Source organism: Cupriavidus basilensis (assembly GCF_000876015.1).
Lineage (GTDB): Bacteria > Pseudomonadota > Gammaproteobacteria > Burkholderiales > Burkholderiaceae > Cupriavidus > Cupriavidus basilensis_B.
This window is the reverse complement of record NZ_BBQM01000035.1, coordinates 1-56,781: the sequence shown is the minus strand read 5'-3', so window position 1 is coordinate 56,781 and position 56,781 is coordinate 1. Positions and strand designations below refer to the sequence as shown.

The following is a 56,781-nucleotide window of genomic DNA, read 5'->3' as shown; positions in this document are numbered from 1 at the left end:
TTTGAAGTTGACTTTGACTTTGAAGTTGACGTTGACTTTGACTTCGAAGTTGATTTTGACGTGGATTCTGAAGTTGAATTTGAAGCTTGAAATAACCTCCAACAACCCATCCCCTACGCCGCACACCCCATCATCTGCCGCTGCCGGTATTCCCCTGGCGCCACGCCAGTCCATTTCTTGAACGCCCGGTGAAACGTGCTCGGCTCCGAAAACCCCACCCTTAACGCCACCTGCTGCAACGGCAGGTCGGTATGTTCGAGAAAGCCGATGGCGGCGTCGCGCCGCAGGCTGTCCTTGATGCTCTGGTAGCCGCGGCCTTCGTCGCGCAGGCGGCGGCGCAGCGTCTGTGGGGTCAGGCGCAGGGTTTCGGCCATCTGTTCGAGCGAGGGGAGTTCGCCGTCGAGGTGGCCGCGCAGGTGGCGGCGGATGCGCTCGGCGAGGCAGGAGTCGTCGCGATAGCGGGTCAGCAGGTTGCGCGGGGTGTCGCGCAGGAAGGCTTGCAGGCTGGCGGCGTCCTGCACCACGGGCAGGCGCAGCCAGGCGGCGTCGAAATGCAGCGCGGTGTGCGGCTGGCCGTAGCGGACCTGGGTGTTGAAGACGCGCTCGGTGTCGCTGCGCCGCGCGCTGCCGCGTGGCGCGGGCGGTGGCGCGGCGAGGTCGACGCCGGCCAGCGGGATGCGCCGGGCGGCGAGCCAGTTGGCCACGCCGTAGGCCTGGAAGGCGAAGGTGGATTCGGCGTAGAGGCGGCATGGCGTGGCGGGCGCGCGCGGCAGCAGCAGCAGGGTGGCGCGGCCGTCGTGCTGCTGCAGGCGGGGCACGAAGTCGTGCAGGTGCAGCCGGTATTGCTGCAGGCCGACGCGCAGCGCGTCTTCGAGCGTGGCGCAGTGGATCAGCGCGCGGCAGGCCTGGGCGAACACGCCGGGCGCCAGCGGCCGGTTCAGCAGGCCCCAGAACTCGTCGCGCGTGACGCGGCGCATGGCGCGCATCAGCGCGGCGAACTGGTCTTCGCTCACGCGCGCGCTGGGCGATTGCAGCAGCGCGGCGGGGATGCCGGCGCGGCGCAGCAGGGCGTCGATGTCGCAGCCGAGGCGGCGCGGTCCCAGCAGGATCTGCTCGACCTGGAGCACGGCGATGGTGTGGCGGGCCGGCGGGCCGTGCGGCGCCGCCCGCAGCGGGCGGGAAGCGGCCGGCACCGCTGGCGGCACGGACGCGCCCGCGCCCGAAGCGACGATATGCATGGTCTCCTCGTCCTCGTTGCCGCAGCCCTGGCGGCCGGATGCTGCGGCGCGGCATGAGCGCGCGGGCTGGCGGGTCTGGCGGGATGCCGGGTCTGCGCCAGCTTATGGTGGCTTATGGTGGCTCATGGCGGCTCATGGCGGCTCATGGCGAGCCTGTCGCGCCAGTTAGCCCGATGCGCCGGCGCCGCGCAATCCGGATTTACCAAAGGCAGGCTTTTCCCTGAGCGATTCGGCCAATCATTTTGGGCCGAATGGTCATTGTCCACGCAGCGCAGCATCGCGCAATCTCGTTGCCTGGGCATGGGACCGGGGGAGGGAGCGGGATGCAGGCTGATCGTCGCAGGATCTTGTCGTGGCTGGGCGCGGCGCCGCTGGCGGCCGGCGGCATCGGGCCGTGCGGCCCGGCGCTGGCGCAGGGCGCGGGCGGCAACTGGCCGGGCCGGCCGGTGCGGCTGGTGGTGCCTTACCCGGCCGGTGGCGCCACCGACGTGCTGGCGCGCGCGCTCGCCGAGCCGCTGGGCAGGGCGTGGGGCAAGCCCGTGGTGGTGGAGAACCGCCCGGGCGCGAGCGGCATGATCGGCGCCGACGCGGTGGCCAAGGCCGAGCCCGACGGCCACACCGCGCTGCTGACCATCACCACGCTGGTCCAGGCGCCGAGCCTGTACGCGAAGGCGCCGTTCGACCCGGTGCGCGATTTCGCGCCGGTGTCGCAGCTCGGCACCACCAGCCTGGTGTTCGCGGTGCACAACTCGGTGCCCGCGGCCACGCTGGCGGAGTTCATCGCGCTGGTGAAGTCCCGGCCGCGCCAGTTCAGCTACGGCTCGTTCGGCACCGGCTCGAGCGGGCATCTGTACGGCGAGGTCTTCAACGACGCGGCCGGGCTCGACCTGACCCATGTCTCGTACAAGGGCGAGGCGCCGGAGATCAACGACCTGCTCGGCGGGCAGGTGCCGGCGGCCGTGATTTCCGTGATGGGCGCGCGCCCGCACGTGGCCAGCGGCCGGCTGCGCGCGCTGGCCGTGACCGGCCCGGCGCGCGCGCCGCAGTTGCCGGACGTGCCGACCTTCCGCGAAGGCGGCATCGCGGGCATGGATTCGATGGGCTGGTTCGGCCTGCTGCTGCCCGCCGCGGCGCCACGCGCGGTGGTGGAGAAGTTTTCCGCCGACGTCAACCGCGTGCTGGCCGTGCCGGCCGTGCGCGGGCGCATGGGCGAGATGGGCGTGGTGCTTTCGGGCAGCACGCCGGACGCCTTCGCCGACACCATGCGCAGCGACTACGCGCGCTGGGGCCAGGTGATCCGCACCCGCAACATCCGCCTCGACTGATGCCGCGCCGGCGGCGGCCGGCGCCTTTTTCTCCTACCCGTGTTGCCATGATGCAAGCCGATTCCTTTTCCATGCCTCCCTGCCGCTCGCCGTTCTGGCCACCGGGCCTGCCGGCGCAGATCCAGGTGCCGCGCACCAGCCTGGCCTACAACGTGGAAGTCGCCGCGCGGCGCTACCCGGACAAGACCGCGATCCGGTTCTTCGGCAACGCCATCAGCTACGCCAGCCTGCAGGCGCAGATCGGGCGCATGGCGGGCTACCTGCAGCAGGCGTGCGGCGTGGCGCCGGGCGACCGCGTGCTGCTGTTCAGCCAGAACTGCCCGCAGTTCATCGTGGCCTACTACGCCATCCTGCGCGCCGGGGCGGTGGTGGTGCCGGCCAACCCGATGTGGCTGACCGCGGAGCTCGAGCACGTGGTGGCGGACAGCGGCGCGGTGGCGGCCTTCGTCGCCGCCGAGCTGTACGCGCGCATCGCGCCGCTGCACGGCGCGCGGCTGCCGCACGTGATCGCGCACCAGTACGGCGACATGCTCGCCGCCGCCGACCGTGCCGACCGCGCCGACCGGACCGACGCCGGGGTGCCGGCGTGGCTGCACGAGCGCGCGCCGCTGCCCGCCGGCGCGCCGGCCGGCGCCACGCTCGTGCCGTGGACGCAGGCCGACGCCGCCGGCCTGAGCCCCGGCCCGGACGAGGCCGGCTACGACACCTTGTGCATGCTGGCCTACACCTCCGGCACCACCGGCCATCCGAAGGGCTGCATGCATACGCACGGCACGCTGATGAGCGCGGCGGTGGGCTCGCAGCGCTGGCGCGGCGCCCTGCCGGACAGCGTGACCTTGTCGGTGGCGCCGATGTTCCACCTGCTCGGCATGCAGAACGGCATCCACGCGCCGCTCTACCTGGGCGCCACCATCGTGCTGCTGCCGCGCTGGGACCGCGCGCTGGCAGCAGACCTGATCGAGCGCTACCAGGTGACCACCTGGGGCGCGCCGCCGGCGATGCTGGTGGATTTCTTTTCCCAGCCCGGCATCGCCGGGCGCGACCTCTCCAGCCTGTCCTACCTCGGCGGCGGCGGCGCGGCCATGCCGGACGCGGTGGCGTCGATGCTGCAGGAGCGCTTCGGCCTGCCTTACGTGGAGGCCTACGGCCTGACCGAGAGCGCGGCCTTCCTGCTGTCCAACCCGCGCCACCGGCCCAAGCGCGAGTGCCTGGGCATCGCCACCTTCGGCGTGGACGCGCGCGTGATCGACCCGCACACGCTGGCCGGGCTGCCGCAGGGCGAGCTGGGCGAGATCGTCACGCACGGCGCGCAGATCATGCTGGGCTACTGGCGCAATCCGCAGGCCGACGCCGAGGCGTTCGTCGAGATCGACGGCAAGCGCTTCCTGCGCACCGGCGACCTGGGCTTCATGGACGAGGAAGGCTATTTCTTCATGCGCGACCGCCTCAAACGCATGATCAACGCCTCCGGCTTCAAGGTCTGGCCCGCCGAGGTGGAGAACCTGCTGTACGGCCATCCGGCCATCCACGAAGCCTGCGTGATCGCCGCGCGCGACGCGCGCCGCGGCGAGACCGTCAAGGCGGTGGTGGCGCTCAAGCCCGCCGCGCGCGGCACGCCCGAGGCCGGCGCCGAGCAGATCATGGCGTGGTGCCGCGAGCGGCTGGCGGCCTACAAGGTGCCGCGCATCGTCAGCTTTGTCGACGCGCTGCCCAAGTCGGCCACCGGGAAGATCCAGTGGCGGGCGCTGCAGGAGCAGGAACAGGCGGCGCCGGTCCGGCCCGCGGACTGAGACGCGCGGCAGGACAACGCACCGGAAAGCACACCAGAGCACACCAAGCGAATTGGGGGAGACAACGATGAAGACAACGCGGCGAGCCTGGCTGGGCCAGGCGGCGGCACTCGGCGGCGGCGCGCTGCTGGGCGGCTGGCGGCGGCCGGCGCGGGCGCAGGGCGGCTATCCCGCCAGGCCCATCCGCATGGTGGTGCCGTACCCGGCCGGCGGCGGCACCGACACCGTGGCGCGCATGATCGGCCAGCGCCTGGCCGAGGCCTGGGGCCAGCCCGTGGTGGTGGACAACAAGCCCGGCGCCAGCGGCATGCTCGGCAACGACATCGTCGCCAAGGCGGCGCCGGACGGCTACACGGTGCTGCTCGGCATCACCGCCATGATCCAGTCGCCAAGCCTGTACAAGCGCATTCCCTACGACGTGGCGCGCGATTTCCAGCCGGTCTCGCTGCTGGCGCGCTCGTCCGACCTGTTCGTGGTGCCCAACCGGGTGCCGGCCGCCACGCTCGCCGAGTTCGTGGCGCTGGCCAGGGCCAGCCCCGGCAGGTTCAGCTACGGCTCCTACGGCAACGGCACGTCCTCGCACCTGCACGGCGAGCTGCTCAAGATGCAGGCCGGGCTGGATCTGGCGCACATCCCGTACAAGGGCGCCGCGCCGCTGATGAGCGACGTGCTGGGCGGGCAGGTGGACTCGGCCTTCGTCGATGTGACGTCCGCGAACAGCTATTTAAATAGCGGGAAATTCCGCATTCTCGCCATCACCGGCGCGCAGCGCTACAAGTCGATCGCCGCGGTGCCCACGTTCGCCGAGGCGGGTTTTCCCGGCTTCGAGCCGAGCGGCTGGTTCGCCGCGTTCCTGCCGGCGCGCACGCCGCGCGAGATGGTGGCGCGGATGTCGGCCGAGGTCGGGCGCATCGTGCGCCAGCCGGACATCGCGCAGAAGCTGGCGGCGATGGGCCTGCAGCCGGTAGGGTCGTCGGCCGAGGAACTGGCCGCCGTCATCGCCACCGACACGCCGAAGTGGGCCCGCATCGTCCAGGACGCGCACATCCAGCTGGACTGAGCGCCGGCGCTTGCGTCAAAGAGCATCAATCGATACATCGCAGCCGCCGTGCTTCCTGCCGCGGCCGAACCCCGGCGCCGCGGGTGTTGCGGCGCAGCACCGGCGGCTTCCGCCCCGACGACATTTCCCGGAGAACACCAAGATGAAGAGCACGGACAAGAACATGGCGATGGCGGCCCGCAAGGTGCCCTGGATGAACGAGGAACTGACCCTGTTCCAGGACACCGTGCGCCGCTTCGTCGAGCGCGAGCTGGTGCCGCACGAAGCGCGCTGGGCCGAGCGCGGCTACATCGACCGCGAGGTCTGGAACCGCGCCGGCGAGGTCGGCCTGCTGTGCGCGAGCATCCCCGAAGCGTACGGCGGCGGCGGCGGGAACTTCGCGCACGAGGCCGTGATCTGTAACGAAATGGCGCGCGCCATCGCCACCAGCCTCGGCAATGGCGTGCACAGCGGCATCGTGGCCCATTACTTGCTCAACTACGGCACCGAGGCGCAGAAGCGCAAATGGCTGCCGCAGATGGCTTCCGGCGCGATGGTAGGCGCGATCGCCATGTCGGAGCCCGGCGCGGGCTCGGACCTCAAGTCGGTACGCACCCGCGCGGTGCGTGAAAAGAACCAGAACGGAGACGTCTATCGCATCAACGGTGCAAAGACCTTCATTACCAACGGCTACCACGCCGACCTGGTCTGCGTGGTGGCCAAGACCGATCCCGGGGCCGGCGCGCGCGGGGTCTCGCTCATCATGGTCGAGACCCGCGACCTGCCGGGCTTCCGGCGCGGCCGCATCCTGGAAAAAATCGGGCAGAAAGGGCAGGACACTGCCGAGCTGTTCTTTAACGACGTGTGCGTGCCGGCGGAAAACCTGCTCGGCGCCGAGGAGGGACAAGGCTTCTATCAGCTGATGCAGCAGTTGCCGCAGGAACGCATGATCATCGCGCTGGGCGCGGTGGCGAGCATGCAGCGCGCCATCGAGCTCACCACGGACTACGTGCGCGAGCGCCAGGTGTTCGGCAAACCGCTGATCGATATGCAGAACACGCGCTTCAAGCTCGCCGAGTGCAAGACCGAGGCAACCATCGCCGCGACCTTCGTCGACGACTGCATGATGCGCCTGCTCGCGGGCGAGCTCGATGCCCCCACCGCGGCGATGGCCAAGTGGTGGTGCGCGCAGAAGAACTGCGACATCATCGACGAATGCCTGCAGCTGCATGGCGGCTACGGCTACATGCTCGAATACCCGATCGCGCGGATGTACGCCAACGCCCGCGTGAGCAAGATCTACGGCGGCTCCAACGAGATCATGAAGGAGCTGGTGGCGCGCACGCTGTAGGGCGTGCGCCGCCGCGCGGATGCGTGCCGGTGCGTGCCGGATGCGCAGCGCGCGGCGGCCCCTCATGCCGACGCCTTAGGACGTTGGCGGTAGTGCTGTCCGCAATGCCGCGCGGGGCGTGCGTTGCAAAATCGCAAGCGTGGTTGTGGTTACAAAACCATCTATGCACGCGGCGCGGGAAAGGTGTAATGTGTGTCACAAGACATGGTCCAAATGCCCGTCGCGAGTGGGGCCGGGAGCAGCAGTACGGAGACCTGCCTGTCGTCGCGCGGTTGCACGCGCACCTGCAAGACACGGGCGTGAAGTTGGTCAACCGGCTCTTAGCCTTCGCCGTTATTTGACTATGATGAAGTAAAGGCCTCGCAACATGGCCAGCACCGCCAAGCCGGGGTGGCGGAGTTGCAAACGCTGGCGCGGGATCTTTTGATGCAGCAGATGTGCCTTCGCCTCGGACGGGAATCTGACGGGAGTGAGGTATGGACATTTTCGGCCACTACGCCACACGCTTCGAAGCTCGCAAGGAAGAGGAATACAGCATCCAGGAGTACCTGGATATCTGCAAGAAGGACCCCTCCGCCTACGCGACCGCCGCCGAGCGCATGCTCGCCGCCATCGGTCAGCCCGAACTGGTGGATACCCACCACGATCCACGGCTGTCCCGCCTGTTCTTCAACAAGGTCATCAGGATCTATCCGGCCTTCCGCGAGTTCTACGGCATGGAGGACACGATCGAGCAGATCGTCTCGTTCTTCAAGCATGCCGCGCAGGGACTCGAGGAACGCAAGCAGATCCTCTATCTGCTCGGGCCTCCCGGCGGCGGCAAGTCCTCGCTGGCGGAGAAACTCAAGGTGCTGATGGAGCAGATCCCCATCTACGCCCTGAAGGGCTCGCCCATCCACGAATCTCCGCTCGGGCTGTTCTCGCCCGAGGAAGACGGCAAGATCCTGGAAGAGGACTACGGCATCCCGGTGCGCTACATCAACACCATCGCCTCGCCGTGGGCGGTGAAGCGCCTGCACGAGTTCAACGGCGACATCACGCGCTTCCGCGTGGTCAAGCTGCGCCCCTCGGTGCTGTCGCAGATCGCCATCTCCAAGACGGAGCCGGGCGACGAGAACAACCAGGACATCTCCTCGCTGGTCGGCAAGGTCGATATCCGCAAGCTCGAGGATTTCCCGCAGGACGACCCGGACGCCTACTCGTATTCCGGCGGGCTGTGCCTGGCCAACCGCGGCCTGCTCGAGTTCGTCGAAATGTTCAAGGCGCCGATCAAGGTCCTGCACCCGCTGCTGACCGCGACGCAGGAAGGCAACTACAAGGGCACCGAGGGCTTCGGCGCGATCCCGTTCGACGGCGTCATCCTGGCGCACTCGAACGAGGCCGAGTGGCAGACCTTCAAGGCCGACAAGAACAACGAGGCTTTCCTCGACCGCATCTACATCGTCAAGGTGCCGTACTGCCTGCGCGTGTCGGACGAGGTGAAGATCTACGACAAGCTGCTGCGCAGCAGCTCGCTGGCGGCCGCGCCGTGCGCGCCCAACACGCTGAAGATGATGGCGCAGTTCGCCGTGCTCACGCGCATCAAGGAGCCGGAGAACTCGAACATCTTCTCCAAGATGCGGGTGTATGACGGCGAGAGCCTCAAGGACGTCGACCCGAAGGCCAAGTCGTACCAGGAATACCGCGACTACGCCGGCATCGACGAAGGCATGAACGGGCTGTCCACGCGCTTCGCCTTCAAGGTGCTGTCCAAGGTCTTCAATTTCGACAACACCGAGGTGGCGGCCAACCCGGTGCACCTGCTCTACGTGCTCGAGCAGCAGATCGAGCGCGAGCAGTTCCCGCCGGAGCAGGAAGCCAAGCTGCTGTCGTACATCAAGGAGTACCTGACCACGCCGTTCGTGGAGTTCATCGGCAAGGAGATCCAGACCGCCTACCTGGAGTCCTATTCCGAATATGGACAGAACATCTTCGACCGCTACGTGGTGTTTGCCGACCTGTGGATACAGGACCAGGAATATCGCGACCCGAATACCGGCGAGATTCTCGACCGCAACGCGCTCAACGACGAACTCGAGAAGGTGGAAAAGCCCGCGGGCATCTCCAACCCCAAGGACTTCCGCAACGAGATCGTCAACTTCGTGCTGCGCGCGCGGGCCAACAACGCGGGCAAGAACCCCGCGTGGACCAGCTACGAGAAGCTGCGCATGGTGATCGAGAAGCGCATGTTCTCCACCACCGAAGACCTGCTGCCCGTGATCTCGTTCAACGCCAAGTCCTCCCGCGAGGACCAGGACAAGCACGCGAACTTCGTCAACCGCATGGTCGAGAAGGGCTACACGGCGAAGCAGGTCCGCCTACTTGTGGAGTGGTACTTGCGCGTCAGAAAATCATCGTAACGGCGCCTGGACGAGGCCTCTCCAAGAGGGCAAGCATATGGCCACGGTCATCGATCGGCGCGAGAACGGCGGCAACAAGAGTGCCGTCAACCAGCAACGCTTCATCAAGCGCTACCGCGAACAGATACGCCAGGCGGTAGCGAAGGCGGTGTCCGGCCGGAAGATCATGGACATCGAGCAGAGCGGGCAGGTGTCCATTCCGGTCAAGGACATCTCCGAGCCAGCCTTCCACCACGGCCAGGGCGGCCGGCGGGAGTGGATCCACCCGGGCAACAAGAAGTTCGTGCGCGGGGACAGCTTCGACCGCCAGCAGCAGGGCGCGGGCGGAGGCGGCTCGAAGGCCAGCGACTCGGGCGAGGGCGAGGACGATTTCGTCTTCACGCTGTCGCGCGAGGATTTCCTCAATTTCTTCTTCGAGGACATGGCGCTGCCCGACATGGCCAAGCGCCACCTTGCCAAGATCGCCGAGGTCCGCAAGGTGCGCGCCGGCTTTTCCATCGACGGCACGCCTTCCAACCTTTCCATCCTGCGCACCATGCGCAGCTCGCTCGGGCGCCGCATCGCGCTGTCCAGCCCCTACCAGAAGAAGCTCACCGTGCTCGAGAAGGAGTACGGCGAGGTGCTGGAGCAGGACGGCCCGTATTCCGCGCGCGCGCTGGAGCTGATGAAGGAGATGCGCCACCTGCGCGCCTGCGTGGAGCGCGTGCCCTTCATCGAGAAGCTCGACCTGCGCTACAACAACCGCGTGCTCAAGAAGCGCCCGCAGGCGCAGGCGGTGATGTTCTGCCTGATGGACGTCTCCGGCTCGATGGACGAGAGCCGCAAGGATCTCGCCAAGCGCTTCTTCATGCTCTTGTACCTGTTCCTCAAGCGCAACTACGAGCGCATCGACGTGGTGTTCATCCGCCATCACACGGTGGCCAAGGAAGTCAACGAGGAGGACTTCTTCCATTCGCGCGAGTCCGGTGGTACGGTTGTGTCCAGCGCGCTCAAGCTGATGGTCGAGGTGATCCACGACCGCTATCCCGCCAGCCAGTGGAACATCTACTGCGCGCAGGCGTCGGACGGCGACAACTGGGCGGGCGATTCGGAGTTGTGCGGGCGCCTGCTGCGCGAGTCCATCCTGCCGCTGGTGCAGTACTACGCCTACGTCGAGGTGGCCTCCGAGGAACCGCAGAATCTCTGGGAAGAGTATCTGTTGGTAAGGGACCGGCATGAGAACTTCGCCATGCAGCGCATCATCGGCGCGGAGGAAATCTATCCCGTGCTGCATGACCTGTTCCAGAAGAAGGCGGCCTGGCCGGCGGGCGTGCGCTGAAGCGCGCGCGCCGTCGCTGCCACTGCCCGCGCGGGAGAGGCGCGCCGCGCGAGGGTTGATGAGGTCGATGAGGCTGACAAGGCCGGCAAGGCCGACGAAGCCGACAGGCAGGTTTTCGTTTCACCCGCAACGGGGGTCGTAAATGGCTTATCTCTCCACCGGCTCGGAGTGGACCTTCGAGCTGATCAACCGCTATGACCGCGAAATCGCCCGCATTGCCGGCGACTTCGGCCTCGACACCTATCCCAACCAGATCGAGATCATCACCGCCGAGCAGATGCTCGATGCCTACGCATCGTCCGGGCTGCCGGTAGGCTACAACCACTGGTCCTACGGCAAGCACTTCCTGGCCTCGGAGCGCAGCTACCAGCGCGGCCACATGGGGCTGGCCTACGAGATCGTCATCAACTCGAACCCCTGCATCGCCTACCTGATGGAGGAGAACACCATGCCCATGCAGGCGCTGACCATCGCGCACGCCTGCTACGGCCACAACTCCTTCTTCAAGGGCAACTACCTGTTCCGCACCTGGACCAACGCGGACGCCATCATCGACTACCTGCTGTTCGCCAAGAACTACGTGGCCGAATGCGAGCAGCGCTACGGCGAGCAGGAAGTGGAGCTGCTGCTCGACTCCTGCCACGCCTTGCAGAACTACGGCGTGGACCGCTACAAGCGGCCCAAGAAGCTCTCCATCGCCGAGGAGCAGGCGCGCCAGACCGAGCGCGAGAATTACCTCCAGATGCAGGTCAACGACCTGTGGCGCACGCTGCCCAAGCACCGCGCCCACGCGCTCGAGGACGACGAGGGGTTCGAGCGCGAATCGGCCTTCCCGCCCGAGCCGCAGGAAAACCTGCTGTACTTCATCGAGAAGAACGCGCCCAAGCTCGCGCCGTGGCAGCGCGAGATCGTGCGCATCGTGCGCAAGATCGCGCAGTACTTCTATCCGCAGCGCCAGACCAAGGTCATGAACGAAGGCTGGGCCACGTTCTGGCACTACACCATCCTGCACCAGCTCTACGAGGAAGGCCTGGTCAACGACGCCTTCATGATGGAGCTGCTGCAGGCGCACACCAACGTGATCTACCAGCCGCCGTACAACAGCCCGTACTACAGCGGCCTGAACCCGTACACGGTCGGGTTCCTGATGTTCCAGGACCTGCGCCGCATGTGCGAGAACCCGACCGAGGAAGACTACCGCTGGGCGCCCGAATTCGCCGGCAGCGACTGGCGCAAGACGCTCGACTTCGCCATGCGCAACTTCAAGGACGAGAGCTTCCTGCTGCAGTTCCTGTCGCCGCGCGTGATCCGCGAGCTCAAGCTGTTCTCGGTGCTCGACGACGACCGCGAAGGCAAGCTGCGCGTGACCGCGATCCACGACGACGAGGGCTACCGCAACATCCGGCAGCTGCTGGCCAACCAGTACGACCTGTCGAACATGGAGCCCAACATCCAGATCACCAACGTGGACGTCGGCGGCGACCGCTCGCTGACCTTGCGGCACCTCCAGAACGAGCGCCGCCCGCTGGCGCAGAACTTCGACGAGGTGATCCGCCACGTCACGCGGCTGTGGGGCTTCACGGTGCGGCTGGAGGTGGCCTACGAAGACGGCCGGCGCGAATCCAAGTTCGAATGCAAGCCGGAGCGCCGGCACCGCAAGGCGGCCTGAGAAGTCGTTTCAAAAAGATCCTGGCGTCGTTGCGCGGCACGGCAAGTACTACTTGTACTGTCTGCGGCCGCGCGCCCAGCCAGGACCGCTTCGCTTCATGTTGAAACAACGTCTAAAGCGGTTTGAGATGGTGGCGGCGCTCGGGACGGATGGTCAGAACTGGTAATTGACCGACAGGTCCGCCGAGAACGTGGTGGGCCGCTGCACGACCGGGCTGTCGGCGGCGGCGCCGACCAGTTGCGAGATGCTCGCGTCGGCGGTGATGAACCAGTGCTTGTGCAGGAACCACATCGCGCTCAGCCCCGCGCCGTAGGACTTGATGCCGGCGCCGACATGGTGCTGCGCGAAGCCCGAGCGCGCCGATTGCGCCGCGCTCACGCCGAACCACGTGTCCATGTAGCGCGAATCCGCGAAGCTCACGCTGGGCCCGGCGAACCAGTAGAAGTGCTCCGAACTGCCCGGCAGCGGCAGGTAGGCGCCGAGATCGCCGATCCAGCCGTCGGACCCGCCCAGCGCGCGCCGCGCGTTGGCGCGGATCACCAGCGGGAATTCCTTCGAGACCACGTAGTCGACGAACAGCTTGGCCTCGGGCGCGAAGTTGATGTTGCCCATGCCGTGCAGGTGGGCGTGGTCGTCGGCCTCGCGCCGCCCGAGGTTGTAGGTGATGGCCAGGCCGGCGCGCAGGTGCGGCGTGCTGACCGCGTTGACGCCGATGCCCTCGCCGGTGGAGGCGAAGAACAGGTCGCGGTAGCGCACGTCGAGCGTGGCGCCCGCGAGCACGTGGTAGCTGGAGGCGCCATCGTAGCGCGGCCGGTAGATGGCCGCCGCGCCGACGCGCACGGCCCATTCCGGTATCTCGGGCTCGAACATCTTCTCCAGCGGGATGCCGGCCGAGTACTGCCACTCGGGCGCGGGCGAAGGCGTCTGCGCCCGCGCGCCGGCTGCCAGGACGGCCAGCGCCAGCAGCAGGAGGAGCAGCAGGAGGATTCGCCGCCATGCCGCGGCACGCGCGGGCGTTGCTCGAAGTATCGACACATCAGCCTCCGTATCCCGGCCAGCGGGAGACACCGAATCCGTGGATGGGCCGCAACGGCGGCGCCGGCGCCAGGCGGCAATCAGCGCGGTGGTGAATACGCCAATGATATGCCGCCAGCCCATCCTTTCATCGTCCGGAGGCCTGCAAAATCGCCTCGGATCCCACGCGCGTGTAGGAGGAAAGCTGATTCGCACGCCAGCCCACGCCCGGACCGCGCGTGGGCTGGCGCGTCGCTACGCCACTAAGCCACTAAGCCGCCTCCCCGCTCCAGCGCCGCGCCAGCGCGACCGCGCCGTCGGCGGGCCCGGCGCAGACGGCTTCGCCCACCACCCGCCCCCAGTAGGTCTCGGAGCCGTCTGCCAGCCGCCACGCATGCAGGCGGCGCGTGTAGAGCTGCAGGTCGTATTCCGCGGTGATGCCGATGGCGCCGTGCACCGCGTGCGCGATGGCCGTCACCGGCGTGACCGCCTCGCTGGCGTTGAGCTTGCCGATGGCCGCGCGCAGCGGGTCCGGCTGCCAGGCGTTGAAGCGGCCGCCGCCGGCGCAGGCCAGCTGCGCGGCCATGCGCGCGGCGGCGACGTGCTCGGCCATCACGCTGATCTGGTGCTGGATCGCCTGGAACTTGCCGATGGCGCGGCCGAACTGCTGGCGGTCGTTGGCGTATTGCAGCGTGAGCTCGAACATCCGGGACATGGCGCCGGCCATCTGCGCGGCGTGCACGCAGGCGCCGATCTCGCGCAGCGCGCCGGCCGGCAGCGCGAACGCGCCGGGGCCGTCCGGCGCCGGGCGCGCCAGCGCGACGGTCAGGTCGGCCGGCACGCCGGTGGCGGACACGCGCGCCTGCGCGCGCGGCAGCAGCACGCAGCGCGTGCCGTCCTGCACCAGGAACCATGCCGCGTGCGCGCCGCCGGCGGCCAGCGCGGTTTCGGCGCCGTCGTCGAAGGCGGCCAGCGCGACCGGCTCGGCCGGCACGGCGTGGCCGGCGGCGTGCAGCAGCGCGCGCGCGAACATGGTCTGGCCCAGCGGCAGCGGCAGCGCATGGCGGCCGAGCGCGAACAGCACCGGCGCCAGCTCGGCCAGCGGCAGGCCGGCGCCGCCGGCTTCCTCGGGCAGCAGGCAGTCGGCGAAGCCGCTGTCCCGCAGGGCCTGCCACAGCGGCAGGGGATCGCCGCCGTGCTCCACGGCGCGCACCACGGCGGGCGTGCAGCAGTCGCGCAGCAGGGTGTCGAGCGCGTCGGAATAAGCGTTGTGCATGGAGGGCTCCGTGTCAGCGCAGGCCGAGGCCGCGCGCGATCATGCCGCGCAGGATCTCGCGCGTGCCGCCGCGCAGCGAATAGGACGGCGCCACCTGGCTGACGTAGGCCAGGGTGCGGTACAGCGCGCCGTCGGCGGCGAGGTGGGCGTCGTCGCCCAGCGCGGCCTCCGCCAGCGCGGGGATGGACTGCTCGAATTCGGTGCCGAGGTCCTTGACCAGCGCGGCTTCCACCACCGGGCTCTCGCCCGCGGCCAGCCGCGCCGTGACCGCCAGCGACATGGTGCGCAGCACCGCCAGCCGCGCGGCCAGCCGGCCGATGGTGGCGGTGTCGCGCCGCGCCGCCGGCGCGCGCCGCAGCGCGGCGATCCAGGCGTCGAGCAGCACCACGCTGGAGTACAGGCGCTCCGGCCCGCTGCGCTCGAAGGCCAGCTCGGCGTTGACCTGTTCCCAGCCGCTGCCCTCCTTGCCCACCAGCGCGTCGGCCGGCAGCGGCACGTCCTCGAAGCTGACCTCGGAGAAATGCGCGTCGCCGGCGAGGTCGTGGATCGGGCGCACCGTCACGCCCGGCGCGGACAGGTCCACGATCACCTGCGACAGGCCGCGCTGGCGGTCCTCCGCGGCGCCGGAGGTGCGCACCAGCGCCAGCATGTAGTGGCAGCGGTCGGCGTTGGTGGTCCAGATCTTGCGCCCGTTCAGGCGCCAGCCGCCGTCGGGCTGCGGCACCGCGCGCGTGGCCACGCTGGCCAGGTCCGAGCCGGAATTGGGCTCGCTCATGCCGATGCAGAAGAAGGCCTCGCCGCGGCAGATGCGCGGCAGGTAGAAGGCTTTCTGCGCGTCGCTGCCGTAGCGCAGGATCAGCGGCCCGCTCTGGCGGTCGGCGATCCAGTGCGCCGACACCGGCGCGCCGCAGGCCAGCAGTTCCTCCACCAGCACGAAGCGCGAGAACGGATCGAGCCCGGCGCCGCCGTACTGCGCCGGCAAGGTGATGCCGACCCAGCCGCGCCGCGCCAGCGCGCGGCTGAAGCCGGCGTCGAAGCCCATCCACGAGCGTGCCCGCCGCTCGGGCGGCAGCGGCGGCAGGTACTCGGCCAGGAACGCTTGCACCTCGCGCCGGAAAGCCGCCGCCCCGGGGGGCAGGGCGGTGAGCTCAAAGGTATCGATCAGGGAAGTCAAGGTCGGTCTCCGTGGATGCGCGAAGGCGGCGCCGCGCTCAGTCGAGCGTCACGCCGGAGTCCTTCACCACTTTCTGCCAGCGCTGGATCTCCTGCGCCAGGTAGCGGCCGTAGGCGTCCGCGCTGCTGCCGCGCGGCTCGGCGCCCTGCGCCGCCAGGCTGGCGCGCACGTCGGGCGCGGCCAGCGCCTTCTGCGCGGCGGCGTTGAGCTTGTGGATCACCTCGGGCGGGGTCTTGGCCGGCACCAGCATGCCTTGCCACGCGCCCACCTCGAAGCCGGGCATGACGGTCTCGGCCACGGTCGGCACGTCCGGCAACTGCGAGCTGCGCGACATGCTGGTGACGGCCAGCGCCTTCATGCGCTTGTCGCGGATGAACGGCAGCGAGGAATTGATGGTGTCGGTCATGAACTGCACCTGGCCGCCGGCGAGGTCGGTCAGCGCCGGCGCGCTGCCCTTGTACGGCGCGTGCACCGCCGACAGCCCGTTGGCCTGCAGGAACAGGAAGGCCGCCAGGTGCGTGACGTTGCCGTTGCCGGCCGAGCCGTAGGTCAGCTTGCCCGGGTTGGCCTTGAGGTAGCGGATGAACTCGTCGAGGCTGGCCGCCGGCACCTGCGCGTTGACCTCCAGCACCAGCGGCACCATCGCCGTCATCGCCACCGGCGCAAAGTCGCGCTTCACGTCGTAGGACAGCTTCTTGTACAGCGCCGGGCTCAGCGCGATCGACGAGGTGTTGTACAGCACCGTGTAGCCGTCCGCCGGCGACTTGGCCACCAGCTCGGCGGCGATGTTGCCGTTGGCGCCGGGGCGGTTGTCCACCAGCACCTGCTGGCCGAGCTCCTCCGACATCTTGCGGGCGATCACGCGCGACACCAGGTCGGTCGGCCCGCCCGGCGGGAACGGCACCACCAGCCTGACCGGGTGCGCGGGATAGCCGTCCGCTGCCCCGGCCGCGTTCGCCGCGCCGGCGGCCATGCCGAGCGCCAGCAGCGCGGACGCCAGCGGCAGCGCCAGGCGCGCCAGCCGGTTGCGGCGCTTGTCGTGGTGGGTCTTGTGGTCTTGTTGTTGTGATTTCATCTGTCTCCTCCGGTGCGGCCGCTACCGCCCGGCCAGCAGGCGCCGGGCGGTATAGGTCATGACGCGCTCGTTGCGCTGGTTGAATACCTCGATGGTCGAGTCCACCACCGCGCGGCCGTTGCGCGAGGTGGGGCGGATGCCGTCCACGGTGACAGTGGCCCAGATCGTGTCGCCCACCACCACCGGCGCCAGGATCTTCTGCGTGAGTTCGAGCATGGCCAGCCCGGTGCCCTGGATCATGGTCTGCAGGATGAAGCCCTCGATCAGCGTGTAGGTCAGCGCGGCCGGCACGGGGCGGCCCTGGATGGCGCCGCCCTCGTAGCCCTTCTCGATGAAGATGGCCTCCAGCATGCCCGTGACCGAGACGAAGTTGACCAGGTCGGTCTCCGTCAAGGTGCGGCGGAAGGTCTGGAAGGCCTGGCCTTCCTTGATGTCCTGCCAGTAAAAGCCCTGGCCCAGGCGGGGGAGTTGGGTATGCGGCACGGCGTCTCCTGGTGATGGCCGGCGCGTATGGCCGGCATGCCTAATGTTAGAAGTGGCTGGTGTGGAAAGCAGGCGGGCGCCGTCCGGGCGGCGCCGCGGGTCCGGCGCCGGGGCGTGCCACGGCATTCACGTCCCGGTGCCCGGCGCGCAGTAGGCCGCGCCGGCCTGCGCGAGCGCGTCGATCTGCGCGTCGTCGAGGCCCGCCTCGGCCAGCAGGCCGCGCGTATGCTCGCCCAGGCGCGGCGGCATGGCCGGCCGCGCGCGCTCGCCGTCGAAGCGCACCGGCGCGCCGGCAAAGCGCAGCGTGCCCATGACCGGGTCGTCCAGCGTGGCGAAGAAGCCGGTGGCGCGCAGGTGCGGGTCGTCGACGAGGTCGGCCAGCTCGTTGACGCGCGCCACCGGGATCTGCAGCGTCTCGCACAGCGCCAGCCAGTCCTCGGTGGTGCGCGCGCGCACGATCTCGCCGGTCAGCTCGTAGAGCGTCTCGATATGCCGCGTGCGCGCGGCGATGCCGTCGAAGCGCGCGTCCGCCGCCAGGTCCGGGCGGCCGGCGGCGCGGAAGAAGTCGCGCCAGTGCGCATCGGTGTACGGCATCATGCAGACGTGGCCGTTGGCGGTCTGGTAGGGCCGGCGCAGCGGCGCCAGCACGCGCGGGTAGCCGGTCGGGCCGCGCGGCGGCTCGAACTGCTGGCCGTACAGGTGCTCGACCAGGTTGAAGGCCGCCATCGACTCGAACATCGGCACTTCCACCAGCGCGCCCTTGCCGCCGTTGCGCTCGCGCCCGGCCAGCGCCGCCGCGATCGACAGCGCCGCCACCAGCCCGCTGGTCTTGTCGGCGGCGATGGTGGGGAAATAGCGCATGGTGCCGGTCTGCGCGGCCATCAGCGCGGCATTGCCGGACAGGCCCTGGATGATGTCGTCGTAGGCCGGGCGGCCGCCGTAGGGGCCGTCCTCGGCGAAGCCGAGCAGGCTCACGTAGACCAGGCGCGGATGGCGCGCCATCACGGCGGCGGGGTCCAGCCCCAGCCCGGCCAGCTTCTGCGGGCGCATGCTGTGCACCAGCACGTCGGCGCCGGCCAGCAGCCGCTCCAGCGCGGCCTGCGCGGCGGGCTGCTTGAGGTTGAGCGCCACGCTCTTCTTGCTGCGGTTGACGCCGAGGAAGATGGCCGACATGCCGTCCTCGGCGGCCGGCCCCGTGCGCCGCGTGGAGTCGCCCTCGGGCGGCTCCACCTTGATCACTTCGGCCCCGAGGTCGGCCAGCCACTGGCTGGCGTAGGGGCCCATCACGACCGTGGAAAGGTCGATCACGCGCACGCCTGAAAGGGGCAACATGCTGGGCGGTCTCCTGATCTGTCTTGTTCTGTTCTTGTATTCGCGCCGCCGGGGCGGGCCGGCAGCGGATGGCACAGAGTAGATCAGCGGGGCCTTTGCGTCTAATATTAGATTTTTAGTATCCGATATTCAGAACATATCAACGTGGATCTCCGCCAGCTACAGCAGTTCGTTGCCCTCGCCGAGACCGGCAACTTCCACCGCGCGGCCGAGCGCCTGCACATGGCGCAGCCGCCCCTGTCGATCTCGATCCGCAAGCTGGAGGATTCGCTCGGCACGCCGCTGTTCGTGCGCACCTCGCGCGGCGTGCGCCTCACGCAGGCCGGCGAGGCCGCGCTGCACGACGCGCGCCGCGCGCTGTTCCATGCCGCGCAGGCGCGCGCCGCGGCGGTGGCCGCGGCCCACGGCGAGCGCGGCGCGCTGCGCGTGGGCTTCGTCGGCTCGGCCACCTACGCGCTGCTGCCCCGACTGATTCCCGCCTTCCGCGCGGCCCATCCCGGCATCGAGCTGATCCTGCACGAGTCCACCTCGGCGTCGATCCTGGACCGGCTCGAGCGCCACCAGCTCGACGCCGGGCTGGTGCGCTTCCCGATCCTGAACGCGGGCGGCTACGCGCTGATGCCGCTGGAGACCGACGAGTTCGTCGCCGCGGTGCCGGCCGACAGCCGCTTCGCGCAGCACGACGCCATCGCCCTCAAGGCGCTGGCCGGCGAGCCCTTCATCATGCATCCGAGCGCGGACGTGCCCAACCTGCAGGCCATCGCCATGCTGCTGTGCCAGCAGGCCGGCTTCGTGCCGCGCGTGACGCAGGAGGCGGTGCAGGTGCAGACCATCATCAGCCTGGTGGAAAGCGGGCTGGGCGTGGCCCTGGTGCCCAGCGTGGCGGCGCGCTACGTCAACCGCCGCGTGCGCTTCCTGCGCCTGAGCAGCCCGCGCCCGGCCGCGCGCATCGGCATCGCGCTGGCCACGCCGGCCGACAGCGACGACCGCCAGGTGCAGCGGCTGATGGCGGTGGCGCGGGAGACGGCGGGGACAGGAACCGGAACCGGGACAGGAATGGGCGCAGGGGCGGGCGCGGCGGCCTAGGACTGCCGCACGACCCGCTCCAGCGCCACGCCCGGCAGCAGGTGCAGCAGCCGCACCAGTTCGCTCTGGCGATGCGTGCCGGTCTTGCGCAGGATGTCGCGGATGTGCACGCGCACGGTGTGGGGCGAGACGAACTCGCGCTCGGCGATCTCGTTGAGGGTCGCGCCGGCGGCCAGCCGGATGGCGACCAGGCTCTCCTTGCGCGACAGGCCGAACAGCGAGGTCAGCACCGCGCTGTCGAGCACCGAGCGCGACTCGGAATTGCCCATCAGCACCATCGCGAACGGCAGTTGCCACGGCCCTTCCACGGGCTGGCGCGAGACCAGCGGCAGCACGATGATGGGCACCGGCTGGCCGCCCGAGGTGATGTGCATCCACGAGCCCGCCGCCGGCCCGCCGCCGTGGGGCTGCATGGCGCGCTCGAGCAGCCTGCCCAGCGTGGCGTGCAGCGCCGGCTCGCGCGCGTGGAACACGCCGTTGTCCAGCGCCAGGTGGCTGTCGGCCTGCACCAGCGCCTCGGCCCAGACGTTGGCGTAGCGCACGCGCATGTCGGCCTGCAGCACCATCACGCCGAAGTCGAGCGTGTCGAGCCCGGCCAGCCCGAGCGCGGCCAGGCCGCTGAGCTCCATGTTGCGCTGCTGCATGCGCGCCGCGCGCGCCCAGTGCGGCAGCACCCGCGCGAGGCGGCTGCGGCGGCGCGCGGCGCCGTCGGCGCTGTCGAAGCGTCCGTCCGGGCGCGGGCCGGCGCCGGCGCCGCCCATCAGCACGCACACCTCGCTGGTGTCGAGCAGCCGCACGCCGCGCTCGAGGTCGGCGCCGTGGGCGGGCACGTAGCACGACGCGCCCTGCGCGCCGCAGGCATGCGCGTCCGCGAGCGCGCGCGCGGGCCGGCTGGCCAGCACGCGCAGCGGCTCGGGCACGTAGGCGCCCTGCGCCGAGAAGCAGCCGTGCGGGGTCACGCCGAGGCGCGCCTGCCCGGCAAGCTTGTCCCAGACCAGGTAGTGCGGGCTTTCGGTGCCGGTATAGCGCGAGAACAGGCCGAGCGCCGCCGGCATGGCCGTGACGTCGAGCGCGGACTCGTAGATCGAATCGATCAGGCGGTGGAAATCCTCATCCGCCGACGGCTGTTCTCCCATGTTGTTCTCCCCGGTGGCTATTGCCAATGCGACGGATGCGTCCTGGCGCTTTATTTTTGGTTCTCCGGCAGGGCTGGCTCGTGCTGGCCGGCTCCGGTGCAATGCGGGTTGCCCGGACGGGTGCGGCCCGTTTCGCCCCGGGGTTTTCGTCCCGGGCGAAGGCTGGGCAGCCCCGCGTTACCGCGTTGCGGCATTATGCGCATCGGTGCATGACTTCGCAAACGGCGACTGTTGTTTCCCGATGCGCGGCGTGGATTTTCAGCGCTGAAATGTATCCCCGGGCGAACATCGGCGCCGCCGGCCGGGGCCATGCGTACCCGTTTCTGCGTGCCCGCGCCGGCGCGCTTCAGCCCGGCCCGGGCGCGCCCGCCGCTTCCGCTGCCCCCGCCACCACGCCCGCCGCCCCTGCCGCCCCTGCCGCGCCGGCCTGCGCGGCCCCGGCGCCGTCCGCCGGCGCGCCGCCTTCGACCTGCACCGTCACGCGCTGCGTCGCCATGCTGATGCCGTTCTGGTCGAACTTGCGTTTGAGGCGCAGGTTGAACGCGCGCGTGATGTCGGCCTGCATCAGCGGCCGCGTCTTGAACTGCGCCAGCACCACCGAGCCGTTCGGATCGAAGCGGTCCAGGCCGAGCACGTCGAGCCCGGACAGCAGGTTGCGCGCATGGCGGAAATCGCGCGCAATCTCGTTGCCGGTCTCGCGGATCAGCTCCAGCGCGCGGTCGAGATCGCTGCCGTAGGCCACGCCGATGCTGAACACCGCGTAGGCGTAGCCGCGCGACAGGTTCTTGATGGCCTTGATCTGGCTGTACGGCAGCGTGTGCAGCGCGCCCTTGCCGTCGCGCAGCTTGACGGTGCGGATGGTCATGGCCTCCACCGTGCCGGCGTGGTCGGGCAGCTCCACCGAGTCGCCGATGGCGATGGAGTCCTCGATCACGATGAATAGCCCGGTGATCAGGTCCTGCACCAGGCTCTGCGCGCCGAAGCCGATCGCCAGGCCGACCACGCCGGCGCCGGCCAGCAGCGGCGTCACGTTGACGCCGAGGTTGGCCAGCACCACGATCAGCGTGAGCACCAGCAGCGTCACGAACAGCGCGTTGCGCACCAGCGGCAGGATGGTCTTGGCGCGCAGGCTCGGCTGCGCGCCGCGGCCGTGCGCCGGCGCCAGCGTCTGCGTGATGGCGGTGTCGATGATCAGCCACAGCAGCCACGCCAGCAGCACCGTGGCGGTCACGCTGAACACCGCCTCGCCGATGCGCCGGCCCAGCGGCGACGACTCCGCGATCGCCAGCAGCGAGGTGCCCCAGATGCGGCTGCCGAGCTCGAAGTACGCCACCCAGATCAGCACCCGCACCACCGCGGTGGCAAAGCGCCAGAAGCGCGCGATGTAGGCCGAGCGCTGGCGGTCGCGCAGGCGCGGCGCGCGCCGCGAGGCCTTGGGCGAGCGCCCGCTCACCAGCGTCAGCAGCAGCGCCGCCACGAACAGCGCGACCGAGGCCACGGTGCGGCGCAGGAACACGTCGGCGTTGCCGGTGGCCATGATGGTGCCCGCCACCGAGGCCAGCACCACCGCCAGCACCGGCAGGTGCCAGGTCGCGCCCACCACGCGCAGCAGGTCCATCACCGTGGGGTGCGCCTGGCGGAAGGCCAGCGGCCGGTTGGCGATGATCTGCCCGACCTGGCGCCGGAAGCGCAGCGCGAAGCAGCCGATCAGCAGCGCCGCGGCGATGTTGGCCACGGTGGAGACCAGCGCCGACAGGTTGGTGCCGAGCGCGCCGACCACGCGCGCGTCGTTGGCCACGTCGCCCAGCGCGGCGAGCGCGCCGGTGGCGAACAGCAGGCCGCGCGAATGCCGCAGCAGGTCGCGCACCGCGTGCGCGCGGTGGGCCGAGCTGAACAGCGCGAAGATGACCTGGCACACCGCGCCGAGCACCGCGCCGGCCACCACCGAATAGGCGAGCACCATGCCGGCCACGCTGGCCGGCGAGCGCTTGAAGACGCTGATGGACAGCAGCATGGCCAGGCCGAAGGCCAGCGCCCACGGTATCACCCGGCGCAGCATGTACAGCGCCACGTCGATCCACGACGGCACCGCCGGCAGCTCGGCGCGCGGGGTGTGCTGCGCGAGCCGGTGGCGCACGCGCTTGCCGAGCTCCCACAGCAGCCAGCCGGCCACGAACCACGCGGCCAGCACGGTGGCGAATTCCCCCAGCGACCGCGAGGCCGGCCGGCTGCCGCCCACGGTCAGCGCCGTCCGCCATTCCTCGTCGGCGAAGCCGGCGCGCCAGCGCCAGTAGTGCCACGGGCCCCGGTCCTTGCGCAGCTTGTCGTCGAGATGGTCGACCACCTCGGCCAGCGCGCCCAGCAGGCCCGGCTGCGGCGCCGAGGCCGCGCTGGCCGGCGCCACGCCCTGGCGCAGCACCTGCAGCTGCTCGACCAGCGCCGTGCGGTCCTTGTCGCTCTGCAGCGTGGTGATGACCTGGTCGAGCGACTGCGCGAGCGGCTCGCTGGCCGCCGGCTGGGACGCCGGCGCGGCGGGGGTCGCCACGGCCGCCGCCAGCGCGGCCAGCGCCGGGTTTGCCGCGCCCGCCGCCGGCAGCGGCCAGGCGCACGCCAGCGCCAGCCACAGCGCCGCCAGCAGCCGTGCCGCGAGGGGGATCGACAATCGGTTCGGGAACTTCATCGCCATGGCGTGAAAGCGCATGAAAGCGCGCGGAGGCGCGGGAAGGACGAGCGGCGTTGGGGGAGCGGCGGACATGGCTGACACTGTAGCGCATTGCCCCGCCGGCATGCCTTGCCGCCTGGGCCGCCGGCGTCACACCGGGCCGGCGTCAACGCAAGTGCCGCGCGGGCCGTTGAGTGGGGTATCGCGCATGGCCGGGCCATGCGCCGGACCATGCGCCGGGTTATGGCCGCGTGCCGTCTTCCGTGCAGTCGCCGCTTCGCTGTCCGCTTCGTTGTCCGCTTCGTTGTCCGCTTCGCTGTCGTTTCGCCGTCGTTTCCGCTGTTCCCAATGGCATTGTCATCGCAGGAGCCCGTCATGTCCGCCACGAAAGCCAGGAAGTCCGCCGTCGCCGTTCCCGCCCGCGCAGCGCGGCAAGCGCTGCTCATGCGCCTGGGCCTGCCCATGCTGCTGGCCGCCGCCTTCTGCGTTTCCGTGCCGCTGCTGGCGCGCGCGCAGGCGCCGGCCGGGCAGGCGCCCACCGGCGTGTGCAAGGACGGCAGCAATTATTTCGGCGCCACCAAGAAGGGCGCCTGCGCCGGCCACGGCGGCGTGAAGGAATGGCACGGCCCGGCTGCCGCCAGCGCGCCGGTGGCGGCAGCGCCCGCGCCGGCCGCCGCGCCTGCGCCCGCACCCGCGCCCGCCGCGGCCAGGCCGGCGCCGCCCGCTGCCGCCGCGCCCGCCGCCGCTCCGGCCGGCGCGGCCGGTCAGGTCTGGGTCAACAAGAGCTCCAAGACCTATCACTGCGCCGGCTCGCGCTGGTACGGCAAGACCAAGAACGGCGCTTACATGAGCGAGTCGCAGGCCACCGCGCAAGGCTTCCACGCCGACCACGGCAAGGCATGCGGCTGACGCCGCGGGAGCCGGGGCCATGCATCTGATCTGGGTCGTCCTGATCGGCTTTCTCGCCGGGCTGGCGGCGCGCATCCTCACGCCCGGGCGCGGGCCGCGCGGCTTCGTCCTGACCGCCGTGCTCGGCATCGTCGGCTCGCTTGCCGCGACCCTCCTCGGCCAGGCGCTCGGCTGGTACCGGCCGGGCCAGTCGGCGGGCTTCGTCGGCGCCGTGCTCGGCGCCGTCATCCTGCTCGCGCTCTACCACCTCGCCACCAGGCGCGACTGACGCCGCCGCGAGGCGCGCACCTGCGCGCACCACGCATCCGCGCATTCGTCGCTTCCGACGATGCGTGCGATGCCGTCATCCCCGAATCTCCATACCACGCCGCGCGGGCCGCATCGCCGTCCGCCGGGCCGACGCTTGCGCGCCGCCGCGCAAGCCTTTCGCAAGACAGCAGACAACGTGGAGACGAGATGGAACTCGATGCATCGGTAACGGCAGTGATCACGGGCGGCGCTTCGGGCCTGGGCGAGGCGACCGCGCGCGCGCTGGCCGCGCAGGGCGTGCGCGTGGCGCTGTTCGACCTCAACGCGGAAAAGGGCGAGGCGCTCGCGCGCGAGCTGGGCGGCGTGTTCTGCCAGGTCAACGTGACCTCGGAGTCCGAGGTCGAAGCCGGTTTCGCCAGGGCGCGCGCCGCGCTCGGGCAGGAGCGCATCCTGGTCAACTGCGCCGGCACCGGCAACGCCATCAAGACCGCCTCGCGCGCCAAGGAAGCGCCGGACCAGATCCGGTTTTTTCCGTCCGACGCGTTCGAGCGCATCATCCAGATCAACCTGATCGGCTCGTTCCGCTGCCTGGCGCGCTCGGCCGCCGGCATGCTCACGCTCGACGCGCGCGACGGCGACCGCGGCGTCATCATCAACACCGCCTCGGTGGCGGCGCAGGACGGCCAGATGGGGCAGGCCGCGTATTCCGCGTCGAAGGCCGGCGTGGTCGGCATGACGCTGCCCATCGCGCGCGACCTGGCCGGCGAAGGCATCCGCGTCAACACCATCCTGCCCGGCATCTTCAACACGCCGCTGCTGCAAGGCGCGCAGGAGCACGTCAAGGCCGCGCTGGCCGCCTCGGTGCCGTTCCCCAAGCGGCTCGGCCAGCCCGCGGAATTCGCCTCGCTGGCGCTGGAGATGTGCCGCAACAGCTATTTCAACGGCGAGTCGGTCCGGCTCGACGGCGCCATCCGCATGGCGCCGCGCTGAGCGGCCGCGCGCCACGAGAAAAAAACCGGAAGCGCGCGCCGCTGGCGGCAACGGCGCGCGTGCCCGGCAAGACCGGGAGAAGGAGACGCCGATGGACTTCAGTCATCTGAGCACCCTGCCGCACGCCGTGCGCCATTTCGCGCGGCGGCGGCCGGACGCGGTGGCCTATGCGTTCGAAGGCCGGCTGACCACCTACGCCGAGTTCGAGCGCCACACCGACAGCGTGGCGCAGGCGCTGGCCGCGGCCGGCGTCGGCCCGGGCGAGCGCATCGGCTACGTCGGCAAGAACAGCGACCACTACTTCGAGCTGCTGCTCGGCGCGGCCAAGGCCGGCGCGGTGATGGCGCCGGCAAGCTGGCGCCTGGCGCCGCCCGAGGTGGAATACATCGTCGGCCACGCCGATGCCGTGCTGCTGTTCGTGGGGCCGGAGTCGGCGCCGATGATGCGCCAGCTGCTGCCGTCGCTGCCGCTGGTGCGCGGCGTGATCGCGATGGAAGGCGGCGAGCCCGGCTGGCCGGCCTACCCGGACTGGCGCGACGCGCACGCGCCCGTGCCGGTGGCGCACCGGCCCGCCGCGCACGACGTGGTGCTGCAGCTCTATACCTCGGGCACCACGGGCCGTCCCAAGGGCGCCATGCTGACCCACCGCAACCTCACCTACGGCACCGAGGCCAGCGAGCGCGCCGGCCTCGCGTGGTCATGCTGGACCGACGACGACGTCTCGCTGGTGGCGATGCCGGTGGCGCACATCGGCGGCTCCGGCTGGGGCCTGCGCAACCTGCTCGCGGGCGCGCGCGGCGTGGTGGCGCGCGAGTTCGATCCCGCCGCGGTGCTCGATTTCTTCGAGCGCGAGCGCATCAGCAAGCTGTTCCTGGTGCCCGCCGCGATGCAGTTCGTGCTGCGCGACCCGCGCGCGCGCAGCGTCGACTACACGCGCCTCAAGACGCTGCTGTACGGCGCCGCGCCGATCCCCGCCGCGCTGCTGCGCGAAGGCATCGCGGTGTTCGGCTGCGGCTTCGCGCAGCAGTACGGCATGACCGAGACCACCGGCACCGTGGTGGCGCTGCCGCCCGAGGACCACACCACCGACGACGTGCCGCGCATGCGCGCCGCCGGCAAGCCGCTGCCCGGCGTGGAGGTGGCGGTGGTGGACTGGGAAGGCCGCCGCCTGCCGCCCGGCGAGGTAGGCGAGCTGATGATCCGCTCGCCGCAGAACATGGCCGGCTACTGGAAGCAGCCCGACGAGACCGCGCGCACCATCGACGCCGACGGCTGGCTGCGCACCGGTGACGCCGGTTATCTCGACGCCGACGGCTACGTCTACATCCACGACCGGGTCAAGGACATGATCATCAGCGGCGGCGAGAACGTCTACCCGGCCGAAGTGGAAAGCGCCATCTACGGCCACCCGCAGGTGGCCGACGTAGCCGTGATCGGCGTGCCCGACGAGAAATGGGGCGAGGCGGTCAAGGCCATCGTCGTGCCGCGCGCGGGCGTGGCGCCCGAGCGCGACAGCATCGTGGCGTGGGCGCGCGAGCGGCTGGCCGGCTTCAAGGTGCCCAAGAGCATCGAGTTCGTCGACGCGCTGCCGCGCAATCCGTCCGGCAAGCTGCTGCGCCGCAAGCTGCGCGAGCCGTACTGGGAAGGCTACAGCCGCCGCGTCAACTGAAGCCGCCGGCGCCGGGAGTGACGTACCGCTCCCATTTCGCGCCGCGCTGACCCGGCATCGGCGGAACACGTTACGTAACGCGTAACGCCGCGCGCGTGCTGGCCGGCCCGTGGCGCCCATGCCGGTGCCGCGCGCCGGATCTCCCCCATCCCCGCAATGCCTTGCCCGTGGCCGCGCGCCGGCCATCCCGCGCGCGCGCTGCGGGGCGCCCGCGCATGGGCCGGCCGTTGGCACACCGCTTGCAGAATCAGCTTCCGGCAGCGCCGCCGCAAATATCGGTTCAACCGGAATGGCCCGCTGCTTTCAACGGAAGCAGATGAAAGCGGAAACCATGATGAGCGGCAATGACCGGGGCGGCATGACCGCCTTGCTGATGGAAGACAACCCGCTGCTGCGGCTGGGCCTGCAGCGCACGCTCGGCAACGTCGCGGCGCTGGGCGAGGTGATCTGCGTCGAGCCGGCGGAGCTCGCGCTGCTGCCCCGGCGGCTCGACGACATCGCGCTGGTGGTGCTGGGCATGCCGCCGGATCCGGAGCGCGCGCACGCGCTGCTCAGGACCGCGCGCGCGGCGGTCTCGGCGCAGCGCCTGCTGCTGCTCGGCGACGGCGCGCTGCCGCGGCAGGCGCCGCCGCCGACGCAGGACTGGGGCATGTGCGGCTGGCTCGCGCGCACGGCCACGCCGGCCGCGGTGGAGGCGGCCGTGAGCCAGATGCTGGCCGGCGTGCCCGGGCCGCCGGCGGCCCGGCCGGAACCATCCGCTGCCGCGGCGCTGCGCCCGGGCTTGCGCGAGGCGCGGCTGCGCGAGGCGCGCATGCTGCACCTCACGCCGCGGCAGTACGAAGTGCTGGTGTTGTTGTCGCGCGGCTATCCGCTCAAGACGGTGGGGCGGCTGCTCGACATCTCGGTGACCACCGTCAAGAGCCACGTGGCGCTGCTGTACCAGCGTCTGCAGGTCAGCAGCAAGGCCGAAGCGATCCACGCCGCGCGCGAGCGCGGCGCCCGCTTCCCGGCCCTGCGGGGCAGAACCGGCCAGGGCCACCGGCCGGCCCATTGAGGAGAGCAGCATGCGCAACCACATCGTCCGGGACGCGGACATCGCCGCCGCCATCGACGCCACCCTGCTGCGCCGCCGCCAGCAGTTCGACGGCCAGCCCGCCGCCTGGCACGTGCTGTGCGAAGCGGCCCACGTCGCCACGCTGGACGAGCGCGCGCGGCGCGCCTTCGTCGCGCGCGTGGCGGCCAGCCGCGGCGCCGACATCGCCCTGCGCCTGCTGATCAAGGCCGAATCGATCCGGGCGGCGGTGATCGACGCGCTGGAGGCCGGCGCCGAGGTGGAGGGCGGCCAGCCCGCCGCGCCGTTCGCCGAATGCGCCGGCTGCACCGACTGCGAAGACCGGCCGGCGCCCGCCGCCGCCACGCACCTGCCGCCGGGCACCGTGCTGCACTGAACGGCGCTGGCCGCCACTCGCGGCGGCCTGTCTTGCCGCACCGCACCACCGCGTTCGCCGCCGGTTTGTTCATCCCTGGTCTGCTGCTGGTTCTGCGCCGGTTCGTCGCTTCCGACGATGCCCGCGCGGCGCGCCTGTCCCGACAATGGCGCAGCCATGCCGTGCCGCGCGGTCCCACCGCGCCGGGCCGGCCGTCACGACAGCCAGGAGGGACAAGCCATGCATCCGTACGTCCACGCGCAGCGCTCGCCGGACAAGCCGGCCGTCATCATGAGCGGCGGCGCCGTGCTCACCTACCGCGAGCTCGACGAGCGCTCCAACCAGGTGGCGCGGCTGTTCCGCGACCACGGCCTGCGGCCCGGCGACCGGGTCGCCTTCCTGCTGGAGAACCACGCGCGCCTGTTCGAGCTGTGCTGGGGCGCGCAGCGCTCCGGCCTGGTCTACGTGTGCATCAGCACCCGGCTCAACGTCGAGGACGCGGCCTACATCGTCAACGACAGCGGCGCGCGCCTGCTGGTCAGCTCGCGCGCGCAGGCCGAGGTGGCGCAGGGCGTGGCGGCGCGGGCCCCGGCGCTCGGCGCGCGCCTGATGATGGACGGCGCCGCGCCCGGCTTCGCCGCCTACGAGACCACGCTGGCGCAATATCCCGGCTGGCGCATCGACGACGAGTGCGCCGGCACCGACATGCTGTACTCGTCCGGCACCACCGGCCGCCCCAAGGGCGTGTTCACGCCGCCGGCCGGCCAGCCGATCGACGCGCCGGGCTCGCTGGTGCCGGTGTGCCAGTCGCTCTACGGCTTCGGCCCCGACATGCGCTACCTCTCGCCCGCGCCGCTCTATCACGCCGCGCCGCTGCGCTACAACATGGCCGTGCAGCAGATCGGCGGCACCTCGGTGGTGATGACGCATTTCGACGCGGAGGCGTTCCTCGCGCTGGTGGCCCGGCACCGCATCACCCACACGCAGGTGGTGCCAACCATGTTCTCGCGCCTGCTCAAGCTGCCCGAGGCGGTGCGCCGGGCCCACGACGTCTCGTCGCTGCGCTTCGCCGTGCATGCCGCCGCGCCGTGCCCGGTCGCGGTCAAGGAACAGATGATCGACTGGTGGGGACCCATCATCTGGGAGTACTACGCCGGCACCGAAGGCAACGGCTCCACCGCGGTCGGCTCGCCCGACTGGATCGCCCACAAGGGCACCGTGGGCCGCGCCTCGCTCGGCGAGCTGCGCATCTGCGACGACAGCGGCGCGCTGCTGCCGCCGGGCCAGCCCGGCACCATCTACTTCGCCGGCGGGCGCCGGTTCGTCTATCACAACGACCCCGGCAAGACCGCGCAGTCGCGCCACCCGCAGCACGACGACTGGACCACGCTCGGCGATATCGGCTACGTGGACGAGGAAGGCTATCTCTACCTGACCGACCGCAAGGCCAACATGATCATCTCCGGCGGCGTCAACATCTACCCGCAGGAAGCGGAGAACCTGCTGATGACCCATCCCAAGGTGATGGACGTGGCCGTGATCGGCGTGCCCAACGAGGATTTCGGCGAGGAGGTCAAGGCGGTGGTACAGCCGCTCGACATGCGCCTGGCCGGCCCGGCGCTGGCCGAGGAACTGATGGCTTTCTGCCGGGAGCACCTGTCGGGCATCAAGTGCCCGCGCTCGGTGGACTTCGCCCATGAACTGCCGCGCCTGCCTACCGGCAAGCTGCTCAAGCGCCTGCTGCGCGAGCGTTATTGGGCGGGGCGGGAGAACAAGCTGGTGTAGCGGTGCAAGCGGAGCCAACGGTGTTGTCCAGCGTAGCGGCCGGAAACGAAGCCGATGGTTTTTTCCGGCACGCCAGCATTCGCAGGCCCCCGCCCTCTCTCCCGCAAGCGGGAGAGAGGAGCGCGCGCGTCGGCACGCATGGGCCTTGCCCGCGTTTACGCCATAATCAGCCGTTCGATCCACGGCGCATGCGGCGCCGGCAGCCGGCAACCATAAGCCGGAGCGGATCGCGCGGCGCCCGCCTGCGCGGATGCCGCCGCCAACAGGATGACACGGCGAATGGCCACAATCGAGGAGACCAGCGCGGGGCGGCAAGGCGCGGCCCGTGCCGCCACACTGGTGGCGAAGCTGCGCCCGCCCATGCTGACGCCGTTCCAGGTGGAGCGGCGCATGATCTGCGACGCGGTGTGCGCGGCCGGCTTCGTCAAGCTGGTGCTGGTGCGCGCGCCGGCCGGCTTCGGCAAGACCACCGCCATGCTGCAGTGCCGGGCGCGGCTCGATGCCGACGGCGTCGCCACCGCGTGGCTGACGCTGGACCGCGCCGACAACGACGCCACGCGCTTTCTCGGCTCGCTCGAGGCGGCCTTCGCGCAGGTGCTGCGCAAGCGCGGCGAGGCACCGGCCGGGGCGCCGGCCGCGCCGCGCTCGCCGGGCGAGCACGCGCTGGCGCTGATCGACCGCATGGCCGCGCACGACCGGCCTTTCACGCTGTTCCTGGATGACTTCGAGGCGGTGCAGAACGCTGCCGTGGCGGGGCTGGTGTGGCAGGTGGTGGAGCACCTGCCGCCGGGCGGCCGCCTGGTGATCGGCACGCGCTGGGTGCCCGAGTCCGGCCTGGCGCGGCTGCGCGCGCGCGGCGAGCTGCTGGAGATCGAGCCCGCGCAGCTGCGCTTCACCGCCGAGGAGACCGAGGCCTTCCTGCGCGGCGCGCGCGGGCTGTCGCTGCAGCCGGCGGCGGTGTCCACGCTGCACCGGCGCACCGAGGGCTGGGCCACCGCGCTGTGGCTGGCCTCGGTGGCGCTGGAGCGGCGCGGCCAGCCGGATGCCTTCATCGCCGGCTTCTCGGGCTCCGACGCGGCCATCGCCGACTACCTGGTCGAGGACGTCTACCTGCACCTGCCCGAGGCCGTGCGCGTCTTCCTGCTGCGCACCTCCATCCTCGACCAGCTTGGCGGGCCGCTGTGCGATGCCGTGCGCGGCGCCGCCGACAGCGAGGAGATCCTGGCCTGGCTGGAGCGCGCCAACCTGTTCCTGATGCCGCTCGATGGCGAGCGGCACGGTGAGCGCCACGGCGGCGCGGACGGCGCGGCCCATGCCGGCGCGCGCTGGTATCGCTATCACAGCCTGTTCTCCAGCTTCCTGCGCGCGCAGCTCCAGCAGGCCATGCCGGCCGAGGTGCCGGCGCTGCAGATGGCCGCCTCGCGCTGGTACGAGGCGCAGGGCCGGCCCGTGCCCGCCATCGAGCACGCGCTGGCCGCCGGCGCGGTGGCGCACGCGCTGCCGCTGCTGGCCGCGAGCGTGGACGACCTGCTGGCGCAGGGCCGCATGCGCCTGCTCACGCGCTGGCTGGACGCGGTGCCGCCGGCGGAGATGGCGGCCTGGCCCAAGCTGCAGATCGCCCACGTGTGGGCGCTGTCCTTCACGCGCGGCCCGGCCGACGCCATCGCGCTGCTGCAGACCATCCCGCTGGACGGCGCCGAGGGCGACCTGCGCGCCCACGTGCGCGCGCTGCGCCATATGCTGCTCAACATGATGGACCGCTTCGAGGACGCGCGCGCGGCCAGCCGCGACGACCCGCTGCCGCTGCCGATGGGCTATCCGTTTCCGGACTCCATCCTCGCCACCTCGATGGCGCGCATGGCCGCAGTCACCGGCGACTACCGCGAGGCGAGGCGCCTGCTGGGGCTGGCGCGCCAGGTGGTGCGCCGCCCGGACAGCAACTTCAACAAGATCTTCTCCGAGTCGGTGGAGGGGCTGATCGACCTGCGCCAGGGGCGCCTGCAGCAGGCGCTGGCGCGCTTTCGCATCGCCGCCAGCACCATGCTGCCCAACCGCTACGGCCCCACCAACGGCAACGCGATGGCCTGCATCCTGCTGGCCGACGCGCTCTACGAGACCGACGAGCGCGAGCGCGCCGAGCGCCTGCTCAACGTCTACGTGCCGCTGGCGCGCGACCTGGGCCTGCCGGACCAGATCATCAGCGGCCATGTCGTGCTGGCGCGCATCGCCTGCGAGCGCGGCGACGTCGACGGCGCCCACGAATGGCTGGCCGCGCTGGAGCACCTCGGCCACCACCGCGGCCTGCCGCGCCTGGTGCAGGGCGCCATGCTCGAGCGCGCGCGCATCGCCCTGCTGCAAGGCAACGGCCACGCCGCCGGCGAGGCGATCCAGCATGCCGCCGACCCGGCGCTGTGGCGCAGCCGTCCCGGCGCCGGCACCGTCAGTTCCTTCGCCAACGACGTCGAGGACGTGGCCGTGGGCCGCCTGCGCCTGGCCGCCTTCGCCGAGCCCGCCGCGGCGACGCGCGCGGCCATCGCCGCGGAGCTGGCCGCGGCCGGGCAGGCGCAACTGATGCGGCGCGCGCTCAAGCTGCGCATCCTGCTGGCGCTGGCCTGCCAGCGCGCCGGCGAGGCCGCGCAGGCCCAGCAGGTCATGGCCGAGGCGCTGCGCTTCGGCGCGGCCGAGGGGTTCGTGCGCATCTTCGCCGACGAAGGCGCGCAGGCCCGCCGCCTGGCGGCGGAGACCGCCGCGCGCCCGGGCGGCGCGCTGCCGGCGGCCTACCTGGAGCGGCTGCTGCGCGCCTGCGGCGGCGCGCCCGAGACCGGCGCTGCCGGCCGGCCGGCGCGCGGCGACATCCTCGAGCCGCTCACGCCGAAGGAGCACAAGGTGCTGCAACTGCTGGCCGAAGGCTTCTCCAACGTGGCGATGGCCGAGCGCCTGTTCGTCTCGGAAACCACGGTGCGCACGCATCTGCGCAACATCAGTGCCAAGCTGCGCGCCAGCAACCGCACGCAGGCGGTGGCCATCGCCCGGCAACTGGGCCTGCTGTAGCGGCTTGCTGCGGCGGCCCGCCGTGGCGGCCCGCTGTCGCGCGCCGGCCTCACCGGGCGACACCCCACTTCGCGGCACGCCACGGCCGCGGCCGGCGCCGTTACACTATGCGGCGCCCCCCCGCGCCGCCCGCTCGCGTCGGCGCCCGGCGGGCCGCGCAGCACGGGGAAGGCTCGCGTACCACCGGCGTGTGGGCGGGCGGCATCCCGGCAGAAAAACAACAGACAAAACAAACAAAACAAAGAAAGGAGAAAGGGATGTCCCCAGACCTCAGCGCGGACGCGCTCGCTGGGCAGGCGCGCACGCCGTTCCTGTCCAAGGAGCGGATCGTCGCCGCCCCCGGCTTCAACCGCTGGCTGGTGCCCCCCGCGGCGCTGGCGATCCACCTCTGCATCGGCATGGCCTACGGCTTCTCGGTGTTCTGGCTGCCGCTGTCGCGCGCCATCGGCATCGCCGAGCCGCTGCGCTGCGGCGCCGACGTCGGCTTCCTGCAGGAACTGTTCGTCACCGGCTGCGACTGGAAGGTCTCCACGCTGGGCTGGATGTACACGCTGTTCTTCGTGCTGCTGGGCAGTTCCGCGGCGATCTGGGGCGGCTGGCTGGAACGCGCCGGCCCGCGCAAGGCCGGCGTGGTCAGCGCGCTGTGCTGGTGCGGCGGCATGCTGATCTCCGCGCTCGGCATCCAGATGCACCAGTTCTGGCTGATGCTGCTGGGCTCGGGCGTGATCGGCGGCATCGGCCTCGGGCTGGGCTACATCTCGCCGGTCAGCACGCTCATCAAGTGGTTCCCGGACAAGCGCGGCATGGCCACCGGCATGGCCATCATGGGCTTCGGCGGCGGCGCCATGATCGGCTCGCCGCTGGCGGCCGAGCTGATGGCGAAGTTCGCCTCGCCCACCAGCGTGGGCGTGGCGCAGACCTTCACCGTGATGGCGGTGGTCTACTTCGTGTTCATGATGGGCGGCGCGCTGGCCTACCGCGTGCCGCCCACCGGCTGGACGCCGGCCGGCTGGACCGCGCCGGCCAGCCGCGCCAACGTCATGATCACCCCGCACCACGTGCACGTGAAGCGCGTGTGGGGCATCCCGCAGTTCTGGCTGGTGTGGATGGTGCTGTGCATGAACGTGTCGGCCGGCATCGGCGTGATCGGCATGGCCAGCCCGATGCTGCAGGAAGTCTTCGGTGGCAGCCTGATCGGCGTGTCCGCGCGCTTCGGCGAGCTCGGCAAGAGCCAGCTCGCCGCCATCGCCGTGGTCGCGGCGGGCTTCACCGCGCTGCTGAGCCTGTTCAACATCGGCGGGCGCTTCGTCTGGGCCAGCCTGTCCGACAGGCTCGGCCGCAAGATGACCTACATGGTGTTCTTCGTGCTCGGCGGCCTGCTGTACGCCAGCATCCCGACGCTGGCGGCCAGCGGCCAGAAGCTGCTGTTCGTGGGCGCGGTCTGCGTCATCGTCAGCATGTACGGCGGCGGCTTCGCCACGGTGCCGGCCTATCTGGCCGACCTGTTCGGCACGCAGATGGTCGGCGCCATCCACGGCCGCCTGCTGACCGCGTGGGCCACGGCGGGCATCCTCGGCCCGGTGGTGGTCAACTACATGCGCGACTACCAGCTCGGCCTTGGCCTGCCGCGCGAGCAGGTCTACAACCAGACCATGTACATCCTGGTCGGCATGCTGGCCATCGGCCTGGTGTGCAACCTGCTGGTGCGCCCGGTGGACGCCAGGTACTTCATGACCGAGGCCGAGCTGGCCGAGGAAAAGCGCCTCGCCCACGACCGCGCCGCGGCCGGCAGCGCAACCGCGTCGGCACGCAGCGGCGGCCAGGCTGGCGGTGTCGTGACGTGGCTGGCCTGGGCCGCGGTGTGCGTGCCGCTGGCGTGGGGCATCTACCGCACCGCGCTGAGCGTGGCGACGTTCTTCCATTGAGCGGCCGGCGCGGCGCCTCCGGCAGGGAGCGCCGCGCCGCCGTCAGATCCCCATGAACTGCGCGAACTCGGCCAGCGGCGCGCGCGCCGCGCGCAACCGGTTGGCCGGCGCTTCGGGGTCTTCGTGGCCGATGGCCATGCCGCTGAACAGCATGCGCTGTTCGGGCAGCGAGAGGAATTCGCCGATGGTCCGCGGGTACATCGCCCAGCATTCCTGCGCGCAACTGTGCAGGCCATGCTCGCGCAGCAGCAGCATCACGGTCTGCAGGTACATGCCGAGGTCCGACCACTGCGGCGGGCCCATGCGGCGGTCCACGCTGCAGAACAGCGCCAGCGGCGCGCCGAAGAAGGTGAAGTTGCTGGCGAACTGGGTGATGCGCGCGCGCTTGTCCTCGCGCGGGATGCCGAGGCAGCTGTAGAGGTCTTCGCCGACCTGGAAGCGGCGCTCGCGGTAGGGCGAGACCAGCTCGCGCGGGTAGATGTCGTACTCGGTGCCTTCGCCGCCGGGCTGGCTGGCGATGCGCTCGCGCATGGTGGCCTTGAGCCGCGCGAGCGGCTCGCCGCCCACCACGTGGACGTGCCACGGCTGCAGGTTGCCGCCCGAGGGCGCCCGCGCGGCCTGCTCCAGCACCTCGCGGATGATGCCCGGGTCCACCGGCGTGGCAAGGAAGCCGCGCACCGATCTGCGGGTCTGGACTGCGGTACTGACGTTCACGCTGGACTCCCGTGGAATGTGGATGGCGCGCGTGGGTGGCGCGCGTGGCGCGTTTCAGATGAAGGGCGGCTCGCTGCCCCAGTCGTAGAAGTCCGGCATGTCGCGCGAGACGCGCTCGGGGAAGCTGGCCGGGCGCTTTTCCAGGAAGGCGTCGACGCCTTCCTTGACGTCGGCCGACTGCCCGCGCGACTGGATCGCGCGGCTGTCGAGCCTGTGCGCTTCCATCGGGTGGCTGGCGCCGGCCATGCGCCAGATCATCTGGCGCGAGATCGCCACCGAGACCGGCGCGGCGTTGTCGGCGATCTCGCGCGCCAGCGCGCGGGCGGCCGGCAGCAGGTCCTCGGGCGCGTGCAGCGAGCGCACCAGCCCGCGCTCGAGCGCTTCCTGCGCGCCGAACACGCGGCCGGTGTAGCACCATTCCAGCGCGGTGGAGATGCCCACCACGCGCGACAGGAACCATGACGAAGCCGCTTCCGGCGTGATGCCGCGGCGCGCGAACACGAAGCCGAAGCGCGCGTCGGTCGAGGCCAGGCGGATGTCCATCGGCAACTGCATGGTCACGCCGATCCCGACCGCCGCGCCGTTGACGGCGGCGATCACCGGCTTGAGGCTGCGGAAGATGCGCAGCGTCACGCGCCCGCCGCCGTCGCGGTGCGCGCTGCCCTTGCCGGTGCCGTAGCGCTTCTCGTAGTCGAAGGTGGCGCCGCCCGAGGCCAGGTCGGCGCCGGCGCAGAAGGCGCGCCCGGAGCCGGTCACGATGACGGCGCGCACGTCGTCGTCGGCGTCGGTGGCGTCGAAGGCGGCGATCAGTTCCTCCATCATCCTGGGGGTGAAGGCGTTGAGCCGGTCGGGGCGGTGCAGGGTGATGGTGGCGACGCCTTGCTCGACGGCGTATTGCAGGGTCTCGAAGCTGGGAACGGGAGTGCTCATGGCTGGCCTTGGCTGCGCCTGGTTGTGCTGGTTGCGCGGAAGGGTTGGTGGAAGTGGCGGGTGAACTGGCTGCTGAACTGGCTGCTGACAAGGTAGTGCAGAATCATGCGTCTGCAATCGTCGCATCCGACGAGGCGGGCCGCGGCCCGGCGCCGTAGACTGGCGCCAGGTCGCCTGGCGGCATCGGCGGCGCACGCATGGCGCGCCGGGCCGGACGCCGGCAACGACGGGGAAACAGGAAACGAGAAGGAAGACAGAGACATCATGAAGACGCGCATCACCGAATTGCTGGGCACCCGCTACCCGATCATCCAGGGCGGCATGCAGTGGGTAGGCTACGCCGAAATGGCCGCCGCCGTGTCGAACGCGGGCGGCCTTGGCGTGCTCACCGCGCTGACCCAGCCCACGCCGGAGGCGCTGGCCGCCGAGATCCGCCGCTGCCGCGAGCTGACCGACCAGCCGTTCGGCGTCAACCTGACGCTGCTGCCGTCGATCAACCCGCCGCCGTATGCGCGCTACCTCGACGTGGTGATCGAGAGCGGCGTCAAGGTGCTGGAGACCGCCGGCAACAACCCGAAGGAGCACATCGCGCGGGCCAAGGCGGCGGGCATCAAGGTGATCCACAAGTGCGTGGCGATCCGCCACGCGCTGTCGGCCGAGCGGCTGGGCGTGGACGCGGTGTCGATCGACGGCTTCGAGTGCGCGGGCCATCCCGGCGAGGACGACGTGCCCGGCATGGTGCTGATCCCGCTGGCGGCGCGCCGGCTCGGCATCCCGGTGATCGCCTCGGGCGGCATCGCCGACGGGCGCGGCATGGCGGCGGCGCTGGTGCTGGGCGCCGAGGGCGTGAACATGGGCACGCGCTTCTGCGCCACGCGCGAGGCGCCGATCCACCACAACATCAAGCAGGCCCTGGTGGAGGCGACCGAGCGCGACACCAACCTGATCTTCCGCACGCTGCACAACACCGCGCGCGTGCTCAAGAACGCCGTCTCCGACGAGGTGGTGACGATCGAGCGCCAGCCCGGCGGCGCGCAGTTCGAGGACGTCAGGCACCTGGTGGCGGGGACGCGCGGCAAGGCGGCGCTGGCCGCCGGCGAGACCGACGGCGGCATCATCAGCGCGGGCCAGTGCGTGGGGCTGATCGACGACATCCCGAGCTGCGCCGAGCTGATCGAGCGCATGGTGGCCGAATGCCGCGAGCGGCTCGGCGTGGCGTCGCGCTATTTCGCGGCCTGAGCGGGAGCATTCATGGCAGAGGCCAACGAACCCGCCGACGACGATGCGGCAGCGGTGCCGCCCGGCTTTGTCGCATTGCGCGGCGCCAGCGGCTATCTCGAACACTTCGGCCAGATCTACGTGGACCGCGCGCGCCGCGTGGTCGCCGTGCGCATCGGGCCGCAGCACCTGAACCCGCTCGGCATCCCGCACGGCGGCATGCTGGCGACGCTGGCCGACACCGCCATCGGCATGATGATGATGCTCGAGGCCGGGCGCCAGCATCCGGCGGTGACGGCCAGTCTCAGCCTCGACTATTTCGACGCCGCGCGCGTGGGCGACTGGGTGGAGGCGCACGTGACCTTCGACAAGATGGGCTCGCGGCTGCGCTTCGGCAGTTGCCGCCTGCTGGCGGGCGAGCGCTGCCTGCTGCGCGCCACGGCGATCTTCTCGGTGCTGCCGCCGCGCGCCTGACTCCGCGTTCGCGGCACGATCGTCGCGTGATCGCCGCGCAATCGTCGCTCAATCGTCGCTTCCGACGACGCCACGCTCCTGCCTCCCGCGCCAGAATCCGCCTCAGGATAAACAGGGTTTGCCTGTAACGACAAGAGGAGAGCACATGGCAGAGGCATACATCGTGGCGGCCGCGCGCACCGCGGGCGGGCGCAAGGGCGGCAGGCTGGCGGGCTGGCATCCGGCGGACCTCGCCGCGCAGGTGCTGGACGCGCTGGTCGCGCGCAGCGGCGCCGATCCCGCGCTGGTCGACGACGTCATCATGGGCTGCGTCGGCCAGGCCGGCGAGCAGTCCGGCAACGTAGCGCGCAACGCCGTGCTGGCCTCGCGCCTGCCCGAGAGCGTGCCCGGCACCTCGGTGGACCGCCAGTGCGGCTCCTCGCAGCAGGCGCTGCACTTCGCCGCGCAGGCGGTGATGTCCGGCGCGATGGACATCGTCATCGCGGCCGGCGTGGAAAGCATGACGCGCGTGCCGATGGGCCTGCCCGGCTCGCTGGCGGCCAAGAACGGTTTCGGCACCTCGATGAGCCCGGCCATGCAGGAGCGCTATCCCGGCGTGAAGTTCAGCCAGTTCACCGGCGCCGAGATGATGTCGCGCAAGTACGGCCTCACGCGCGGCGACCTCGACCGCTACGCGCTGGAAAGCCACCGCCGCGCCATCGCCGCGACCCAGGCCGGCCGCTTCAGCCAGGAGATCGTGCCGGTCGCCGTGCGCGCCGCCGACGGCCGCGCCAGCGGCGAGCTGCACACGGTGGACGAAGGCATCCGCTTCGAGGCCAGCCTGGAGTCGATCGGCAGCGTCAAGCTGATCGAAGAAGGCGGCACCGTCACCGCCGCCAGCGCCAGCCAGATCTGCGACGGCGCCGCCGGCCTGATGGTGGTCAACGAAGCCGGCCTGAAGAAGCTCGGCGCCAGGCCGCTCGCGCGCATCCACCACATGTCGGTGCTGGGGCACGATCCCGTCATCATGCTCGAAGCGCCGCTGCCCGCCACGCTGCGCGCGCTGGAGAAGGCCGGCATGAAGATCGGCGACATCGACCTGTTCGAGATCAACGAGGCGTTCGCGCCGGTGCCGCTGGCCTGGCTGCAGGCCACCGGCGCCGATCCGGCGCGCATGAACGTGCACGGCGGCGCGATCGCGCTGGGCCATCCGCTCGGCGGCTCGGGCGCGAAGCTGATGACCACGCTGGTGCATGCGCTGCACGCGCATGGCAAGCGCTATGGCCTGCAGACCATGTGCGAAGGCGGCGGCATGGCCAACGTGACCATCGTCGAGCGGCTGTAGGAGACGCGGCATGGCACGGTGCCCGCGCGGCGCCGTGCGCCGCTACGCGAACGTGATCGCCTGCCGCCGGTCCGCGCGCTCCAGGTGCGGCAGGCTGTTGAAGCTCAGCAGCCGCTGCGTGCCGCGCCCGGCGATGATCTCGCAGAAGGCGGTGTTGCGGAACTGCAGGTTCAGCTCGATGGCGGTCTGCGCCGGCGCGCCGAGCAGGTCCGCCACGGCGCGCCCGATGGCGCCGCCCGAACTCACCACCAGCAGCGCGTCCTCGCGCGTGGCGCCTTCGGTGGCGTGCGCGAGGCCCGCGCGGATGCGCCCGCCGAAATCGCGCCACGACTCGGGCATGCCGGCGAGCTGGTCCAGCGTCCAGGCCTGGTAGGCCGCGCGGAAGGTGCGCCAGTAATCGTTGTAGTCCTCGTTCTGGTGGGCGCGGTGGTCGCGTCCGGCGGTATGGCTGCGGTAGAGCGCCTCGCCGTCGTATTCGTTGAGGCCGGCGTGGGTTTCCACGCGCGCCCTGGGCGCTTCCTCCGCTACCGTGGCCAGCGCTTCGGCGGGTGCCTGCGGCGCGGTGCCGGGCGGCACGCCGGGCGTGCCCATGCCGGCCAGGATTTCCAGCGCGGTGTCCTGCTGGCGCACCAGCGAGCCGGCGATCACGCGCGTGAAGGCGACGCCGCGGTCGCGGAAATACTCGCCGAGCCAGCGCGCCTGCTGGCGGCCGGTGGCGGAGAGGCAGTCGTAGTTGGCGGCGCCGAAGGACGCCTGGCCGTGCCGTACCAGGAAAAGCGTTGCCATGAGATGCGGTGAGTGATGCGGCGAGGCGCAGGTGGGGCGGGAATGGGCACGCGGCGCGCCGGGCGCCGCGTGGGTTGCAGCCATTGTATGGACGGGGCCGGCGGCGGCCAAGGCATGCCGCACTGGATTCATAGCGGTCATTTCCGCGCTGCATGCCGCGGCGGCCGCGCCGCCGCGCCGGTCAGGCCGGCTGCGCCAGGTAGGCGGCCACCATGCGCGTCATCTCGCCGGGCAGCCGTTCGTCGTCCAGCGACAGCGGGCCGGACTCGTTGAGGATGGCGTTGACCACGATGCTGAACACGGACTGCATGGCGAAACGCACGCGCAGCTCGGCCTGCGCCGGCGGCAGCGGCAGGCGTGGCACCAGCAGCGCCACCATGCGCTCGACCACCGCCTCGCCGCTTTCGCGGTGCGGCAGCCATTCCTCGGGGCGGATCGAGGCGTGCTTGAGCGACGCCCTGATCACGCCGCGGTTGGCGTGGCAGCCCAGCACCACGAAGCGCATCGCCTTTTCCAGCAGCACGTCGGTCGGCACGTCGTCCCAGCGCTCCACGCGCAGATAGCGCGAGATGGACTCGCCGGTCTCCTGCATCACCAGCGTGCGCAGTGACTCGAAGAATGCTTGCTTGTCGCGGAAGCGCCCGTAGAAAGCCCCGACCGACACTTCGCACGCCGAGGCGATCTGCGCCACCGACACGGCGGAGAAGTCGCGCTGCGCGAGCAGTTCGCGGCCGGCTTCGAGCAGGGCCTGCTCGGTCTCGCGGGCGCGGCGCTGGCGCGGCGGATGGAGGATCGAAGGGGTCGCCACGGTGGGGAACGCGGAGGTCCCCTTGGTGGGCTTGCCGGCGGGCGCGGCAGAAGATGACGCGGGCATGATGTCTCCATTTTCGAATTTGTATTCGGTTTCGTGAACCATATGGGCACCACGGTGTTTCGTCAAGCGTGGAACCGCGCGCGGCAGTTGCTGCCGGTGCCGCGTCCGGCTCGCCGCCCGATACCCCCGGGATCGACCCGTTCGTTGCCGGCGCGGCTATTGCCCCGCGCGCCGGGAGCCTCCCGCCAGCCCTTGTTGTATCCGGCATACGATTGCGGCGCGGGGCCGCCCACGGTGCTGCGCCGCGCACTTGCCGCCGATGGCCGGCCTTCCGCGCCATAGCTCGCGATACGGGCGGCGGGGCAGGCGGCGGGCGCGGGGCGGGCGCGGGGCGGACGCGCCCGCCGGCCAGGCATCGGTGCACGTGCCGCTGTTCAAGGCGGGGCAATTGCCCTATCGTGACGTCCTTCCCCTGCCGAACCGGCGCGGGTTGCGCCGCCGGGCCGCATGCCACGCGGTCTTGCATGTTGTGGTCATCCCGTTGCTGCCCCGTTCCGCCTCCGTTGCCTCCATGTTCCGCTCTCTCTCAAGCGTGGCCCGCCGCCTGTGGCCGCTGGTACACGGTTTTCCCGCGCTGCGGCTGGCGCTGGCGCTGGCGGTGATGCTGGCGGCCGCGCCGCGGCCCGCGCAGGCGGCCGCGGAGCAAGGCACGCAGCCAGACGCGCGGCACGGCGCCGCGGCCAAGCGCCCGCGCGTGTGCCTGGTGCTGTCCGGCGGCGGCGCGCGCGGCTACGCGCATATCGGCGCGATCAAGGCGCTCGAGCAGATGCACGTGCCGATCGACTGCCTGGCCGCGACCAGCATGGGCGCGGTGGTGGGCGGGCTGTACGCCAGCGGGCTGCCGGCCGGCGAGCTGGAGGCGCGCCTGTCGCACATCAACCTGAGCGACATCGCCTTCGACCGCAACGAGCGCGCCGAGCTGCCGCAGGCGCAGCGCGAGGACGACCTGCAATACCCGATCGGCATCTCGGCCGGCTACGGCGGCGGCAAGCTCAAGCTGCCCACCGGACTGGTGCAGGGCAACCGCCTGCTGGCGCTGCTGCAGAACTGGACCGCGCAGTTGCCGGCCGACGCTTCGTTCGACAAGCTGCCGACGCCGTTCCGCACCATCGCCACCGACCTCGGCACCGGCAAGCCGGTGATCCTGGACCACGGCTCGCTGCCGCGCGCGATCCGCGCCAGCGTGGCGGTGCCGGGCCTGTTCGCCCCGATCGACGTGGGCGGGCGCGTGCTGGTCGACGGCGGGCTGGTCAGCAACCTGCCGGTGCAGCTGGCGCGCGACATGGGCGCGGACGTGATCATCGCGGTCAACGTGGGCTCGCCGCTGGACGATCCCGCCACGCTGGATTCGCCGGCGGCGGTGACGCAGCAGATGGTCACCATCCTGATGAACCAGAACGTGGACGCGCAGAAGGCGCGGCTCAAGCCCGGCGACGTGCTGATCGAGCCGCAACTGGGCGACCTGTCGTTCACGGATTTCTCGCGCGCCAGCGACGGCATCCAGGGCGGCGCGGCGGCGGTGCGCGCGGCGGCGCCCGCGCTGGCGGCGCTGGCGCTGCCCGACGGCGCCTGGCAGACCTACCTGGCGGCGCGCCAGGGCAGCCGCACGGTGGCCGGGCCGGCGCGCATCGACGCCATCCAGATCGACTCGAAGGGCCGCATCCCGGCCAGCTTCGTGCGCAAGTACCTGGGCGTGAAGGAGGGCGACACCTACGACGCGGTGGCGCTCAACCGCGAGATGGCGCAGTTGTCCACCTCGGGCGATTTCGAGAGCGTGACGCAGGAGCTGGTCAGCGAGAACGGCGCCAACGTGCTGAAGGTGCAGGCGCAGCAGAAATCGTGGGGGCCGCAGTTCCTGCTGTTCGGCTTCGGCGTGTCCAACACCTTCAACGGGCAGGGCGGCTTCAACCTGAACCTGGGGCACCGCTATCCGTGGATCACGCCGGGCGGGCTGGAGTGGCGCAACGACATCGTGCTCGGCAGCAACCAGGCCCGGCTGCACACCGAGCTGCGCCAGCCGGTGTTCGACCGGCTCGGCTTCTACGTGGCGCCCTACGCGGAGTACGGCCGCAAGCGCGTGGACCTCTACGGCGACAGCGCGCCCAACCGCAACACCACGCCGCTCACCGCCTACCAGATCGACACCGCGGTGGCGGGGCTGGACCTGGGCGTGCCGCTGGGCCGGCTGGGCGAGTTCCGCACCGGCATCAACTACCAGCAGGTCAACTACTCGGCGGCCTACAACCTGCCGGTGGGCAGCGGGCGGCTGTTCCCGCACGGGCGCGTGCGCCAGCCCACGGTGCGCTCGCAGCTCACCATCGACCAGCTCGACGACCCGCTGTTCCCGCGCACCGGCTACTACCTGCTGGCCACCAACGAGCTGGCCTTCGGCGGCGCCGACAACCGCTTCAACGATGCCCACGCCAGGGCGCTGTGGGCCACCAGCTACGGCCGCCACACGCTGAACCTGGCCGCCGAGGCGGCCACCACCTACGGCGACCACCGCAGCGACAACAGCGTCAGCGGCGGGCTGGGCTTCACGCTGGGCGGCTTCCAGCATCTTTCGGCCTACGCGCAGGACCAGTTCTCCGGCAACTACCTGCTGTACGGCCGCGTGACCTACCTGAACGACCTGCGCGAGTTCATCCTGCCGGGGCTGCGCAGCACGGTGGTGGGCGCGAGCCTGGAGGCCGGCGACGTGTGGCTGCGGCGCAGGAATTTCGGCAACGGGCCGTACAAGTCCAGCGCCAGCCTGTTCATCGGCGGCAACAGCGCGATCGGTCCCCTGTACTTCGGTTTCGCCGCGGCGCCGCAGGGGGTGTGGAACCTGTACCTGCAACTGGGCCGGGTGTTCTAGGCGCGCGGGCCGGCCCGCGGCCCGCGCCGCTCACTGCGCGGCGGCCGGGGCGTCGGCGGCGATCGCGCCGGCGGGGCGGAACGTGACCGCCGCGATGCGGCCGTTGCGCAGGCGCAGGGTCTGCGTGCCGCGGCTGTGGCGCGGCACGCCTTCCATCACCGAGCTGGCTTCCAGGTCGATCTCGACGCTGGCGCCGTCGATGCGCGGCGGCGCGCCGACGGCGACGCGCACGGTCTTGCCCGCGAGCGCGTCGAGCCGGGCGAACATGGCGATCACCGCGTCGCGGTCGTCGTAGCTGCCCGCCAGCGGCGGCTCACCGTGGTGGCGCCAGCGCACGCCGGGCTCGAGCAGCGGGAAGATCGCCTCGAAGTGGCCGCTGGTGAGCGCCTGCAGGTATTCGCCGACCACCGCGGCGACGGCTTCCCCGCTCATCGGCACTTCCACGGTGGCGCGCGCGCGGCGGCGCGCGCGCTCGGGATCGAAGCCGAGGAAGGCCAGCACGCTGGCAACCACCTCTTCGCGGTCGTTGTCGACGCAGATCATGTGGTAGCTGTTCTCCACCACCACCTTGCGCACGTCCGGCACGGTGGCTTCGAGGAAGTCGGCCGAGCGCACGCTGGTGAGCTCGTCCTCGCGCGCGTGCACCACCAGCGTGGGGCAGGCGATGCGGCCGGCGCCGCGCAGCACCCAGCCGCGCAGCCGGTCCACCTGGTGGATGCAGGACAGCGGCACCCAGCGGTAGTGGAAGTTGTCGCCGCGCTCGAACTTGGCCTTGACGATGGCGCGCACCAGGTCGTTCTTGATGCCGAACGGCTCGTCCTCGTCCACGCGCATGCGCGCGGGCAGCATGGGGATGCGGTAGACCACGTGGCGCAGCGCGCGGTACCACGGCGTGGACCAGCCGTCGATGTAGACCGGCGCGGCCAGCATCACCAGGCGGCCCTTGCGGTGCTGGCGGCGCTCGCACACGGCCAGCGCCAGCAGCGCGCCCATGCACATGCCCAGCACGTGGAAGGTCTCGTATTGCGGCGCCAGCTCGTCGTAGGCCTGCGCGACCGCGTCGAGCCATTGCTCGGCGCGCACCGGCACCAGGTCCTCGGGGCTGCCGGCGTGGCCGGGCAGCGTCACGGCGTGGGTCTCCACCCCGGCGCGCCGCAGGGCCTTGTGCATCGGGCCGAGGTCGAACTGGGTGCCGCCCAGGCCGTGGATGAGCAGCGCGCCGGTGCCGCCGCCCGCGGGTGCCGTCATGCTGCGTCGCGCTCCTCGAGCACGTCGGCGGGCTGCAGGCGCCACGCGCCGGCGATCACCGCGACCGACTCGTCGCCGTCGAGCAGCGGGCCGCTCATGTCCAGCACCAGGGTACTGCTGCCGGCCGGCAGCATCAGCTTGAACAGCATGTCGGTGCGCTGCTCGCCGTCGCTCTCGCGCAGCCAGCGCCCGCGCACCTGCGCGCGGTCGTCGTCGTGCACGTGGGCCAGCACGTCGTCGAGGTTGCGGAAGGCGTCCTCGCGCACGCCCAGCAGGCCGGCGAGGTCGCCGCTCCAGCGCAGCGTGCCGCTGCGCGGGTCGAGGCAGTAGACCAGCTGCGCGCTGGCGGCCAGCGCCAGCTTGACGTCGTTCTGGCTGCGCGCCGATTGCGCCAGCAGCTGCTCGCGGCTGGTGCGCAGCGTGCTGATCAGCAGCGTGAGCAGCGCGGCCACGGCCAGGTAGAGCTGCGCCTCCAGCAGCGAGCGGCCGTGGTTGAGCGAGCGCTCGGCGAACGGGCCGTCGCCCTGGCTGGTGTTGTAGAGCACGAACAGCGCCAGGATGGCCACCGCCACCGAGCCGCCCCGGCCGCCCCACAGCAGCGTCACCACGGCGGCCAGGAACAGCGGGATATAGGTCAGCGCGAAGGCCACGCCGCTTTGGACCGGCAGCAGGATGCGGTGGTCGAAGATGAAGAAGGCGGTCAGCGCCAGCGCCGCGAAGGCGCCCAGGCCGGAGAGGAAGTCGGCGCGGCTCATGCCGCCCGAGCGCGCGGCGCGGAAGCGCGACCAGCCCGCCAGCACCGGCAGCACGATCAGCACGCCGACCAGGTCGGCCGCGGCCCACACGCGCCAGGTGCGCCAGAACGGCACGTCCTGCAGCAGCAGGAACCACGCCGCGCCCACCGCCGCGCTGGCCGCGCTGCTGGCCACGCCGGCGATCAGCAGCGCGCGCACGAACACCAGCCCCTCGAGCGAGAACTGCGCGCGCCGCACCAGCGCCACGCCGAGCGCGGCAAAGCCGATCTCGTCGAGCGAGAACAGGACCAGGCGCAGCGTGTCGCGCCCCTCGACCCAGCCCAGCAGCAGTTGCGCGGCGAAGAAGGCCAGCCCGACCGGCAGCCAGCGCGGCATCGGCCGCAGCATGAACGCGGCCGTGGTCACGCCGGCCGGCAGCCAGATGTAGCCGGTGGCGTAGAACGGCCCGTTGAGCTGGTGCGAGACGTAGCCCGAGCAGAAATAGAGTGCCGCCCACAGGAACAGGATGACGGCGCGGTTGCTTGCATTCACGTTGGCTTTCCTTGGCTTTGGCCCGGGCACCGATGGGGGGATGCCGACAGGGGAGCGGGGCCGGCCGGACTGGCGCCGCCGTGCCCTGCACGGCGGCCTGCCGCTACCTGAACGCGCCAGGCGCGCGGATGGCTGACGCGCCCGCGCATCCGCCGGGCGGTTCGTCGGGCCGGAATGCACTGGCGGGACCGGCGGATTGTCATAAAATCGTCACATTAGCGGGCGGGCGCGACCCGGAAGGGGCGGCGCCCGCCGCGCTTTTCCGCGCCGTTCCGGCGCAGGCACAGGCTGACAGACCGAGGCCGAAATATAAACGAGGAGAAACGACAAAATGGCAAAATTCGCGGCAAAACCACGATTCCTGTCCCATAGGTTGGCGCTGCCTGTTCTACTGCCTGTCCTGCTGGCTGGCGCGCTGGCCGCGGCGCCGGCCGCGGCCGCGTGGCCGGACAAGCCGATCCGGCTGGTGGTGGGCTTCCCGCCCGGCGGGCCGGTCGACACCCATGCCCGCATCCTGGCCGAGAAGCTCCAGCCCATCCTGGGCCAGTCGGTGGTGCTGGACTACAAGGCCGGCGCGGCCGGCAACCTCGGCTCGGACGCCGTGGCCAAGGCGGCGCCGGACGGCTACACGCTGCTGCTGGCCAATACCGGCCAGATGGCCATCAACGGCTCGCTCTACCCGAAGCTGCCCTACGCCATGCCGCGCGACTTCGCCCCGGTGGCGCGCACCGCGCTGATCCCGCTGGTGATGGTGGTCAACAACAACGTGCCGGCGCGCAACCTGAAGGAGTTCATCGCCTACGCGCGCGCCAACCCGGGCAAGCTCAACTTCGCCTCGGGCGGCAACGGCGGCATCTCGCACCTGATGCCGGAGATGTTCAAGCAGGCCTCCGGCACCTTCATCGTCCATATCCCGTACAAGGGCAGCGCGCCGGCGCTGACCGACGTGATGGGCGGCCAGGCGCAGATGATGGCCGACTCGATCCCGCTGTTCACGCCGTACATCAAGGCCGGCAAGGTGCGCGCGCTGGCGGTGACGTCGCGGCAGCGCTCGCCCGCGCTGCCGGACGTGCCGACGATGGACGAGGCCGGCCTGAAGAACTTCGAGGTGGTCGGCTTCTACGGCATGCTGGCGCCGGCCGGCACGCCGAAGGAGGTGGTGGCGAAGGTTTCCGGCGCGCTGCAGACCGTGCTGGCCGATGCCGACACCCGCGCCAAGCTCGAGCAGCAGGGCGCGGAGCCGGCCTGGCAGGGGCCGGAAGCCTTCGGCCAGACCATCGCCGCCGAGCAGAAGCGCTGGGGGCAGGCGGTCAAGGCCTCGGGCGCGAAGATCGACTGAGCCGCGTCACCACGCGGCGGCCGCGCTGCCGAGCGCGCCGGCCGGGCGCGCCCAGTGCACCGGGGCGCCCGCCACCGTCACCGGCGGCCGGACGCGCCGCGCCGGGCCCCAGGAGGTGGCTTCCACCTGCCCGGCCATGTCGGCCTGGCTTTCCGGGGCCAGCGGCGCGGTGTCGCGCGCCAGCCCGGCGTTCGACAGCAGCAGTTGGGCAGTGCGCGCCAGCGAGGCGCGCACCTGGCAGCCGGCGCCCGTGGCCAGCCGCCGCGACAGCCCGCGCACGGCCGCGGTGGCCAGCAGGTAGCCGGTGGCATGGTCGATGGCCTGCACCGGCAGCGGGCCCGGGCGGTCCAGGCCGCGCTGGCGCATGCCGGCCTCGGCGATGCCGCTGCTCATCTGCACCAGGCTGTCGAAGCCGCGCCGGTGCTGCCACGGGCCGCTCCAGCCGTAGGCGTCCAGCGAGATGTCGACCAGTCCCGGGTTGAGCTCGCGCCGCCGCCGCGCGTCGAGCCCCAGGCGGGCCAGCGCGTCGGCGCGGTAGCCGTGCACCATCACGTCGGCCTGGCGCAGCAGGCCTTCCAGGATTTGCAGGTCTTCGCCGCGTTTGAGGTCGAGGCGCGCGCAGCGCTTGCCGAGCACCACCTCGGGCACGGTGTTGGGTTCCTCCCAGCCGGGCGGGTCGATGCGCAGCACGTCGGCGCCGAAGCCGGCCAGGAAGCGCGTGGCGACCGGGCCGGCCAGGATGCGGGTCAGGTCCAGCACGCGGATGCCCTGCAGCGGGCGCTCGCGCGTGAACGCATGTTGGCGCGCGGCGCCGGCGTCGAAGTCGGTCCAGTGCAGCAGCGGCTCTCGGCTAATCGCCAGCCCCTGCGGGTGCGTGGCCCAGTCCGCGGCGGAACGCATGGCCGCGGCGCAGCCGCCGTTGCCGACCACCGCCGCTTCGAGCGCGTTCGCTTCCCAGCCGGCCACGGCCTTCGCCACCGCCGCCTTGTCGGCGGGCACGCCGAGCACGCCCAGCGCCGCCGCGCGGTGGTGCGGCGCGTTGGTGTGCAGGCGGATCCAGCCGTCCGCGGCGCGGTAGTCGCCGGCCACGGTATCCCATTGCGGCGGCACTTCCCAGCCTTGCGGGCGCAGCGAGGTGCCGAACCACAGCGAAGCCAGGCGCTGGTCGACGCCGGCCCGCGGCGCCTGCCCGCTGGCCGCGTGGATCAGTTCGGCCACCGCGAGGCTGGCGGCGCCGGCGGTGGCGGCGGCCAGTTCGGTGACCGGGAAGACCGACGGCAGGCTGCCGCCGCCGCTCCAGTCCAGCCGCTCCAGCCAGGCGGGGTCGCCGTGCACGCCGGCCCAGGTCTCGCGCAGGATGGCGGCGGCGGCCGGGCCGGGGGCAAGGTTGGAAGAGGTGGAAGAAAGCGCGGCGGAAGTTGCTGCGGCGGGCGCGGCAGGTGCGTGTGAAGACATGACGGGAGTCACTCTGATGGATCGTTGCGGATCGTTGATCGGGCTGGCGGCCAGTGCCTTGCAGGATAGGCCGCTTGTTTTAATAGTCAATATTGATTAACTTAATCAAGTCATTGCCCATCGCCGCCCGTTCACCCCCCATTCACCCCCGTTCACGCGCCACATGTCCCGCTACCTCTCCTCGGCCGAGGCCGCCGCCCGGCTCGGCGTGTCCCGCCAGACGCTCTACGCCTACGTCAGCCGCGGCCTGCTGCACGCGCACGACGGCGAGACCCCGCGCGAAAGCCGCTACCTGGCGGCGGACGTGGAGCAACTGGCCGGCCAGCGCACGCGCGGGCGCAAGCCGCGCGAGGTGGCCAAGGCCACGCTGAGCTGGGGTTTGCCGGTGCTGGAGTCGGGCATCACGCTGATCGAGGACGGCTGCCTGTATTACCGCGGCTGCGATGCCGCGGCGCTGTCGGAGTCGGTCACGCTGGAGGCGCTGGGCGCGCTGCTGTGGCAGTGCCCGGAGCCGGCCGCCTTCGGTGCCGCCGCGCCGGCCGCGCCCGCGCATCTCGCCGCGCTGCGGGCGGCCTTCGCCGGGCACCGCAGCGAGGAAGCGCTGCTGCCGCTGTTTACCGTCGCCAGCCATGACGACGACACCGCGCAATGGCAGAAGTCGCCGGCGCGGCTGGCCGCGGGCTGCGGCGCGCTGGTGCGGCTGCTGGCGGCGTGCCTGCTGGGCACCGCGCCGGCCGCCACGCCGGTGCACCGGCAATGCGCGAGCGCCTGGGGCGTGGACGAGGCCGGCGCCGACCTGATCCGCATGGCGTTGGTGCTGTGCGCGGACCATGAGCTGAATGCGTCGAGCTTCACCGCGCGCTGCGTGGCCTCGACCGGCGCCAGCCTGCGCGCGTCGGTGGTGGGCGGGCTGGCCGCGCTGACCGGCGGCCGGCACGGCGGCGCCACCGCGCGCGTGGAGGCGCTGTGGGATGCGCTGGCCGGCGCGCCGCCCGAGGCCCGGCTGCGCGAGCGGCTGGCGCGCGGCGAGGACCTGCCGGGCTTCGGCCACCATCTCTATCCCGCCGGCGACGTGCGCGCGTTCGGCCTGCTCGCGCGCACGCTGGCGCATCACCCCGAATGGCAGGAGATCATCGACGTGGCCTACGGCCTGTCCGGCCAGCGGCCCTCGGTGGACTTCGCGCTGGTGGCCGTGCGCCGGCATCTGCGGCTGCCGCCCGGCGCCGCATTCGGCATGTTCGCGCTGGGCCGCTCGGTCGGCTGGATCGCGCACGCGCTGGAGCAGCGCGCCGGCGATGCGCTGATCCGCCCGCGCGCGGCCTACGTGGGGCCGCGCCCGGAAGCCGCCAGCTAGACGGCGGTGGACCGGATGCGCCAGCCCGGCGTGCGAGGGGCGCGGGCGTTCAGGTGCCGGCCGATTTCCTGGCCAGCTCCGCGCAGCGGCCGATGGCGGCGGCGAGGCAGCAGGCATTGCCGGACCAGTCGCCGCCGATGACGAGGCCGTTCGGGCCGGCGATCAGGCGGCGCTGGCACTGGCCGGGCCGCGGCACCGGCTCGGGCGAGGCGGGCACGCGGGCGTCGCGCGGGCCGCTCCCGGGCGGGTGCGGCGGCGGCACTTCCTCGGTCCACAGGTAGGCGGTGCCGCCGGGCACCGCCTGCACGGACTGCGGCGGGCCCCACTGTTCCTTGGCCTGCTCGATCGGCGCGGACTGCCAGGAATCCAGCATGCGCTGCATGGCCGATTGCTCGAGGCTGGCGCAGGCGCCCAGCGCGAGCGCGGCGAAAGCCGCGAGGGCCGCGCCGGAACGCGCCGCCGGGCGGCGGGGCAAGGGTGGTGCAAGGGCGCGGCGGACGGCGGGCATGGCGGCTCCACGGGGGCAGGCGTGTCCCCCCGTTGCGCAGACTAGCGCAGCGCCGTGCCCGCCGGCAAGCGGGCGCGCGCGCGTTATGCGGGCTTGCCCACAGTCGGCGCCAGCATGGCCCGGACGGGCTCGGCCGGCGGCTCGTGCTCGCTGTCGCCGCCACCGGCCTGGCCCAGGTCGATGCCGCTGGTTTCCGGCAGCAGCAGCGCGGCGCCCATCACCAGCGCGTAGCCCACCCCCGCCACGATGGCGATGGCCAGCGGCAGCGAGGTGCGGCCGGTGCTGAGCCAGCCGACCGACAGCGGGAACAGCGAGCCGATCACGCGCCCGACGTTGTACGAGACGCCGTAGCCGGTGGCGCGGATATCGTTGGGATAGGACTCGGAGATGGTGGCGCCGATGCCGGCGAACACGCCCTGCATCAGCACGCCGAGCGGGAAGCCGAGGAACAGCATCGAGGTGTTCGAGACCGGGATCACCATGTAGACCAGCGCCATGACGAAGGCGCCCGCGGCGAAGGCCACGTAGGTGGTGCGGCGGCCCCAGCGGTCGGTGGCATAGGCGCCGGCCACGTAGCCCACCAGCGAGCCGAAGATGGTCATGGCCAGGTAGGAGCTGGTGCCGAACACCGACAGGCCGCGCTCGGTCTTGAGGAAGGTCGGCAGCCAGGTGGCGATGGCGTAGTAGGCGCCCAGCATGCCGCCCGACAGCAGGCTGCACAGGATGGTCTTGCCCAGCAGCGGCCGGCGGCCCAGCCGCGCGAGCTGCTGCCATGCCGACGGGGCGCCGTGCGCGGCGCGCTCGGCCTGGCTCTTGACGAAGATTTCCGGCTCTTCCAGGTTGCGCCGCAGGTAGATCACCACCAGCGCGGGCAGGATGCCGAGGAAGAAGCAGACGCGCCAGGCGGTCTCGGCCGGGAACAGGCTGAAGGTGACGGCGTAGGCGATGGCCGCCGCGCCCCAGCCGAACGAATAGCTGCTGGCCGCGAAGCCGGAGTATTTGCCGCGGTGCGCCGGGTTGCGGATCATCTCCGTCACCAGCACCATGCACAGCGAGGATTCGCCGCCGAAGCCCAGGCCCTGCAGCATGCGGAAGAGCATCAACTGCTCGGGCGAATTGGCCAGCCCGCACAGGAAGCAGGCCAGCGCGAACACCACGATGGTCCAGCGCAGCACGCGCACGCGGCCGTAGCGGTCGGCCAGGATGCCCGCGCCGATGGCGCCCACCAGCGACGACACCAGCGTCCAGGTGACGATGGCGCCGGCCGTGGACTTGCTCATGCCCCACTGCGCGAGCAGCGTCGAGATGAGGAAGGAATAGATCATGAAGTCGAACACGTCGACTGCATGGCCGAGGAACGCGCCGTAGAAACCCTTGCGCTCCATCTTGGATAGATCCTTGAACCAGTCCAGCATGCTCGCTCCTTGTCTGTGCCTGTCTTTGCTTATTGGTGGATGGGGGTCGTCAGTCTTGTCGCGTCGGAGCGCGCGGCACCGTGCCGGAATGCGCCGGCGGCGGCCGGAAGGCGAAACCCGCCGCTTCGAGCAACTGGGCGAAACGCAGCGAGGTCAGGTCGGCGAAGCGCCCGGCCACGATCTGCACGCCTACCGGCAGGCCGCTGCCGCCCGGGCCGATCGGGGCCACCGTCGACGGCAGGCCGCACAGGCCGGAATGGCCGGCCCAGAACAACTGGCTGGTGAGCGGCAGCGCGCGGCCGTTGACCTGGAGCGTGCGCTGCCACGGCTCGCCGGCCTCGTCCAGCGCGAAGGCGGTGGTGGCGGCAGCCGGGCACAGCAGCACGTCGAAATCGTCGAAGAAACGCTGCCAGGCCTGGGCGAAGCCGGCGCGCGCCTGCTGCAGCTGCAGCCACTGGCGGTGGCGGATGCCGGCGCCGGTGAATTGCAGCGTGGCGTAATCGTGGTTGTCCGGCGCGCTGGAGGTCACGGCGGCGGCGCGGGCCAGCGCGGCGTCGAAGGCGGAGTCGTCCATGTGGACCGAGGTGGTAGCGCGCAGCATCAGCACGTAGGTGTGCCACAGGGCGGCGGCGTCGAAATCGGGGCGCACGTTCCAGCGCACGTGGGCGCCTTGCGCCTCCAGCCAGCGGCCCAGCGTCTCGATCTGGCCGCTGACTTCGGCGTCGGCCTCGCACAGCGGATGGCTGGGCAGCACGGCGACACGGAAATCGGCCAGCGCGCGCTTGTCGCAGGGCGGCAGGCTGAGCCGGTAGGCCAGTGCCTCGCTGCCGTCGGGGCCGGCCAGCGCGTGCAGCAGCAGTTCCAGGTCGCGCGCGCTGCGCGCCAGCGGCCCGGCCACGTTGATGTCCTGCTCGCCATAAGTGCGGCCGATGCCGTGGCCGCGCAGCGGAATCAGGCCGTGGCTGCTCTTGTGCGAGAACACGCCGCAGTAGTGCGCCGGGTTGCGCAGCGAGGAGCCGATGTCCGAGCCCACGTCGAAGAAGCTCATGCCGGCGCAGACCGCGGCGGCGCTGCCGCCCGAGGAGCCGCCCGGCGTGCGGGCGGGGTCGTGCGGGTTGCGCGTGGTGCCGTAGATGGCGTTGTAGCTCTGCCAGTCGCGCAGGCCGATCGGCACGTTGGTCTTGCCCAGCAGCACGGCGCCGGCCGCGCGCAGGCGCTCGACCACGGCGGCGTCGCCGGTGGCGATGTTGCCGCGCTGGGCGGGGCTGCCGCAGGTGGTCGGCCAGCCGGCCACGTCGAAGGATTCCTTGACCGAGAACGGGATGCCGTCCAGCGCGCCGAGCGCGCGGCCCTCGCGGCGGCGCTGGTCGCTGGCCCGCGCCGCGGCCCGCGCGGCGGGAAAGTCCGTCAGCACGATGGCGTTGATGCCGGCATGCCAGGCCTCGTAGGCGGCCTCGCACGCGTCGACCAGGTCCTCGGCGCTGACCTGGCCGCCGGCCAGCAGCTCGGCTGCCCGCCAGGCCGGCAGGAAGCGGAGGTCCGCCGGGTCGGGGTCGATGCTCGCAATGTCTTGCCGCGTCACGCTGCACTCCGTCTTGTAGACCCGCGGATGGCTGGCGCGGGTTGGGGGCTTGGGGAGGTTATGGCGAAAATCGGTATACTATATTCACAGAAATGCGAAGCGCAAGACGAATGTGGAATGCGGCGGAACGGGCCGCGTTTTGGTGCAATGCGGGATCTGGCGGCACAAAAACGGGGTTGGATGCGCGCGTGCAGGCCATCGCATGCCCCGCGATTGGGCGCGATTTCGGCTTATTTGGTATACCGTTTGACTGTGAGGTCAGCGCGGCCAGATCGGCCGGCGCCGGCACCGCAACCGCGCGGGGCGGCCGTCGTGCGTTGCCGGGCTACTACTTATTGTTCGGGGAAGGACAGGGTTTGCTGGTCCGGGCTGGCCAGTTTGCGGCGGCGCGGGCCGGCCGCCGGCGCGGTGCCGCGGTCGGAGGAGATCCGTGCCGGCGGCGCGGGCGGCTCCAGCGTGAATTGCCGCACGGGCTCCAGCGCGATGGCGCCGGCCAGCAGGTCCGCCAGCCTTGGCGCCAGGATCTGGTAGGTATCGAGGTCGAAGCGGGCCGGCCCGGCCAGCAGCGCGGGCGCCTCTTCGAGCGTGGACACCGAGCCGAGATAACACCAGTTCTCCAGGACATGCCACCAGGAGCGCGCGCTGTCCTGCTCGCGCCATGCCACCGCGCTGGCAAACGGCCAGGGTTGCAGCGCGAGGCCGGCGAGCGCGGTCGCCATCCGTTCGCGATGATCCGCCAGCGCTTCCTCGCCGGTGCACGCGCCGCGGCAGCGGTGGAGCTGGCGGGCGAAGCAGGGCAGGCCGCGCCGGGCCGGTTTTTCCAGCGTCAGCGCCGCCTGGCAGAGTTCGTGGTCCTGCGCCAGTTCGGTCAGGCGCGCCTCGGCGCCGGCGCGGCTGGCGAACGCGCCATACAGATTGGGGTGGCGGGCGAAGTCGGTATCGCGGTCCGAGCGCAGCAGCGGCGCGCTCAGGCCCGGCGGCAGTTCCCAGGCGAACAGCGCGGCGTTCTGGCGCAGCATGCGGTTGTGCAGCGGCTGCATCTGCTTGATGAGCCGGGCTTCGAGCAGCAGCGCCCCGGTTTCGTCGCCGGTCTCGCGCCATTCGACGCGCCGCACCGCGCGGGCCAGGCGCATTTCCAGCGCGGCGCGGTGGTCGCCCGAAAAATGCGCGCCGATGCGCTGGCGCAGGTGGATGCTCTTCCCTATATAGAGCGGCAGGTCCTGGTCGCCATAGAAGAGATAGATGCCGGGGGTGTCGGGCACGTCGTCCAGCGCGGTTTCCTCCAGGCCGGCGGGCAGGCTCGCGCGCTTGACCAGCGAGCGCACGGCGGACTCGACCAGTTCGACGCTGTACAGGCCGTGGATCTTCTGCCAGAACTGCCACAGCAGCTCGGCATCGGCCAGTGCGCGGTGGCGGCCCTTGGGTTCCAGGCCGAAGCGGGCGATCAGCGCATCGAGGCCGTGGCGCGTCACCGACGGGAACAGCGAGCGCGACAGGCGCAGCGTGCACAGCACGTCGGCGCGGAAGGTGATGCCGGCGCGGCGGAACTCGTTCTTCAGGAAGCCATAGTCGAAGCGCGCGTTGTGGGCGACGAAGAGCTTGCCCTGCAACCGCTCCGCCAGGTCTTCCGCGAGATCCTCGAAGCGCGGCTGGCCCTGCACCATGACGTCGGTGATGCCGGTGAGCTGCTGGATGAAGGGCGGAATGCCGACGCCGGGCGCGACCAGCGTATCCCACTCGACAATGCCATCCGGCCCGACCTCGACCACGCCGATCTCGGTGATGCGGTCGCGGGTGGCGTCCGCGCCCGTGGTCTCCAGGTCGACGAAGACGATGGGACGGGAGAGGGCGGCGGCCAGGGCCTGCGCATCCAGGTGCCGCGGCGTGCCGGCCGGCTGGTCTGGCGGTTCGGAGGAGGAAAGGGCTTGCATCCGGCGATTCTAATGGAAGGGGCTGCGCGGCAGCGCCCGGGCCGGCGGCCGGCACTTCGGCACTTCATCACGGCGTCACAAAGAATCTTGTGGAATTTGCAGAAAACGCTTGCC

The 56,781-nt window shown here is 71.3% G+C and carries 43 protein-coding genes; 23 read left to right on the top strand and 20 right to left on the bottom strand.

Annotated elements, in window-relative coordinates:
* Positions 1–113 precede the first annotated feature (113 nt).
* Entirely contained in the window at positions 114–1,238 is a 1,125-nt protein-coding gene (locus KF708C_RS33425; RefSeq protein WP_059416100.1) for an AraC family transcriptional regulator, read from the bottom strand.
* 323 nt (positions 1,239–1,561) lie between these two features.
* Between KF708C_RS33425 and KF708C_RS33420 the strand changes: the two genes are divergently transcribed.
* From KF708C_RS33420 to KF708C_RS33390, 7 genes are all read left to right on the top strand, one after another.
* Entirely contained in the window at positions 1,562–2,563 is a 1,002-nt protein-coding gene (locus KF708C_RS33420) for a Bug family tripartite tricarboxylate transporter substrate binding protein (protein WP_059416098.1), read from the top strand.
* A 71-nt stretch (positions 2,564–2,634) separates the two neighbouring features.
* Positions 2,635–4,353: a long-chain fatty acid--CoA ligase gene (locus tag KF708C_RS33415; RefSeq protein ID WP_370552891.1), complete on the top strand. Its 1,719-nt coding sequence runs from the start codon at positions 2,635–2,637 to the stop codon at positions 4,351–4,353.
* A 67-nt stretch (positions 4,354–4,420) separates the two neighbouring features.
* The gene (locus KF708C_RS33410) at positions 4,421–5,413 is read left to right on the top strand and encodes a tripartite tricarboxylate transporter substrate binding protein (RefSeq protein WP_020205984.1); all 993 of its coding nucleotides are present in this window, start codon (positions 4,421–4,423) and stop codon (positions 5,411–5,413) included.
* 142 nt (positions 5,414–5,555) lie between these two features.
* The gene (locus KF708C_RS33405; RefSeq protein ID WP_059416096.1) at positions 5,556–6,743 is read left to right on the top strand and encodes an acyl-CoA dehydrogenase family protein; all 1,188 of its coding nucleotides are present in this window, start codon (positions 5,556–5,558) and stop codon (positions 6,741–6,743) included.
* 476 nt (positions 6,744–7,219) lie between these two features.
* Positions 7,220–9,142 carry a PrkA family serine protein kinase gene (locus KF708C_RS33400; protein WP_020205986.1) on the top strand — a complete coding sequence of 641 codons (1,923 nt, stop codon included), beginning with the start codon at positions 7,220–7,222 and terminating at the stop codon, positions 9,140–9,142.
* A gap of 37 nt (positions 9,143–9,179) precedes the next feature.
* A complete protein-coding gene (locus KF708C_RS33395) occupies positions 9,180–10,460 on the top strand; it encodes a YeaH/YhbH family protein (RefSeq protein ID WP_020205987.1) in 1,281 nt (426 codons plus the stop codon).
* A 142-nt stretch (positions 10,461–10,602) separates the two neighbouring features.
* Entirely contained in the window at positions 10,603–12,129 is a 1,527-nt protein-coding gene (locus KF708C_RS33390; protein WP_020205988.1) for a SpoVR family protein, read from the top strand.
* A gap of 153 nt (positions 12,130–12,282) precedes the next feature.
* On the opposite strand, the gene KF708C_RS33385 is transcribed toward KF708C_RS33390, so the two are convergent.
* The 6 genes from KF708C_RS33385 to KF708C_RS33360 all read right to left on the bottom strand — a co-directional run bounded on the left by KF708C_RS33385 (position 12,283) and on the right by KF708C_RS33360 (position 18,483).
* A complete protein-coding gene (locus KF708C_RS33385; RefSeq protein WP_059416094.1) occupies positions 12,283–13,164 on the bottom strand; it encodes a MipA/OmpV family protein in 882 nt (293 codons plus the stop codon).
* A 250-nt stretch (positions 13,165–13,414) separates the two neighbouring features.
* Positions 13,415–14,419, bottom strand: a complete 1,005-nt coding sequence (locus KF708C_RS33380) for an acyl-CoA dehydrogenase (protein ID WP_059416093.1) — start codon at positions 14,417–14,419, stop codon at positions 13,415–13,417.
* Positions 14,420–14,432: 13 nt separating this feature from the next.
* Positions 14,433–15,593 carry an acyl-CoA dehydrogenase family protein gene (locus tag KF708C_RS33375; RefSeq protein ID WP_059416088.1) on the bottom strand — a complete coding sequence of 387 codons (1,161 nt, stop codon included), beginning with the start codon at positions 15,591–15,593 and terminating at the stop codon, positions 14,433–14,435.
* Positions 15,594–15,630: 37 nt separating this feature from the next.
* Positions 15,631–16,566 (bottom strand): tripartite tricarboxylate transporter substrate binding protein, encoded by a 936-nt coding sequence (locus tag KF708C_RS33370; RefSeq protein ID WP_052166022.1) that lies wholly within the window; start codon positions 16,564–16,566, stop codon positions 15,631–15,633.
* 123 nt (positions 16,567–16,689) lie between these two features.
* The gene (locus KF708C_RS33365; protein WP_059416084.1) at positions 16,690–17,151 is read right to left on the bottom strand and encodes a MaoC family dehydratase; all 462 of its coding nucleotides are present in this window, start codon (positions 17,149–17,151) and stop codon (positions 16,690–16,692) included.
* A gap of 126 nt (positions 17,152–17,277) precedes the next feature.
* Positions 17,278–18,483, bottom strand: a complete 1,206-nt coding sequence (locus KF708C_RS33360; RefSeq protein ID WP_059416079.1) for a CaiB/BaiF CoA transferase family protein — start codon at positions 18,481–18,483, stop codon at positions 17,278–17,280.
* Between the two features lie 144 nt (positions 18,484–18,627).
* Between KF708C_RS33360 and KF708C_RS33355 the strand changes: the two genes are divergently transcribed.
* Positions 18,628–19,569 (top strand): LysR family transcriptional regulator, encoded by a 942-nt coding sequence (locus tag KF708C_RS33355; RefSeq protein WP_059416074.1) that lies wholly within the window; start codon positions 18,628–18,630, stop codon positions 19,567–19,569.
* Here the strand turns inward: KF708C_RS33355 and KF708C_RS33350 are convergent.
* Complete coding sequence (locus tag KF708C_RS33350; RefSeq protein WP_020205996.1) at positions 19,566–20,705, bottom strand: helix-turn-helix transcriptional regulator; 1,140 nt, start codon at positions 20,703–20,705, stop codon at positions 19,566–19,568. The genes KF708C_RS33355 and KF708C_RS33350 overlap by 4 nt on opposite strands.
* 346 nt (positions 20,706–21,051) lie before the next feature.
* Positions 21,052–23,406, bottom strand: a complete 2,355-nt coding sequence (locus KF708C_RS33345) for a mechanosensitive ion channel family protein (protein ID WP_370552890.1) — start codon at positions 23,404–23,406, stop codon at positions 21,052–21,054.
* A 405-nt stretch (positions 23,407–23,811) separates the two neighbouring features.
* On the opposite strand from KF708C_RS33345, the gene KF708C_RS36220 reads away from it, so the two are divergent.
* From KF708C_RS36220 to KF708C_RS33300, 9 genes are all read left to right on the top strand, one after another.
* Positions 23,812–24,276, top strand: coding sequence for a DUF3761 domain-containing protein (locus KF708C_RS36220; RefSeq protein ID WP_059416069.1), 465 nt, complete (start codon positions 23,812–23,814; stop codon positions 24,274–24,276).
* Between the two features lie 19 nt (positions 24,277–24,295).
* Positions 24,296–24,544, top strand: coding sequence for a GlsB/YeaQ/YmgE family stress response membrane protein (locus tag KF708C_RS33335; RefSeq protein WP_059416068.1), 249 nt, complete (start codon positions 24,296–24,298; stop codon positions 24,542–24,544).
* A 188-nt stretch (positions 24,545–24,732) separates the two neighbouring features.
* Positions 24,733–25,515 carry an SDR family NAD(P)-dependent oxidoreductase gene (locus KF708C_RS33330; protein ID WP_020423919.1) on the top strand — a complete coding sequence of 261 codons (783 nt, stop codon included), beginning with the start codon at positions 24,733–24,735 and terminating at the stop codon, positions 25,513–25,515.
* A gap of 91 nt (positions 25,516–25,606) precedes the next feature.
* Entirely contained in the window at positions 25,607–27,184 is a 1,578-nt protein-coding gene (locus KF708C_RS33325; RefSeq protein ID WP_059416067.1) for a fatty acid--CoA ligase, read from the top strand.
* Positions 27,185–27,500: 316 nt separating this feature from the next.
* Positions 27,501–28,238, top strand: coding sequence for a helix-turn-helix transcriptional regulator (locus KF708C_RS33320; protein ID WP_059416064.1), 738 nt, complete (start codon positions 27,501–27,503; stop codon positions 28,236–28,238).
* Positions 28,239–28,248: 10 nt separating this feature from the next.
* Positions 28,249–28,632 carry a DUF7696 family protein gene (locus KF708C_RS33315; RefSeq protein ID WP_020205377.1) on the top strand — a complete coding sequence of 128 codons (384 nt, stop codon included), beginning with the start codon at positions 28,249–28,251 and terminating at the stop codon, positions 28,630–28,632.
* Between the two features lie 219 nt (positions 28,633–28,851).
* Positions 28,852–30,396, top strand: a complete 1,545-nt coding sequence (locus KF708C_RS33310) for an AMP-binding protein (protein WP_020205378.1) — start codon at positions 28,852–28,854, stop codon at positions 30,394–30,396.
* Between the two features lie 279 nt (positions 30,397–30,675).
* Positions 30,676–33,447 (top strand): LuxR C-terminal-related transcriptional regulator, encoded by a 2,772-nt coding sequence (locus KF708C_RS33305; RefSeq protein WP_020205379.1) that lies wholly within the window; start codon positions 30,676–30,678, stop codon positions 33,445–33,447.
* A gap of 257 nt (positions 33,448–33,704) precedes the next feature.
* Positions 33,705–35,372: an OFA family MFS transporter gene (locus tag KF708C_RS33300; protein ID WP_059416062.1), complete on the top strand. Its 1,668-nt coding sequence runs from the start codon at positions 33,705–33,707 to the stop codon at positions 35,370–35,372.
* A 42-nt stretch (positions 35,373–35,414) separates the two neighbouring features.
* On the opposite strand, the gene KF708C_RS33295 is transcribed toward KF708C_RS33300, so the two are convergent.
* Both KF708C_RS33295 and KF708C_RS33290 read right to left on the bottom strand, forming a co-directional pair.
* Positions 35,415–36,086, bottom strand: a complete 672-nt coding sequence (locus KF708C_RS33295; protein ID WP_059416060.1) for a nitroreductase — start codon at positions 36,084–36,086, stop codon at positions 35,415–35,417.
* A 54-nt stretch (positions 36,087–36,140) separates the two neighbouring features.
* Positions 36,141–37,016, bottom strand: coding sequence for a crotonase/enoyl-CoA hydratase family protein (locus KF708C_RS33290; RefSeq protein WP_059416057.1), 876 nt, complete (start codon positions 37,014–37,016; stop codon positions 36,141–36,143).
* 264 nt (positions 37,017–37,280) lie between these two features.
* Here KF708C_RS33290 and KF708C_RS33285 point away from each other — a divergent pair, with 264 nt between their 5' ends.
* The 3 genes from KF708C_RS33285 (at position 37,281) to KF708C_RS33275 (ending at position 40,032) form a co-directional block, all read left to right on the top strand.
* Complete coding sequence (locus tag KF708C_RS33285; protein ID WP_059416055.1) at positions 37,281–38,255, top strand: NAD(P)H-dependent flavin oxidoreductase; 975 nt, start codon at positions 37,281–37,283, stop codon at positions 38,253–38,255.
* Between the two features lie 12 nt (positions 38,256–38,267).
* Positions 38,268–38,708 (top strand): PaaI family thioesterase, encoded by a 441-nt coding sequence (locus KF708C_RS33280; RefSeq protein WP_020205384.1) that lies wholly within the window; start codon positions 38,268–38,270, stop codon positions 38,706–38,708.
* Between the two features lie 145 nt (positions 38,709–38,853).
* Entirely contained in the window at positions 38,854–40,032 is a 1,179-nt protein-coding gene (locus KF708C_RS33275) for an acetyl-CoA C-acetyltransferase (RefSeq protein ID WP_059416054.1), read from the top strand.
* A gap of 42 nt (positions 40,033–40,074) precedes the next feature.
* Here the strand turns inward: KF708C_RS33275 and KF708C_RS33270 are convergent, their stop codons facing one another.
* Both KF708C_RS33270 and KF708C_RS33265 read right to left on the bottom strand, forming a co-directional pair.
* Positions 40,075–40,818 (bottom strand): histidine phosphatase family protein, encoded by a 744-nt coding sequence (locus KF708C_RS33270; protein WP_059416052.1) that lies wholly within the window; start codon positions 40,816–40,818, stop codon positions 40,075–40,077.
* Positions 40,819–40,999: 181 nt separating this feature from the next.
* Positions 41,000–41,692: a TetR/AcrR family transcriptional regulator gene (locus tag KF708C_RS33265; RefSeq protein WP_029044120.1), complete on the bottom strand. Its 693-nt coding sequence runs from the start codon at positions 41,690–41,692 to the stop codon at positions 41,000–41,002.
* A 511-nt stretch (positions 41,693–42,203) separates the two neighbouring features.
* Between KF708C_RS33265 and KF708C_RS33260 the strand changes: the two genes are divergently transcribed.
* Positions 42,204–44,549, top strand: a complete 2,346-nt coding sequence (locus KF708C_RS33260) for a patatin-like phospholipase family protein (RefSeq protein ID WP_231586658.1) — start codon at positions 42,204–42,206, stop codon at positions 44,547–44,549.
* 30 nt (positions 44,550–44,579) lie between these two features.
* On the opposite strand, the gene KF708C_RS33255 is transcribed toward KF708C_RS33260, so the two are convergent.
* Positions 44,580–45,797, bottom strand: a complete 1,218-nt coding sequence (locus KF708C_RS33255) for an alpha/beta fold hydrolase (protein WP_020205389.1) — start codon at positions 45,795–45,797, stop codon at positions 44,580–44,582.
* Positions 45,794–47,083, bottom strand: a complete 1,290-nt coding sequence (locus tag KF708C_RS33250) for an MASE1 domain-containing protein (protein ID WP_059416050.1) — start codon at positions 47,081–47,083, stop codon at positions 45,794–45,796. The genes KF708C_RS33255 and KF708C_RS33250 overlap by 4 nt, the downstream gene beginning before the upstream one ends.
* A 331-nt stretch (positions 47,084–47,414) precedes the next feature.
* On the opposite strand from KF708C_RS33250, the gene KF708C_RS33245 reads away from it, so the two are divergent.
* On the top strand, positions 47,415–48,422 hold the full coding sequence (locus KF708C_RS33245; protein WP_059416048.1) for a Bug family tripartite tricarboxylate transporter substrate binding protein: 1,008 nt from the start codon (positions 47,415–47,417) through the stop codon (positions 48,420–48,422).
* A gap of 6 nt (positions 48,423–48,428) precedes the next feature.
* Here KF708C_RS33245 and KF708C_RS33240 read toward each other — a convergent pair whose 3' ends face one another.
* A complete protein-coding gene (locus KF708C_RS33240; RefSeq protein ID WP_059416045.1) occupies positions 48,429–49,877 on the bottom strand; it encodes a CoA transferase in 1,449 nt (482 codons plus the stop codon).
* 163 nt (positions 49,878–50,040) lie between these two features.
* Between KF708C_RS33240 and KF708C_RS33235 the strand changes: the two genes are divergently transcribed.
* Positions 50,041–51,231 carry a citrate synthase family protein gene (locus KF708C_RS33235; RefSeq protein ID WP_059416043.1) on the top strand — a complete coding sequence of 397 codons (1,191 nt, stop codon included), beginning with the start codon at positions 50,041–50,043 and terminating at the stop codon, positions 51,229–51,231.
* A 49-nt stretch (positions 51,232–51,280) separates the two neighbouring features.
* Here KF708C_RS33235 and KF708C_RS33230 read toward each other — a convergent pair whose 3' ends face one another.
* The 4 genes from KF708C_RS33230 to KF708C_RS33215 all read right to left on the bottom strand — a co-directional run bounded on the left by KF708C_RS33230 (position 51,281) and on the right by KF708C_RS33215 (position 56,667).
* Complete coding sequence (locus KF708C_RS33230) at positions 51,281–51,739, bottom strand: hypothetical protein (protein ID WP_059416042.1); 459 nt, start codon at positions 51,737–51,739, stop codon at positions 51,281–51,283.
* 83 nt (positions 51,740–51,822) lie between these two features.
* On the bottom strand, positions 51,823–53,154 hold the full coding sequence (locus tag KF708C_RS33225; RefSeq protein WP_020205395.1) for an MFS transporter: 1,332 nt from the start codon (positions 53,152–53,154) through the stop codon (positions 51,823–51,825).
* A 49-nt stretch (positions 53,155–53,203) separates the two neighbouring features.
* Positions 53,204–54,736 carry an amidase gene (locus KF708C_RS33220; protein ID WP_059416040.1) on the bottom strand — a complete coding sequence of 511 codons (1,533 nt, stop codon included), beginning with the start codon at positions 54,734–54,736 and terminating at the stop codon, positions 53,204–53,206.
* Between the two features lie 332 nt (positions 54,737–55,068).
* Positions 55,069–56,667, bottom strand: coding sequence for a 3'-5' exonuclease family protein (locus KF708C_RS33215; RefSeq protein ID WP_059416039.1), 1,599 nt, complete (start codon positions 56,665–56,667; stop codon positions 55,069–55,071).
* Positions 56,668–56,781: the final 114 nt, after the last annotated feature.

Coding starts and splice junctions, on each gene's coding strand:
- KF708C_RS33425 (WP_059416100.1), bottom strand. CDS start 1,238: ATGCATATCGTCGCTTCGGGCGCGGGCGCGTCCGTGCCGCCAGCGGTG.
- KF708C_RS33420 (WP_059416098.1), top strand. CDS start 1,562: ATGCAGGCTGATCGTCGCAGGATCTTGTCGTGGCTGGGCGCGGCGCCG.
- KF708C_RS33415 (WP_370552891.1), top strand. CDS start 2,635: ATGCCTCCCTGCCGCTCGCCGTTCTGGCCACCGGGCCTGCCGGCGCAG.
- KF708C_RS33410 (WP_020205984.1), top strand. CDS start 4,421: ATGAAGACAACGCGGCGAGCCTGGCTGGGCCAGGCGGCGGCACTCGGC.
- KF708C_RS33405 (WP_059416096.1), top strand. CDS start 5,556: ATGAAGAGCACGGACAAGAACATGGCGATGGCGGCCCGCAAGGTGCCC.
- KF708C_RS33400 (WP_020205986.1), top strand. CDS start 7,220: ATGGACATTTTCGGCCACTACGCCACACGCTTCGAAGCTCGCAAGGAA.
- KF708C_RS33395 (WP_020205987.1), top strand. CDS start 9,180: ATGGCCACGGTCATCGATCGGCGCGAGAACGGCGGCAACAAGAGTGCC.
- KF708C_RS33390 (WP_020205988.1), top strand. CDS start 10,603: ATGGCTTATCTCTCCACCGGCTCGGAGTGGACCTTCGAGCTGATCAAC.
- KF708C_RS33380 (WP_059416093.1), bottom strand. CDS start 14,419: ATGCACAACGCTTATTCCGACGCGCTCGACACCCTGCTGCGCGACTGC.
- KF708C_RS33370 (WP_052166022.1), bottom strand. CDS start 16,566: ATGGCCGCCGGCGCGGCGAACGCGGCCGGGGCAGCGGACGGCTATCCC.
- KF708C_RS33360 (WP_059416079.1), bottom strand. CDS start 18,483: ATGTTGCCCCTTTCAGGCGTGCGCGTGATCGACCTTTCCACGGTCGTG.
- KF708C_RS33350 (WP_020205996.1), bottom strand. CDS start 20,705: ATGGGAGAACAGCCGTCGGCGGATGAGGATTTCCACCGCCTGATCGAT.
- KF708C_RS33345 (WP_370552890.1), bottom strand. CDS start 23,406: ATGCGCTTTCACGCCATGGCGATGAAGTTCCCGAACCGATTGTCGATC.
- KF708C_RS36220 (WP_059416069.1), top strand. CDS start 23,812: ATGCGCCTGGGCCTGCCCATGCTGCTGGCCGCCGCCTTCTGCGTTTCC.
- KF708C_RS33335 (WP_059416068.1), top strand. CDS start 24,296: ATGCATCTGATCTGGGTCGTCCTGATCGGCTTTCTCGCCGGGCTGGCG.
- KF708C_RS33330 (WP_020423919.1), top strand. CDS start 24,733: ATGGAACTCGATGCATCGGTAACGGCAGTGATCACGGGCGGCGCTTCG.
- KF708C_RS33325 (WP_059416067.1), top strand. CDS start 25,607: ATGGACTTCAGTCATCTGAGCACCCTGCCGCACGCCGTGCGCCATTTC.
- KF708C_RS33320 (WP_059416064.1), top strand. CDS start 27,501: ATGAAAGCGGAAACCATGATGAGCGGCAATGACCGGGGCGGCATGACC.
- KF708C_RS33315 (WP_020205377.1), top strand. CDS start 28,249: ATGCGCAACCACATCGTCCGGGACGCGGACATCGCCGCCGCCATCGAC.
- KF708C_RS33310 (WP_020205378.1), top strand. CDS start 28,852: ATGCATCCGTACGTCCACGCGCAGCGCTCGCCGGACAAGCCGGCCGTC.
- KF708C_RS33305 (WP_020205379.1), top strand. CDS start 30,676: ATGGCCACAATCGAGGAGACCAGCGCGGGGCGGCAAGGCGCGGCCCGT.
- KF708C_RS33300 (WP_059416062.1), top strand. CDS start 33,705: ATGTCCCCAGACCTCAGCGCGGACGCGCTCGCTGGGCAGGCGCGCACG.
- KF708C_RS33290 (WP_059416057.1), bottom strand. CDS start 37,016: ATGAGCACTCCCGTTCCCAGCTTCGAGACCCTGCAATACGCCGTCGAG.
- KF708C_RS33285 (WP_059416055.1), top strand. CDS start 37,281: ATGAAGACGCGCATCACCGAATTGCTGGGCACCCGCTACCCGATCATC.
- KF708C_RS33280 (WP_020205384.1), top strand. CDS start 38,268: ATGGCAGAGGCCAACGAACCCGCCGACGACGATGCGGCAGCGGTGCCG.
- KF708C_RS33275 (WP_059416054.1), top strand. CDS start 38,854: ATGGCAGAGGCATACATCGTGGCGGCCGCGCGCACCGCGGGCGGGCGC.
- KF708C_RS33270 (WP_059416052.1), bottom strand. CDS start 40,818: ATGGCAACGCTTTTCCTGGTACGGCACGGCCAGGCGTCCTTCGGCGCC.
- KF708C_RS33265 (WP_029044120.1), bottom strand. CDS start 41,692: ATGCCCGCGTCATCTTCTGCCGCGCCCGCCGGCAAGCCCACCAAGGGG.
- KF708C_RS33260 (WP_231586658.1), top strand. CDS start 42,204: ATGTTCCGCTCTCTCTCAAGCGTGGCCCGCCGCCTGTGGCCGCTGGTA.
- KF708C_RS33255 (WP_020205389.1), bottom strand. CDS start 45,797: ATGACGGCACCCGCGGGCGGCGGCACCGGCGCGCTGCTCATCCACGGC.
- KF708C_RS33245 (WP_059416048.1), top strand. CDS start 47,415: ATGGCAAAATTCGCGGCAAAACCACGATTCCTGTCCCATAGGTTGGCG.
- KF708C_RS33240 (WP_059416045.1), bottom strand. CDS start 49,877: ATGTCTTCACACGCACCTGCCGCGCCCGCCGCAGCAACTTCCGCCGCG.
- KF708C_RS33235 (WP_059416043.1), top strand. CDS start 50,041: ATGTCCCGCTACCTCTCCTCGGCCGAGGCCGCCGCCCGGCTCGGCGTG.
- KF708C_RS33230 (WP_059416042.1), bottom strand. CDS start 51,739: ATGCCCGCCGTCCGCCGCGCCCTTGCACCACCCTTGCCCCGCCGCCCG.
- KF708C_RS33225 (WP_020205395.1), bottom strand. CDS start 53,154: ATGCTGGACTGGTTCAAGGATCTATCCAAGATGGAGCGCAAGGGTTTC.
- KF708C_RS33215 (WP_059416039.1), bottom strand. CDS start 56,667: ATGCAAGCCCTTTCCTCCTCCGAACCGCCAGACCAGCCGGCCGGCACG.